The 54,781-nt window shown below is 62.7% G+C and carries 58 protein-coding genes and 1 pseudogene; 29 read left to right on the top strand and 30 right to left on the bottom strand.

From position 1 onward, the window contains the following. The first annotated feature begins 203 nt into the window (after nucleotides 1-203). The 4 genes from bluB to NKH71_RS22515 all read left to right on the top strand — a co-directional run bounded on the left by bluB (nucleotide 204) and on the right by NKH71_RS22515 (nucleotide 2,614). On the top strand, nucleotides 204-839 hold the full coding sequence (gene bluB, locus NKH71_RS22500; protein ID WP_352495584.1) for a 5,6-dimethylbenzimidazole synthase: 636 nt from the start codon (nucleotides 204-206) through the stop codon (nucleotides 837-839). 177 nt (nucleotides 840-1,016) lie between these two features. Then, nucleotides 1,017-1,313, top strand: coding sequence for a DUF1905 domain-containing protein (locus NKH71_RS22505; protein WP_352791884.1), 297 nt, complete (start codon nucleotides 1,017-1,019; stop codon nucleotides 1,311-1,313). Nucleotides 1,314-1,431: 118 nt separating this feature from the next. Next, a complete protein-coding gene (ndk, locus tag NKH71_RS22510; RefSeq protein WP_023719783.1) occupies nucleotides 1,432-1,854 on the top strand; it encodes a nucleoside-diphosphate kinase in 423 nt (140 codons plus the stop codon). 151 nt (nucleotides 1,855-2,005) lie between these two features. Further along, a complete protein-coding gene (locus NKH71_RS22515; RefSeq protein WP_352495586.1) occupies nucleotides 2,006-2,614 on the top strand; it encodes a class I SAM-dependent methyltransferase in 609 nt (202 codons plus the stop codon). Nucleotides 2,615-2,685: 71 nt separating this feature from the next. On the opposite strand, the gene NKH71_RS22520 is transcribed toward NKH71_RS22515, so the two are convergent. The 8 genes from NKH71_RS22520 to NKH71_RS22555 all read right to left on the bottom strand — a co-directional run bounded on the left by NKH71_RS22520 (nucleotide 2,686) and on the right by NKH71_RS22555 (nucleotide 8,507). Beyond that, on the bottom strand, nucleotides 2,686-2,955 hold the full coding sequence (locus NKH71_RS22520) for a hypothetical protein (protein WP_023719785.1): 270 nt from the start codon (nucleotides 2,953-2,955) through the stop codon (nucleotides 2,686-2,688). 165 nt (nucleotides 2,956-3,120) lie between these two features. After that, nucleotides 3,121-3,300 (bottom strand): SDR family oxidoreductase, encoded by a 180-nt coding sequence (locus NKH71_RS33500; protein ID WP_023719786.1) that lies wholly within the window; start codon nucleotides 3,298-3,300, stop codon nucleotides 3,121-3,123. Between the two features lie 61 nt (nucleotides 3,301-3,361). After that, on the bottom strand, nucleotides 3,362-4,129 hold the full coding sequence (locus tag NKH71_RS22530; RefSeq protein WP_023719787.1) for a YbaY family lipoprotein: 768 nt from the start codon (nucleotides 4,127-4,129) through the stop codon (nucleotides 3,362-3,364). A gap of 86 nt (nucleotides 4,130-4,215) precedes the next feature. Then, nucleotides 4,216-4,695, bottom strand: a complete 480-nt coding sequence (locus tag NKH71_RS22535) for a molybdenum cofactor biosynthesis protein MoaE (protein WP_352791885.1) — start codon at nucleotides 4,693-4,695, stop codon at nucleotides 4,216-4,218. Nucleotides 4,696-4,698: 3 nt separating this feature from the next. Continuing rightward, nucleotides 4,699-4,956 (bottom strand): molybdopterin converting factor subunit 1, encoded by a 258-nt coding sequence (gene moaD / locus NKH71_RS22540; RefSeq protein ID WP_023719789.1) that lies wholly within the window; start codon nucleotides 4,954-4,956, stop codon nucleotides 4,699-4,701. A 1-nt stretch (nucleotide 4,957) separates the two neighbouring features. Beyond that, a complete protein-coding gene (pgsA, locus tag NKH71_RS22545; RefSeq protein WP_023719790.1) occupies nucleotides 4,958-5,554 on the bottom strand; it encodes a CDP-diacylglycerol--glycerol-3-phosphate 3-phosphatidyltransferase in 597 nt (198 codons plus the stop codon). Between the two features lie 101 nt (nucleotides 5,555-5,655). Further along, complete coding sequence (gene uvrC, locus NKH71_RS22550) at nucleotides 5,656-7,734, bottom strand: excinuclease ABC subunit UvrC (RefSeq protein WP_352495590.1); 2,079 nt, start codon at nucleotides 7,732-7,734, stop codon at nucleotides 5,656-5,658. Then, entirely contained in the window at nucleotides 7,731-8,507 is a 777-nt protein-coding gene (locus NKH71_RS22555) for an SDR family oxidoreductase (protein WP_352791886.1), read from the bottom strand. Before NKH71_RS22555 ends, uvrC begins: the two co-directional genes overlap by 4 nt. Before the next feature lie 422 nt (nucleotides 8,508-8,929). Between NKH71_RS22555 and NKH71_RS22560 the strand changes: the two genes are divergently transcribed. Further along, nucleotides 8,930-9,580: an outer membrane protein gene (locus NKH71_RS22560; RefSeq protein WP_023719797.1), complete on the top strand. Its 651-nt coding sequence runs from the start codon at nucleotides 8,930-8,932 to the stop codon at nucleotides 9,578-9,580. 97 nt (nucleotides 9,581-9,677) lie between these two features. Here the strand turns inward: NKH71_RS22560 and NKH71_RS22565 are convergent, their stop codons facing one another. Beyond that, nucleotides 9,678-10,277, bottom strand: a complete 600-nt coding sequence (locus tag NKH71_RS22565) for a Pr6Pr family membrane protein (RefSeq protein ID WP_352791485.1) — start codon at nucleotides 10,275-10,277, stop codon at nucleotides 9,678-9,680. Between the two features lie 300 nt (nucleotides 10,278-10,577). Beyond that, nucleotides 10,578-11,174, bottom strand: a complete 597-nt coding sequence (locus NKH71_RS22570; RefSeq protein ID WP_352481789.1) for a glutathione S-transferase family protein — start codon at nucleotides 11,172-11,174, stop codon at nucleotides 10,578-10,580. Nucleotides 11,175-11,519: 345 nt separating this feature from the next. Here NKH71_RS22570 and NKH71_RS22575 point away from each other — a divergent pair, with 345 nt between their 5' ends. Beyond that, the gene (locus NKH71_RS22575) at nucleotides 11,520-12,128 is read left to right on the top strand and encodes a hypothetical protein (protein ID WP_198030507.1); all 609 of its coding nucleotides are present in this window, start codon (nucleotides 11,520-11,522) and stop codon (nucleotides 12,126-12,128) included. Between the two features lie 457 nt (nucleotides 12,129-12,585). On the opposite strand, the gene NKH71_RS22580 is transcribed toward NKH71_RS22575, so the two are convergent. Further along, nucleotides 12,586-13,116 (bottom strand): DinB family protein, encoded by a 531-nt coding sequence (locus NKH71_RS22580; RefSeq protein WP_352791488.1) that lies wholly within the window; start codon nucleotides 13,114-13,116, stop codon nucleotides 12,586-12,588. 62 nt (nucleotides 13,117-13,178) lie between these two features. Between NKH71_RS22580 and NKH71_RS22585 the strand changes: the two genes are divergently transcribed. Next, a complete protein-coding gene (locus NKH71_RS22585; protein ID WP_502895886.1) occupies nucleotides 13,179-13,814 on the top strand; it encodes a TetR/AcrR family transcriptional regulator in 636 nt (211 codons plus the stop codon). Nucleotides 13,815-13,855: 41 nt separating this feature from the next. Here the strand turns inward: NKH71_RS22585 and NKH71_RS22590 are convergent, their stop codons facing one another. Beyond that, nucleotides 13,856-14,608: a sulfite exporter TauE/SafE family protein gene (locus tag NKH71_RS22590; RefSeq protein ID WP_352791490.1), complete on the bottom strand. Its 753-nt coding sequence runs from the start codon at nucleotides 14,606-14,608 to the stop codon at nucleotides 13,856-13,858. A 126-nt stretch (nucleotides 14,609-14,734) separates the two neighbouring features. On the opposite strand from NKH71_RS22590, the gene NKH71_RS22595 reads away from it, so the two are divergent. Further along, nucleotides 14,735-15,097, top strand: coding sequence for a VOC family protein (locus NKH71_RS22595; protein ID WP_352481792.1), 363 nt, complete (start codon nucleotides 14,735-14,737; stop codon nucleotides 15,095-15,097). A 38-nt stretch (nucleotides 15,098-15,135) separates the two neighbouring features. On the opposite strand, the gene NKH71_RS22600 is transcribed toward NKH71_RS22595, so the two are convergent. The 4 genes from NKH71_RS22600 to NKH71_RS22615 all read right to left on the bottom strand — a co-directional run bounded on the left by NKH71_RS22600 (nucleotide 15,136) and on the right by NKH71_RS22615 (nucleotide 17,854). Further along, entirely contained in the window at nucleotides 15,136-15,588 is a 453-nt protein-coding gene (locus NKH71_RS22600) for a hypothetical protein (protein ID WP_352481793.1), read from the bottom strand. Between the two features lie 125 nt (nucleotides 15,589-15,713). Then, on the bottom strand, nucleotides 15,714-16,562 hold the full coding sequence (locus tag NKH71_RS22605) for a 23S rRNA (adenine(2030)-N(6))-methyltransferase RlmJ (RefSeq protein WP_352895341.1): 849 nt from the start codon (nucleotides 16,560-16,562) through the stop codon (nucleotides 15,714-15,716). Continuing rightward, nucleotides 16,559-17,170, bottom strand: a complete 612-nt coding sequence (locus NKH71_RS22610; RefSeq protein WP_023719807.1) for a hypothetical protein — start codon at nucleotides 17,168-17,170, stop codon at nucleotides 16,559-16,561. Before NKH71_RS22610 ends, NKH71_RS22605 begins: the two co-directional genes overlap by 4 nt. Before the next feature lie 24 nt (nucleotides 17,171-17,194). Continuing rightward, nucleotides 17,195-17,854, bottom strand: coding sequence for a TetR/AcrR family transcriptional regulator (locus NKH71_RS22615; RefSeq protein WP_352895342.1), 660 nt, complete (start codon nucleotides 17,852-17,854; stop codon nucleotides 17,195-17,197). 140 nt (nucleotides 17,855-17,994) lie between these two features. Between NKH71_RS22615 and NKH71_RS22620 the strand changes: the two genes are divergently transcribed. Then, nucleotides 17,995-18,171 carry a hypothetical protein gene (locus tag NKH71_RS22620; RefSeq protein WP_352481796.1) on the top strand — a complete coding sequence of 59 codons (177 nt, stop codon included), beginning with the start codon at nucleotides 17,995-17,997 and terminating at the stop codon, nucleotides 18,169-18,171. A 51-nt stretch (nucleotides 18,172-18,222) separates the two neighbouring features. Here NKH71_RS22620 and NKH71_RS22625 read toward each other — a convergent pair whose 3' ends face one another. From NKH71_RS22625 to NKH71_RS22645, 5 genes are all read right to left on the bottom strand, one after another. Next, nucleotides 18,223-19,125, bottom strand: a complete 903-nt coding sequence (locus tag NKH71_RS22625) for an aminoglycoside phosphotransferase family protein (RefSeq protein ID WP_352515674.1) — start codon at nucleotides 19,123-19,125, stop codon at nucleotides 18,223-18,225. Between the two features lie 18 nt (nucleotides 19,126-19,143). Next, complete coding sequence (locus NKH71_RS22630; protein WP_023719810.1) at nucleotides 19,144-19,593, bottom strand: DNA polymerase III subunit chi; 450 nt, start codon at nucleotides 19,591-19,593, stop codon at nucleotides 19,144-19,146. A gap of 30 nt (nucleotides 19,594-19,623) precedes the next feature. Next, nucleotides 19,624-21,120, bottom strand: a complete 1,497-nt coding sequence (locus NKH71_RS22635; RefSeq protein ID WP_023719811.1) for a leucyl aminopeptidase — start codon at nucleotides 21,118-21,120, stop codon at nucleotides 19,624-19,626. An 87-nt stretch (nucleotides 21,121-21,207) separates the two neighbouring features. Next, entirely contained in the window at nucleotides 21,208-21,591 is a 384-nt protein-coding gene (locus tag NKH71_RS22640; RefSeq protein WP_352494878.1) for a VOC family protein, read from the bottom strand. A gap of 73 nt (nucleotides 21,592-21,664) precedes the next feature. Next, entirely contained in the window at nucleotides 21,665-22,831 is a 1,167-nt protein-coding gene (locus NKH71_RS22645) for a flavin-containing monooxygenase (protein ID WP_352481799.1), read from the bottom strand. A 349-nt stretch (nucleotides 22,832-23,180) separates the two neighbouring features. On the opposite strand from NKH71_RS22645, the gene lptF reads away from it, so the two are divergent. From lptF to NKH71_RS22680, 7 genes are all read left to right on the top strand, one after another. After that, nucleotides 23,181-24,383: an LPS export ABC transporter permease LptF gene (gene lptF / locus NKH71_RS22650; RefSeq protein WP_352494877.1), complete on the top strand. Its 1,203-nt coding sequence runs from the start codon at nucleotides 23,181-23,183 to the stop codon at nucleotides 24,381-24,383. Beyond that, complete coding sequence (lptG, locus tag NKH71_RS22655) at nucleotides 24,380-25,465, top strand: LPS export ABC transporter permease LptG (protein WP_023719815.1); 1,086 nt, start codon at nucleotides 24,380-24,382, stop codon at nucleotides 25,463-25,465. Before lptF ends, lptG begins: the two co-directional genes overlap by 4 nt. Continuing rightward, a complete protein-coding gene (locus NKH71_RS22660) occupies nucleotides 25,465-27,882 on the top strand; it encodes an LPS-assembly protein LptD (RefSeq protein WP_352494876.1) in 2,418 nt (805 codons plus the stop codon). The genes lptG and NKH71_RS22660 overlap by 1 nt, the downstream gene beginning before the upstream one ends. Nucleotides 27,883-28,001: 119 nt before the next feature. Further along, a complete protein-coding gene (locus NKH71_RS22665; protein WP_023719817.1) occupies nucleotides 28,002-28,928 on the top strand; it encodes a peptidylprolyl isomerase in 927 nt (308 codons plus the stop codon). 13 nt (nucleotides 28,929-28,941) lie between these two features. Next, entirely contained in the window at nucleotides 28,942-29,970 is a 1,029-nt protein-coding gene (gene pdxA, locus NKH71_RS22670) for a 4-hydroxythreonine-4-phosphate dehydrogenase PdxA (RefSeq protein WP_023719818.1), read from the top strand. Between the two features lie 52 nt (nucleotides 29,971-30,022). Then, entirely contained in the window at nucleotides 30,023-30,862 is an 840-nt protein-coding gene (gene rsmA, locus NKH71_RS22675; protein WP_023719819.1) for a 16S rRNA (adenine(1518)-N(6)/adenine(1519)-N(6))-dimethyltransferase RsmA, read from the top strand. 397 nt (nucleotides 30,863-31,259) lie between these two features. Then, nucleotides 31,260-31,757, top strand: a complete 498-nt coding sequence (locus NKH71_RS22680; protein WP_348633227.1) for a GFA family protein — start codon at nucleotides 31,260-31,262, stop codon at nucleotides 31,755-31,757. 29 nt (nucleotides 31,758-31,786) lie between these two features. Here NKH71_RS22680 and NKH71_RS22685 read toward each other — a convergent pair. The 8 genes and pseudogenes from NKH71_RS22685 to fabD form a co-directional block, all read right to left on the bottom strand. Further along, nucleotides 31,787-32,352: pseudogene (locus NKH71_RS22685) on the bottom strand (glutathione S-transferase N-terminal domain-containing protein). A 168-nt stretch (nucleotides 32,353-32,520) separates the two neighbouring features. Then, nucleotides 32,521-33,177, bottom strand: a complete 657-nt coding sequence (gmk, locus tag NKH71_RS22690) for a guanylate kinase (protein ID WP_023719822.1) — start codon at nucleotides 33,175-33,177, stop codon at nucleotides 32,521-32,523. 33 nt (nucleotides 33,178-33,210) lie between these two features. Then, nucleotides 33,211-34,101, bottom strand: a complete 891-nt coding sequence (locus NKH71_RS22695; RefSeq protein ID WP_023719823.1) for a YicC/YloC family endoribonuclease — start codon at nucleotides 34,099-34,101, stop codon at nucleotides 33,211-33,213. 137 nt (nucleotides 34,102-34,238) lie between these two features. Continuing rightward, nucleotides 34,239-35,459 (bottom strand): endolytic transglycosylase MltG, encoded by a 1,221-nt coding sequence (gene mltG, locus NKH71_RS22700; RefSeq protein ID WP_023719824.1) that lies wholly within the window; start codon nucleotides 35,457-35,459, stop codon nucleotides 34,239-34,241. Between the two features lie 93 nt (nucleotides 35,460-35,552). Further along, on the bottom strand, nucleotides 35,553-36,815 hold the full coding sequence (gene fabF / locus NKH71_RS22705) for a beta-ketoacyl-ACP synthase II (protein ID WP_023719825.1): 1,263 nt from the start codon (nucleotides 36,813-36,815) through the stop codon (nucleotides 35,553-35,555). 34 nt (nucleotides 36,816-36,849) lie between these two features. Then, on the bottom strand, nucleotides 36,850-37,086 hold the full coding sequence (locus NKH71_RS22710) for an acyl carrier protein (RefSeq protein ID WP_006203723.1): 237 nt from the start codon (nucleotides 37,084-37,086) through the stop codon (nucleotides 36,850-36,852). 187 nt (nucleotides 37,087-37,273) lie between these two features. After that, nucleotides 37,274-38,011 (bottom strand): 3-oxoacyl-[acyl-carrier-protein] reductase, encoded by a 738-nt coding sequence (gene fabG, locus NKH71_RS22715; protein WP_023719826.1) that lies wholly within the window; start codon nucleotides 38,009-38,011, stop codon nucleotides 37,274-37,276. Nucleotides 38,012-38,071: 60 nt separating this feature from the next. Further along, nucleotides 38,072-39,037 (bottom strand): ACP S-malonyltransferase, encoded by a 966-nt coding sequence (fabD, locus tag NKH71_RS22720; RefSeq protein WP_023719827.1) that lies wholly within the window; start codon nucleotides 39,035-39,037, stop codon nucleotides 38,072-38,074. Between the two features lie 246 nt (nucleotides 39,038-39,283). Here fabD and NKH71_RS22725 point away from each other — a divergent pair, with 246 nt between their 5' ends. Continuing rightward, complete coding sequence (locus NKH71_RS22725; protein ID WP_023719828.1) at nucleotides 39,284-41,209, top strand: LTA synthase family protein; 1,926 nt, start codon at nucleotides 39,284-39,286, stop codon at nucleotides 41,207-41,209. A 39-nt stretch (nucleotides 41,210-41,248) separates the two neighbouring features. Here the strand turns inward: NKH71_RS22725 and NKH71_RS22730 are convergent, their stop codons facing one another. Beyond that, nucleotides 41,249-42,793: a pilus assembly protein gene (locus tag NKH71_RS22730; RefSeq protein WP_023719829.1), complete on the bottom strand. Its 1,545-nt coding sequence runs from the start codon at nucleotides 42,791-42,793 to the stop codon at nucleotides 41,249-41,251. Between the two features lie 463 nt (nucleotides 42,794-43,256). Between NKH71_RS22730 and rpsF the strand changes: the two genes are divergently transcribed. From rpsF to NKH71_RS22790, 12 genes are all read left to right on the top strand, one after another. Continuing rightward, nucleotides 43,257-43,757, top strand: a complete 501-nt coding sequence (gene rpsF / locus NKH71_RS22735) for a 30S ribosomal protein S6 (protein WP_023719830.1) — start codon at nucleotides 43,257-43,259, stop codon at nucleotides 43,755-43,757. Further along, entirely contained in the window at nucleotides 43,757-44,005 is a 249-nt protein-coding gene (rpsR, locus tag NKH71_RS22740; RefSeq protein WP_006203718.1) for a 30S ribosomal protein S18, read from the top strand. Before rpsF ends, rpsR begins: the two co-directional genes overlap by 1 nt. A gap of 275 nt (nucleotides 44,006-44,280) precedes the next feature. After that, a complete protein-coding gene (rplI, locus tag NKH71_RS22745) occupies nucleotides 44,281-44,865 on the top strand; it encodes a 50S ribosomal protein L9 (protein ID WP_023719831.1) in 585 nt (194 codons plus the stop codon). A gap of 152 nt (nucleotides 44,866-45,017) precedes the next feature. Then, nucleotides 45,018-46,307, top strand: a complete 1,290-nt coding sequence (locus NKH71_RS22750; RefSeq protein WP_023719832.1) for a cyclopropane fatty acid synthase — start codon at nucleotides 45,018-45,020, stop codon at nucleotides 46,305-46,307. An 82-nt stretch (nucleotides 46,308-46,389) separates the two neighbouring features. Then, nucleotides 46,390-46,713, top strand: a complete 324-nt coding sequence (locus tag NKH71_RS22755) for a YnfA family protein (protein WP_023719833.1) — start codon at nucleotides 46,390-46,392, stop codon at nucleotides 46,711-46,713. Between the two features lie 3 nt (nucleotides 46,714-46,716). Beyond that, on the top strand, nucleotides 46,717-47,685 hold the full coding sequence (locus NKH71_RS22760) for a small ribosomal subunit Rsm22 family protein (protein WP_023719834.1): 969 nt from the start codon (nucleotides 46,717-46,719) through the stop codon (nucleotides 47,683-47,685). 206 nt (nucleotides 47,686-47,891) lie between these two features. Continuing rightward, complete coding sequence (locus NKH71_RS22765; protein WP_352791500.1) at nucleotides 47,892-49,382, top strand: replicative DNA helicase; 1,491 nt, start codon at nucleotides 47,892-47,894, stop codon at nucleotides 49,380-49,382. A 231-nt stretch (nucleotides 49,383-49,613) separates the two neighbouring features. Beyond that, on the top strand, nucleotides 49,614-51,032 hold the full coding sequence (gene radA / locus NKH71_RS22770; RefSeq protein WP_352895346.1) for a DNA repair protein RadA: 1,419 nt from the start codon (nucleotides 49,614-49,616) through the stop codon (nucleotides 51,030-51,032). Nucleotides 51,033-51,079: 47 nt separating this feature from the next. Further along, nucleotides 51,080-51,751 carry a CvpA family protein gene (locus NKH71_RS22775; protein WP_352895343.1) on the top strand — a complete coding sequence of 224 codons (672 nt, stop codon included), beginning with the start codon at nucleotides 51,080-51,082 and terminating at the stop codon, nucleotides 51,749-51,751. Between the two features lie 114 nt (nucleotides 51,752-51,865). Further along, the gene (purF, locus tag NKH71_RS22780) at nucleotides 51,866-53,347 is read left to right on the top strand and encodes an amidophosphoribosyltransferase (protein WP_502900411.1); all 1,482 of its coding nucleotides are present in this window, start codon (nucleotides 51,866-51,868) and stop codon (nucleotides 53,345-53,347) included. A gap of 220 nt (nucleotides 53,348-53,567) precedes the next feature. Then, a complete protein-coding gene (locus NKH71_RS22785; protein ID WP_352895345.1) occupies nucleotides 53,568-54,308 on the top strand; it encodes an SDR family NAD(P)-dependent oxidoreductase in 741 nt (246 codons plus the stop codon). 125 nt (nucleotides 54,309-54,433) lie between these two features. Next, the gene (locus tag NKH71_RS22790) at nucleotides 54,434-54,655 is read left to right on the top strand and encodes a hypothetical protein (protein WP_023719840.1); all 222 of its coding nucleotides are present in this window, start codon (nucleotides 54,434-54,436) and stop codon (nucleotides 54,653-54,655) included. Nucleotides 54,656-54,781: the final 126 nt, after the last annotated feature.

Raw genomic sequence — 54,781 nt, forward strand, 5'->3', positions numbered from 1 at the left:
GAGGCGGGTTTTGTTTTGCCGGTCGAGGTCCAACTGCGTTGCCGGCAGGGACGTTGTCCGGCCTTAACTGAAAGTTGCCAGCCGGCGAAATGCGACAATGCGGGTAGACGAAGTGTCGCTCGAAGCGCCTCATCCGTGCCTGGATCGAAGCAAACAAGACGAACATCCGGCGAACCGGGCAATCACAACAAAGGCAGCGCGCCATGACCGCAAACCCAGAGTTCCCGGCCGACTTTCGCGCCGGGCTCGCCAATCTCTTCCTGTGGCGGCGCGACGTCAGGCGGTTCAAGCCGACGCCGCTCCCCGAAGGGGCGCTGGAGCGGCTGCTCGAGCTTGCCAGCGCCGCGCCTTCCGTCGGGCTGAGCCAGCCCTGGCGCTTCGTCGTCGTCGAGAGCGAAGCATGCCGCGCTGCCGTCAGGGCCTGCTTCGAGCGCTGCAACGCGGAGGCACTCGCAAATTTTTGCGGCGAACGCGCCGCGCTCTATGGGCGCCTGAAGCTTGCCGGCCTGAATGAGGCGCCCTGCCAGCTTGCGGTTTTCGCCGACCGCGCAACCGAGCAAGGGCATGGGCTCGGCCGCCTGACCATGCCAGCCACCATAGACTATTCCGCTGTCATGGCAGTCCACACGATGTGGCTGGCGGCGCGCGCCGAAGGAATAGGCATGGGCTGGGTCTCGATCCTCGATCCGGCCGAGGTGGCGACGATCCTGGACGTGCCGGCGGAGTGGACGCTGATCGGCTATTTCTGTGTCGGCTATCCAAGCGAGGAACACAGCGTGCCGGAACTGGAACGGCAAGGTTGGGAAGTCCGGCGCGCTTCGATCGTGATAAAACGGTAGTGCAACGGCGGCGCTGCCATTCTTTTTGCAGGAAAGCCATTCTCTTTGCAGGGGAGAATGACTCCTCCGCTGCAGGGCAGAATGGATATCATGGATGTTTCGCCGATCGTCAGCATCGCCAACAAGAGACCAAGGCAAAGCCAGTCGTGACGGCCTTGATCTGAGGAAGGGCATAGAATGTTTCGCTGCGAGGTGCAGGCCGAGATCTGGGTCTATCCGGGCAAGGGCGGCTGGCATTTCGTGACGCTACCGCCGGAACCTGGAGCATGGATCAAGACGGCGATGGTGGGGATGGCAAGGCCCTGGGGCTCGCTTGGCGTGGAAGCCGTCATCGGCCAGACCAGATGGCGGACATCGCTGTTTCCCGACAAGAAATCCGGCAGCCTGCTCTTGCCGATCAAGACGGCGGTGCGGGTCCGCGAAGGCCTTAAGGCTGGCGACACGCCCAACCTGACGATCGAGATAGAGCTATGACACATTGGGTCTGGCTGACGGCGACGCGCTGTGCGCCCACCTCCCCTTGGCAAGCCGGCGGGCGGCTTGTATAGAGCCCGCCACCCTCAATTCCACTCTCCATCACAAGGACGATCCCATGGCGCTCGAACGCACCTTTTCCATGATCAAGCCGGACGCGACCCGTCGCAATCTCACCGGCGCCATCACCAAGATACTGGAAGATGCCGGCCTGCGCGTCGTCGCTTCGCGCCGGGTGTGGATGAGCCGCCGCGAGGCAGAAGGTTTCTATGCCGTCCACAAGGAGCGTCCGTTCTTCGGCGAGCTGGTCGAGTCCATGTCGTCGGGCCCGACCATCGTGCAGGTGCTGGAAGGCGAGAACGCCATTGCCAAGAACCGCGAAGTGATGGGCGCCACCAATCCGGCAAGCGCCGCCGAAGGCACCATCCGCAAGCTGCACGCGCTGTCGATCGGCGAGAATTCCGTGCATGGTTCCGATGCGCCGGAAACCGCCGCGCAGGAGATCAAATACTGGTTCTCGGACACCGAGATCGTCGGCTAAGCCGGCATCCCGAACCCATCAAAGAGGCCGGCGCAACGCCGGCCTTTTTCGTTAGCAGACATTTCAGGTTCAGGCTCCTCGACGGGTCATGGGTGCGTTAAGCTCGAGGGCACGGATCAAACGCGGTCGCGACAACGGAGCCGACCAGGCCATGACCAGCACCATTCCCGGCTTGTTTCAGGGCACCGAGATGCCGACCGGCGGCTGGTGGGAGGCGTTGTGGCCCGACCCTGCCGGGGTGTTGACGGCGGTGGGAATGAAGCACGGCATGGATGTGGTCGATCTCTGCTGCGGCGACGGCTGGTTCACGCTGCCAATGGCCAGGGTCGTTCGTCAGGTCATCGCCATCGACATCGATGCCGATCTGCTCGAAGTCGCCCGGCGGCGGCTGGCCGACGGAGGCGCGAGCAATTGCGAGTTTGTGGCGGGCGACGCCTATGAGCTTGCCAGGCTGGTGCCCCGGCCCGTCGACTTCGTCTTCATGGCCAACGCTTTCCATGGCGTTCCGGACCGGCCGCGCCTTGCCCGCGCCGTGCGGGCGACGCTTGGCAGGGCCGGTCGTTTTGCCATCGTCAACTGGCACCAGCAGCCGCGCGAGCAGACCACGGTTCTGGGCGAGCCACGCGGACCGAAGACCGAGCTGAGGCTGTCACCCGGACAGACCACCGCGGCGGCGGAAGCAAGCGGGTTCAAGCTCGCCGAACTGATGGATATACCGCCCTACCACTACGGCGCGGTATTCAAACTCGCGACAAATTGAGAATGCCTGGTGTATGCGGTCGTCGCCCGATAGATCTCGCCCGCCGCCCCCTAGCGGCGGGTTCTGCCAGTCTATTTCGCCTGGCGTTCCTTCACGTTCGCATGTTCGTTCGCCGCTTCCGTGTCGGTGGCCGGCGTCTGTGTATCGTGACCTGTGAACGGGCTACCCTGCCCGGGCGCGAGATCGCCGCTATGACCAGCCTTGTTGGTCTGGAAAGGCTGGCTGTCAGGACTGAGACCATGTTGAAGGGCATCGAACAGATGGTCGTCCGCCTTGGCAAGGCCGGTGAAGGCAAGGAGCGATGCACCGGTGGCGGCAAGGATAAGCGCGTGCGTTTTCATGTCTGGACTCCTTTGAGTTAAGGCCAGAACGAGCCGCAGCCATTCTGGCGGCATCAACGAAGGGACAAACATCCCTTTTGCCTTACCCGCCATCGTATGAGGACGTAACGCGCGCTCTGTCCGGTTTATTCCGGCTGAAACACAACGTGATCGACATGCGGCCGATCAGGCGACCGAATAGCCGCCATCGGCGAGCAGGCCGTGGCCGGAGACGAACGAGGCGTCATCGGAAGCAAGGAAGGCCACGACCGTCGCTATCTCTTCCGGCGAGCCAGCCTTTGATGCGCCGCTTCGGCCTGACGTCTGCGCCGCCACCACAGGTGTGATCGTTTCGGAACGGTCCAAGGCCTGTTGAGAATCAGGGCAGGCCGAGCCGGTGCAGGCCTCACCTGAATATCGACAAGTCTCAACTCGCAGCATTGAACCGCAGGATGACGCGGTCATCCTTGTCGGCGATGATGAGCTTGCCGGCGTCGATATGGTACGACGCTGCCTTGGCTAGCGCCTCGAACAGCGCCTTTTCCTCGGCCATGACCTGAGGCGCGCAGGCCTTGAAGGTCGAGCCGATGTCGCTGATGGCGATCGTCGAGCCGTCTACCCTGGCGGTGGCGAAGTAGACGTTGCAAGGGCCGCTGCCGCCGGCCTTGCCGGCTTCGCTGATCCGGAATGTCGCCCGCGGCTCGGCAATCACGCCGATGCCATCGATATATTCGACCAGCCAGCTTTGGCCGAACACGGAGGCTGCCGCCGGCTCATCGCTCGGCGCCGCCATTTTCAGCGTGATGGTCTGTAGCGCGTCGCTGAGCGGATCGACCTGGTGGCGCGTGTCGGTGACGAACAGCAGCCGGTCGTCGACAGTGATGCGCGCCTGCAGAGCGTAGGTCATATCAGGCCGGATCACCTGCGGATCGAAGCTGATCTCGAACTTGATCGGCACCTGGCCGGCCGGCACCACCTTGCGCTCACCGATGATTGCGGCCGGCGCATCGGCCAGCGACACGTCGGCAAGCTGCACGGAAAGCACGGCATTGGGCGGCAGCGCGATGCGCTCGCGATACATCACCTCGCCCTTGAGGGACCTTTCGGCAGCCACGGAACGATCCGGAACGGCAAGTATGCCGACGGCTAGCGGCACCAGTCCGAAGATGAAGAACTCGGCGATCCTGTCCAGCATGATCCTGCTCCCCTTCCGGCAAAGGGTTTCGCAGGATTGCGGTCAATGAATGGCCGGCGGCGTATGGGCATGGCTGTCCCAGGGATTTATTTGGACGGCGGGCGCTTCCAACGGTCCGCCGCCTTGTCGTCGGCATCCTTGGCGTCGACCCAGTTGCCCTCGGAACCGTCGCTATGGTGTTCCTTTTTCCAGAACGGCGCCCGTGATTTCAAATAATCCATCAGGAAATTCGCGGCGTCGAACGCCGCCTGCCGGTGGGCGGAAGCGGCCACTACCAGCACGATGTTTTCGCCCGGCGCGATCTTGCCGTGGCGATGGATGACGGTGAGCCCCTGCAGCGGCCAGCGCTCGATTGCCTCGCAGGCGATGCGGGATATCTCGGCTTCCGCCATGCCGGGATAATGTTCGAGCTCGAGCGCGGAGAGCCTGCCTTGCTCGTCGCGGCAGAGGCCGGAGAAGGTCACCACAGCGCCGATGTCGTTGCGACCCTGGGTCAGCCTGGCGATCTCGGCGGCGACGTCAAAATCCTCCGCCTGGATGCGCACGACAGGCACCACCGCGGACATGGTTCAGCCACCGGTCATCGGCGGGAACAGCGCGATCTCGCGCGCGCCGGCAATCTTCTCGTGGTGCTCGACATGTTCCTGGTTGATGGCGACGCGGATCACGTCAGGATATTGCAGCGCGTTCTCGTACTCCTCGCCGCGCGATTTCAGCCAGCGCAACAGGTCGGCGACCGTTTCGATGCCGGCCGGCAGTTCGACCTCTTCCTCCGGTCTGCCGATCCGCTCGCGCACCCAGGCGAAATAGATGAGCTTCGTCGACATTTTATTCATCCATGATGTGCTTGAGGCCGGCGCGGAAATAGTCGTAGCCGGTGTAGAGCGTCACCAGGGCTGCGATCCACAGCAGCACCAGCCCGGTCTGGGTGGTCAGCGGGAAGATCTTGTCGCCGGCGGGACCTGCAAGCAGGAAGGCGATGGCGATCATCTGGATGGTGGTCTTCCATTTGGCGAGCTGCGTCACCGGCACCGAGACCTTCAAGGCCGCCAGATATTCGCGCAGGCCCGAGACCAGGATCTCGCGGCACAGAATGATGATCGCCGCCCATAGCGACCAGCCGGCGATGCCGGCATGGCGGTCGGTGTCGGCGGCAAGCAGCAGCAGGCAAGTGGCGACCAGCAGCTTGTCGGCGATCGGGTCGAGCATCTTGCCGATGTTGGAGGTCTGCTGCCAGGCGCGCGCCAGATAGCCGTCGAAGTAATCGGTGATCGAGGCGAGCAGGAAAATGATGAGCGCCGACCAGCGCGCGAAGTCGCTCGATTTCAGATGGCCTTCCAGGAAGAAGCACAGCACCACCAGCGGCACCGCCAGGATGCGGGCGTAAGTGAGCATGTTGGGCAGGTTGAACGCGCGCTGGGACATGTTTTGGGAACTCTTTCTGCCTGCTTAGTCAAATCAGAAGCGAATGTGGGGGGTCAACAGGCCAGAATCGATTAGCCAGCCGAAATATCGGCAATAGGGGCTTAGCTCTCGTGAAAATGATTGTAGACCAATTTCGCCACCTGCTCGGAAATGCCGTCAACCTTGACCAGATCCTCAACGGCGGCGCGGCTGACCGCCTTGGCCGTGCCGAAATGCATCAGCAGCGCGCGCTTGCGGCCGGGGCCGATGCCGCTGATCTCGTCGAGCGGGCTCTTGACCATCTCCTTCTTGCGGCGGGCGCGGTGCGAACCGATGGCGAAGCGATGGACCTCGTCGCGCAGCCGCTGGACGAAATAGAGCACCGGATCGCGTACGGGCAGCGAGAATGAGTCCCTGCCCTTGACGAAGAAGCGTTCGCGGCCGGCGTCACGGTCCTGACCCTTGGCGATGCCGATGGCCACGACGCGGTTCTCGATGCCGAGATCGGACAGGATCTTGCGCACCGCCGTCATCTGGCCTTGGCCGCCGTCGATGAGGATGACGTCGGGCCAGGCCGGAAAGCCGCCGGCGTCCTCGACATCGTCGCCCGGTCCGGTAGCGCTCGCCTCGTCCGCACTCTCGGTTTGCGGGGCATCGCCATGTTCCTTCAACAGCCGCGAGAAGCGCCGCTGCATCACCTCGCGCATCATGCCGAAATCGTCGCCCGGCGTGATCTCGGTCGAGCGGATGTTGAACTTTCGATACTGGTTCTTCACAAACCCTTCCGGCCCGGCGACGACCATGGCGCCGACGGCGTTGGTGCCCATGATGTGCGAGTTATCATAGACCTCGATGCGCACCGGCGGCTTTTCCAGGCCGAAGGTCTCGGCAAAGCCGGTGAGCAGCCGCGCCTGGGTCGAGGTCTCGGCGAGCCGTCGGCCGAGCGCTTCGCGCGCGTTCTGCAGCGCGTTGTCGGTCAGGTCCTTCTTCTCGCCGCGCTGCGGCACCGAGATCGACACCTTGCGGCCGGCGCGCGTGGAGAGCGCCTCCGCCAGCAATTCCTGGTCCTCGACGCCATACGACAACAGGATGGTGCGTGGCGTCGGCTTGTCGTCGTAGAACTGCGCCAGGAACGAACCCAGCACCTCGCCAGCTTCGAGCGCCGGATCGGCCTTGGGAAAATAGGCGCGGTTGCCCCAGTTCTGGCCGGTGCGGAAGAAGAACACCTGGATGCAGACCTGGCCGCCCTCCTGATGAATGGCGAAGACGTCGGCCTCGTCGACAGTCTGCGGATTGATGCCTTGATGGCTCTGCACATGCGACAGCGCCGCCAGCCGGTCGCGATAGATGGCGGCGCGTTCGAAATCGAGGTTCTCCGAAGCCTGCTGCATGGCGGCGGAGATCTCCGTCTTCACCTTCTGGCTGCGGCCGGAGAGAAAATCCTTCGCCTCGGCGACAAGCCTTGCATAGTCGCCATGCGAGATCTCGCCGGTGCACGGGCCGGCACAGCGCTTGATCTGGAACAAAAGGCAAGGCCGGGTGCGGTTCTCGTAGAAGGAGTTGGTGCAGCTCCTGAGCAGGAAGGCGCGCTGCAGCGAATTGATGGTGCGGCCGACGGCGCCGGCTGAGGCAAAGGGGCCGAAATAGTCGCCCTTGCGCGAGCGCGCGCCGCGATGCTTGTAGATGCCGGGGGAGACATGGTCGCCGGTCAACAGGATATAGGGAAACGACTTGTCGTCGCGCATCAGCACGTTGAAGCGCGGCCGCAAGCGCTTGATGAGGTTGGCTTCAAGCAGCAGCGCTTCGATCTCGGTGCGGGTGACGACGAACTCCATCGTCGACGTCTCGCGCACCATGCGGCCGATGCGGCTGGTGTGGAACCGACCTTGCGCGTAGTTGGTGACCCGCTTCTTCAGGCTGCGTGCCTTGCCGACATAGAGCACGTCGCCGGCGGCATTCATCATGCGGTAGACGCCGGGCGCGTTGGGCAGCCGCTTGACCAGCGTCTGGATCACCTCGGCGCCGACCATGCCGTCGGCATCGCCGGCATGCGGCGTCCAGTCGATGGCGGTGAAGGTGACGTCCGGACCAGCGGCTGCAGGCTCGACGACCTCCTCGGCTGCCTCGTCCTCGAGGTCGATTTCGGGCGGCAGGTCGTCGGCGCCGCCGCGCGTTTTTTGTTTCTGGTCCATGGGGCTCATTCCGTCATGCCTGTCACATCGGGCGTCTGCCATGCAAGATGCTGGCCGCCGTCAAGCGCGATCATCTGGCCGGTGACCGAGCGTGCCGCCCAGAGGTAACGGATGGTGTCACCGAATTCGGGCAATTCCGGGCCGCGCTTCAGGATCAGGCCGGCAATCTGCGCGTCGAAATCGCTGTCGTGCTGGCGCGTGTTCTTCAAGGTCGGGCCCGGACCGATGGCGTTGACGCGGATGCGGGGACCCAGCGCCTGCGCCATCATCTCGGTCGCTGCCCACAAGGTCGACTTCGACAGCGCATAGGAGAAATAACGCGGCGTCGGCCGCCAGACGCGCTGGTCGATCATGTTGACGATCAACCCCTCACTGCTCTGCGGCAAGGCCCGGGCGAAAGTCTGCGCCAACAGAGCCGGCGCCTTGACATGCACGGCGAAATGGCGATCCCAGGCCGGCCAGTCGAAATCGTCAACACTGTCGTGCTCGAACAGCGAGGCGTTGTTGACCAGCAGCGACACCGGTCCGAGCGCCGCCGCCGCGCGGCCGACAAGGTTGCCGACGGCGTCCATGTCGGTCAGGTCGGCAGCAACCACAGCGGCCCTGCCGTCTCGACCAAAATGACCACTGTTGATCCCGGCCGCCAGTACCTCCGCCTCGGCCAGCGAGCGATTACAGTGAATGGCGACGGCAAAACCGTGCGCAGCAAGATCCTCGACGATCGCCCTGCCGATCCGCTTCGCCCCGCCTGTCACCAGTGCCGTCGCGGCGACCTTGCTCATCTGTCAATCCTCAATCTGATGCCGATTCCGACCTGCCGGGACCGGGCCGGCAAAATATGGCCTGCCAAGTGTTAAATCCCATTTCCACCTGGGGCAGGATTGTGGCAAAGTGGCCCGGTCGGCATTCTGGCTCGACCGGAATCCGGGCCAGCCCGACCGCAATATAGGGCGCGGGAGCCCTTGCACCAAGCCGTGTGCAGTGCAGCACGGCGAACCTGCTGACATCTCGCTGTTGCGAAGATGCAACGTCAAGGTTCTGCCTCATTCGTGCCAGGGAATGACCCAAGTTCAGGTTCGCTTCAGCCGCATTTCGACACGACATTTGGAACCGTTGAACGCCGGATCCGTTTCACCCCCCGGACGGGTTGAGGGCGCTCATGAAAAAACAAGCCTGTGTCCTGTGGCTTAAGGAGTAAAGAACAATGCAAGCCAATCTTAAATTTGCGCGACCGCTCGCGGTGGCGTTTGGGCTGTTCGCCCTCGGCGGAACCGCCTATGCCGCGGACGTGGTTCAGGAAGAGCCGCCGGCACCTGCCCCGATCGCCGAACTTCCGGTCGCATCCTGGGCCGGCCCCTATGCCGGTGTGAGCGTCGGCTACGGCTTCGCCGGCCATGCCGATGCCAAAACCGTTGGTGTCGACATCGACACCAAGGGCTTCGTCGGCGGCGTCTTCGGCGGCTACAACTGGCAGCAGGAGAACTTCGTCTACGGTGCCGAAGCCGATATCGGCTATAACGGCGTCAAGGGCGACGATGCCGGCATTGAGGCCAAGGGCGGCGTCGAAGGCTCGCTGCGCGCTCGCCTCGGCTACGCTGTTACCCCGGAAATCCTGCTCTACGGCACCGCCGGTGGCGCGCTGAAGAACCAGAAGGTGGAAGCCGCCGGCTTCAGCGACACCAACACCATGCTCGGCTGGACGGCCGGCGTCGGCACCGACATCAAGATCACCGACAATGTGTTCGGCCGTGTCGAGTACCGCTACACCGATTTCGGCGACAAGAACTTCGACGGTATCGGCAAGGTCAAGTCGACCGACAATCGCGTCACTTTCGGCGTCGGTATGAAGTTCTAAGTCGTCCAAGCCACGACACGAAAAAGCCGGGCCTCGCGCCCGGCTTTTTTTGTGCCCGGTGCCCATCCTGTCGGCATGGGCACGCGTGATCTCGAGGTCAGCGTTGAGCCAGCATCCGGTCGACCAGGACCAGAACTTCGGCTGCTGCGATGAAACCGAGGGCGATAGTGGCGGCATTCGACATGACTGCGACCCAGCCATTGGCGGACACATCTATGAACGGGTAAGCGTATTTCCCTTCAGCGACACCACGAGCCAGGGCATAAGCGAGATAGGCCAGGGGATAGAGCGCCCATAGAAGCGGATCGCGCCACGAGAGCCTCCCCTTTCGCGTGAATAGAAGCCAGAACAATAAGACAAGGACAGGATTGAGTTGGTGGAGCAGAAAGTTTGCTTCGGCGGTCGCGCCAGCCAAAGTGCGCAGCCCTTGGAGCAACACCGCGAAAATCACCGCGACCAGGGCCATCACGGCAGCCGTCCACGCCACCAGCGTTGGATGGTCGAAACGCTCCCCGAGGAGCGCCATGGCTGCGAATACAATGGCGACAAGACCGTTGGTCAGGATCGTGAAATATCCCACCAACACCCACAGCGAGCCAAGCATCGAAGCACCGCCCTTGATCAAGGTGCTGAGTTCAAGGCCAATGCCAGTGCACGCGGATAGACAAATGATCAGGGCAAACAAGCGCTGGATCAAATCGCCCTCCCCCATCGGCTTACGTTTGAGAAAGCGACGATAAGACTGGGCGGAACGTCTGTCGACCAAAATGCCCCCAGGACCAACGCTTCCAGCCTCGCCGGCCCGGCTCACTCCCAGCATGTCGAAATTGGCCGTTGCGCCTCCCCCGCCAGGAATCCGCTAAAGCGCGTCGCGTTCGACCGGCGGCATGCGATGCGCCTTAGGTTCCTGTTTTATGCATGTCGTTATCACAAAACCGCTGCACACTTTTGCGCGACATGCATTAGGGGAAAATCGGTAGCTTCGCCATCCCCGCCCTCAAGCCGGAATGCCGGGCTTCAGCTCCGGGAATTTCTCGTCGAAGCGTGCCGCCCAGCGCGTCAGCCGGCCGCGGCCCTTTTCCCATTTTCCGGCGAAGCGCAGCGAGAGATAGCCGAGGCAAGCGCGCAGCGCGATCTGGCCGACAGTGATTTTCTTCGGCAGCTTCGGCGGGTTGGCGTTGAGCAGATCGAGCGCGGCCGAAATCTTGCTCCACTGGCGCTCGAGCCAAGGCTGGTAGACCATCTGTTCGGGCCGCGTGCGCCGCTCATAGACCATCGACAGCGCGCAGTCGCAGATGCCGTCGGCCAACGCCTCCAGCACCTCCGCCTCGAGGCGCTTGTCGGGATTGCGCGGAAACAATGCGTTCTTCGACATCCGGTTGAGATGCTGGGTAATGGCGCGGCTGTCGTGGACCGAGCGGCCGTCGTCCAGCACCAGCACCGGGATCTTGCCGAGCGGATTGGCGCCGATCAGCGCGGCCGGCTTTTCCTCGGTCTTTATCGGCACGAGATCGACCGCAATGCCGGCATGAAGTGCTGCCATGCGCACCTTGGAACTGTAGGGAGAAGTAGACGCGTAGAGCAGTCTGGGCATTGTCGATTCCTGTTTACCGGCTACAGCTCCATATGTCCTGTTGGACGCGCAAGAGGACGCGGTAGCATTGTGACTTCGCGCATGACCCCCACCGAAAATCGATTCCGATTGGGGCTCGTGCGTGGGCACTGTTGACCGATCATGCTGGCTTCATCAACGGCCAGAGGCGGAAAACCGCGCCGCCAGCACGCAGCCATTGTCTCGACTTCAATCTGGATGCGATGAGCCGGAGGTGCGGCGGCAGAAGCGAGCAGGTCGGACAATCCAAATCCGATCAGCTACCAACTCGGCCTTGCACCGAAGGTTGGTCTTTGGCAGCCACGAAATCCCACCGGACTTCGCCGCGTGGCGAAGTCCTGGGAGCTGCGAAAAGACATCTTCCTCCCGCCTCTTTCTCGTCCTGCCCGACCGTCAGCTAGCAAGCGAGGCGCCTGTCCGGCATCCCGCCCTGGCTGTCTTGAGTATTGTCCCCGGCGATCGGAGAGCGGCGACTACTTCTTGGCCTTCGCGTTTGCGGGCGCTGCCTTCGGCTTGGCCGCGGGCGCTGCTTTCTTCACTGCTGCGGAAGATTTTGCAGCGGCGGCCTTTGCCGGTGCTGCCTTCTTCGCAGCGGGTTTCGCAGCGGCCTTTGCAGCCGGCTTCTTGGCCGGTGCCGCCTTCTTTGCCGGTGCAGCCTTGGCCTTGGCCGGTGCTGCTTTTGCCTTGGCAGGTGCTGCTTTCTTCACGGCTGGTTTTGCCGCCGCCTTGGCGGCCGGCTTTTTCGCCGGCGCTGCTTTTGCCTTAGGCGCGGCGGCCTTCGCTTTGGCAGCGGGTGCTGCTTTCTTCACAGCAGTTGCGGCCTTTGCCGCCGCTGCTTTTACTGGTGCTTTCTTTGCCGGTGCCTTGGATGCCGGCGCTTTGGATGACTGCTTAGCCATATCATGCCCCTTCCGTTGTGCCGACGGCCGTTATTGACCCGGCGCGCAATGCATATCTGACTCGCGGCTTGCTAGCCAGCGAAGCATTAGAATGATTTCTGCAGCTTAAGTTTCGGTTACGGCGAGCGCGCGACCATTTTACCGGTGCAAAAATCGGCTGCGAATCTTTGTGTCGCGCAGCGAAGTTCTGCGACAGAAATTCTGCTCGCTCTATCTCGACCGGTCTTCGCGTCAAGCTCAGGACCTTTTCGACCAGCTCTGCGCTTCAACGTCCGACGCTCAGCGCGAACATTGTCAAGAGCGAAGGCGGTCGCCCGCCTCGTCTTGTCCGAAACGATAAACTACAGGTAAGTACGAAGCAACGCGACGAGCACGCCGCTGCACTATCTTGCACGACGCGATGAAAATAAGCAGATAGCTCGCATTTCTGAAAGACAGGATATCGCTCGATAGATCCGGTCGAGCCGATCTCCTAATCGAAAACGCTCGGCCGTTCAGGCGCCGAGCGGCTCGCGCTGCTTCTGCAGCCGGCGCGAAGGCTCGGCCCTGTGGAGATGGACGGCGAAGGTATCCCATGGCGGCGTGACGGAAATCTGCGCCAGGATGCGCCCCGCTTCACCGCGATGATAGACGCCGTTCAGTACGACGTGGGTCAGCATTTCCTGTCGCGACATCAATGCCTTATCCCCGTCGGTGAACACGAATGCGACGGGCTCGGAGAGCTGTTGCGACGAAACGGTTTCGAGATAATCGAGATACCACCGATCGGTCGCCGCGACTGCGGCACGAAGTTCGTCGAGGGCCGGCGTGTCCTCGATGTTGTCGGCGGAGTAGCCATGGCTTGCACCAACCAGGTGGGCTGAGAATATCGGCGACACCACATGGCTGTGATCGATGAGCCGTATCACGGCCTGCCGTTCCTTGCCGTGAACGGGCGGGTCGAGACTGACGAGCCTTTCCAGCAGTTCGTCATTTGCCCAGGCCTGATAGGCAAACAGGCTGCGAAGCAGGGCGTGCGCACTCATGGTCGGTGTCCTTTTCTGGAAATGCGAGTATGTTGTTCATATTTTCAGGAGAATGGGCGGGCGTGTCTACTCGCATTGCAAAACCGTATCCGCGCATGCGCAAGCAGCCGCGCCAGGCGCGTTCCAGGGCGACCGTAGAGGCGATCGTCGAGGCAGGGGCTCATGTTCTGAGCGGGCTGGGCTGGGCCGGCTTCACCACCAACAAGGTGGCCGAGACTGCGGGCGTGAGCATCGGCACGCTCTACCAGTATTTTCCCGACAAGCTTTCCCTGCTCGAAGCCGTCCGGCGCCGTCATTTCGATCATGTGCTGTCGGTCATTCGCGATTCGGCGGAAGGCCAAAAGCCGCTCAGGAAATTCGCGCAGGAGCTGGTGCGCGGCATGATCGCGGCGCACAGCATTCACCCGACACTGCATCAGGTGCTGCTCGACGAGGCGCCGGGCGATCGCGGCTCCAGGGCCGCCCACGCTTCGTTCCAGACACAATATCTCAACCACTACGCGACCGCCGTCGCCGCCTATCGCAAGCCAAGGAAAGGCGCCGACATGGAGACCGTCGCGCGCGTGCTGTCGTCGGCGATCGAAGGTGTGATCCATAACGCGGCACGCCGGAACATGCTCGCCGCGCCGGAGCTGCAAAAGCAACTCGTCGAACTGATCTGCGCCTACCTATCGGGCGCGGGCCGCATCGGTCGATAGCGCAGGGCACGGCGGAAGTCGGGGATTTCTGTACGTCGGATTCAAACCCGGCTCATGAGATGCGGCAAGGCCGATGCCAGCAATGCCGCACCTGATGCGGCCAAGAGCGTGAGGACGATCTTTCGAAACGTTGCTTCGCTGATGCCGATGTAGAGTCTCGCGCCAAGGAGTGTCGGTATCAACATCGCCGGCGCGACGATGGCAAACATCGGCAGCATTTCGAGCTTGATCTTTCCGGTCGCAAGATAGGCGGCCATCGTCATGGAGAGGGTCACAAGGTTGAAATTCTGGATGACAATGCGCTGCCTGTCCTTTTCCCATTGCCGCAGCACGCACCACAACGTTGGAACCGGGCCGGTGAAGCCGCCAAGCCCGCCCATGATGCCGCCAACCAGACCTATTGCACCGTCTGCAACAGGACCCCCGAGCGTGATGGGAGGGAGGCGACGGGCAAAAAGCATCAAGGGACACCAAACGACCAGCAGCGCGCCGAAGATCAACTTGAACAAGTGCACATCCAGCAGGGGCAGGATGGCGACACCGACCGGAATTCCTATGGTCCCGCCGATCAGGAATGGCAGCAGAAGCTTGAGGTCGAAACCCCGGCGGACGGTGACGGCGGCGATGATTTGGCCGGTGAGCGCCCCAAAGACCGCCATGGCAGCAGCAAGCTGGGGCTCCACGGTCCAAACCCAAAACGACATGGCAACCAGGCTGAAAGCGAACCCGGACAGCCCTTGGACGAAACCTGCAACGACCGCCCCAATTGCAACAATATAAACAAGCGAATCCATGTAGTGCTGTTTCCCCGCAAAGTGATCGATGTGGCCGGTTGGCGTTGACCTGCATGGAAATCTACGATTTTCGCAACCTCCGTCCGACCTTGAGCGCCGGACAGTCCACACACCAAAGAGGTATGAATGCCCCCCTTGCCGAGCTTGGCATTTGTCACATGGTTTTCGGCTGACCCCAGATCAGCCGCGGCTTTCTATGCGAATTTCGGAATTGTCTTCAGGCAAGAGCAGCACGGCTCCGGTCCGATACATTTCGCGTTCCAAGGTCAAGGGCTCGCGATCGAACTCTATCCGGCAAACGAAGGAACGACGGCGGAAGGAGCGGGAACGATGATCGGCTTCGAGGTCACCGACGCGGACGAAGCGGCTTCTGCCGCGAAGGCCAATGGTTTTGGAATCATTGCGGATGTCAAGGCGACGGCTATGGGCAGGCGTGTGATCGTCCGCGATCCTGACGGCCGTCAGGTGTTTCTTTTCTCGACCACCTAAGTGACGCAACAATCCATCGGGAATCGGAAGGCACTGGTTCAGCGCAGGACGCGGCAGCGGCCGTTGTAGACCATCCAGCGGTCGAAGCCCGAGACGCAGAATTCGACATTGTCGCCTATCGAGGCAAAGCCTTGGCCTTCCTCGATCAGATACCAGATGGTGCGGGCGTGGCCGTCGGAGAGGCTGACGGTGGCGCCGCAATAATGGCGGCCGATTGGCCAGGTGTCGTCGGCCGGCAGATAGCGATGCTGGTGGATGCGCTGGAAGTCGACGATCTGCACATCCGGCAGATGCGGCACGTGATGCACCTGATACGAGAAGCGGTCGGTGATTTTGTTCAGCACCCAGGCCTCGCCGCAGACGCCGCTGTCCTCATCGGTATAGATTGCAAGGTCGGCGGCCTGCACCGCCTGAGTAACGCCGAGAGGCGCAGCCAGCGGCGTGCAAACGGCGAGCAGTGCGGCAAGGGCGGATTGGGCGAAGCGAGTCATGGCAGCCTCTCAAGGTCGACTGCGCGCACTGTGCGGATTCGCTGACGCGCGGTCAAGCGGTTGTAGTGACGATGGTTACGGTGACGATGGTTGCGCTGAGGGAACGGCAAGGACCGCACCTCAAACTACTCTCCCGCCAGCCAGTCCAGCGTCCAATGCGATGGCTGCTCGACAGCAAGCAGCCGGTGCAGCGCCGGCAGCAGCGTCCGCAACTCGCCCTCCAGGGTGAAGGGCGGATTGACCATCACCATGCCGCAGCCGTCGAGGCTCGGCTCGACCGAGGCCGGCCTGATCTCAAAGCCGACGTCGAGCAGCCTGGGAATGCCCGTTTGCTTCAGCGCCTTTCGGAAGGCGGCGACCGCCTTGCGGTCCTTGAGCGGATACCACAGCGCGTAAATGCCGCCTGGCCAGCGCCGATGGGCTCTTTGCAGCGCGTCGACCAAGCGACCGAACTCGCCCTCTTCCTCGAAAGGCGGATCGATGAGCACGAGGCCGCGCTTCTCCTTTGGCGGCAGATGCGCGCCGAGCGCCAGCCAGCCGTCGAGCTCGATCACCCGGGTCTGGAAGTCACCGTCGAACAGCGCCTTCAGCCTGGCAGCATCCTTAGGGTGCAGCTCGACCGCCGACAGCCGGTCCTGCTTGCGCAGCAGGTGCCGGGCGATCAGCGGCGAACCCGGGTATTTTTTCACGCCGCCGTCCGGATTGAGCGAACGGACGGCTCCAAGATACGGTGCCAGCAATGCCGCCGCCGGGGCGGCGCGGGCGGAATCGGCCAGCCGGCCGATGCCGCCCTGCCATTCGCCCGTCTTTTGCGCTTCGGTTGAGGACAGATCGTAGCGGCCGATGCCGGCATGGGTGTCGATGACCCGAAACGCCTTGTCCTTCTGCTTCAGATATTCGATCAGCCGGCTGAGCACGGCATGCTTGACGACGTCGGCGAAGTTCCCGGCATGGTAGGCGTGGCGATAGTTCAATTGGAGCCCCTGCCCCAGCGCGGCGGTGGCGGCTGCGAGTTCGGATTTTCCGGCCGGCGGCCGCCGAAACGGAATGCCAGCGCCAGCCCGGCCAGGCCGGCCGCCATCAGGGAAAAACCGACCGGCCGCGCCCGGCGGTCGACCTCGCCGGCAGCCGAGCGCAGGACGAGGTCGACGGCCCGCATCGGAATGCCCTCGGCGTCGCCCGGACCGACGGTGAAGATGTAGGAACCGGGGGTAACGCTCGGGATCAGGCCGGCCTCGTCGCGAAAGATCCTGTCCGGCAGCTGTGGGCTGACCTGGCGCGGATTGTCGGAGTGATTGAACTGCAGCGTCGAGGCGAGCACCGTCCTGCCGCCGGTGGCGGCGGTCAGGGTCAGCACGGTGCGCTGCTGCGAGACGATGCGCTCGGCTCTTGCAGTAAGATCGACCAGCACGCGTAGCGGCCCGTCGCGTGCGCTCAGGGCCACCGTCACCGGCTTGAACCGGCCCTGGTCGTAAACCCGCCAGGTGCCGATCTCACGGCCGGAGAAATTGGTCATCGCCCAGGGATAGACGACGCCGATGCCGGTACCGATGAGCAGGATCAGAAGAAACAAAAAGCGCATGCGGACAATGCCCCGTTGATGCAACTACCTCGCATTGGCACCGTCGCGGATACGCTCCATCTCGTCCAGCAACATGTCGAGGCCTATATCGAAGGTCTTGTCAAAACCGGCTGTGCCGAAATATGCCCCGGCAGCCATGACGCCGGGGAAATCCCGCGCTAGCGCTTCATCGCTCACCGTGGTGACCGCCGAAGGCCCCTTGGCGTAGCCGGCCGTCTCGTCAAGGATCGCGCCCATCAGATAGTAGCTCGTGGCTCGGAACAACCGGGCGCTGAGTTCCAAACCGAAACCGCCGGCTTCGAACAGGCCGATCACGTGGTTCAGCTTGGCGAGACATGCCGGCGAATTCATGCGGTAGACCACAATGAACGGCGCAAAGGCGGGATGTTCGGTGGCGACCCGGCGGTATTCCTTCACGGCGACGTGGATCCGCTGGCGCCAAGGCATGCCGTCGTCAGGAATCCTGATCGAGCTGATCTGTCGATCGACCAGTGCCTCGTAAAGATGCGCCTGGGAGGGGAAATGATGGTAGATGCTCATCGCTTCGCAGCCGAGTTCTGCCGCCAGCTTGCGCATCGAAAAGCCGGAAAGCCCCTCCCTCTCGATTACCTCGAAAGCCGCATCCTCGATCATCTCGCGAGACAGCCGGCCGCGCGTTCGCTTTTTTTTGACTGATATGTCCATGGTGCCGCTTGACAACTTACGCTGTAAGGTTAATTTTCGACATTACCTTACATCGTAAGGCCAACAAAAACCAGAGGAGAACGCCATGAACAGCTTCCATATCGTTTTCATCCACGCCCTCTTCGCTTCATCATGCATCCTTGCTCGCCTCCACGGTCCACGCGCTGACCCTGACGCTGGCCTCCGCACCGGCCCGTGCCGACGACTATGACGCAACCATCAAGGACATCCAGTCGACCATGGGCGCTTGGAGCTCTATCTTCAACGGCATGCAGGTCGATTTCGATACGTTCAGGAGGGAGACGGGCGGGCAGTAATGCTTTCGTTTTTGGAGCGGGATGCGTTCAAACTGAATTCTCCATCCCGCTCTAACTGTTTGTGTGATCCGCCAGTACCTCATTGATAACCCGCCACGATTTTTCCGCCTCGCGCTGGTTGCCGTCATGTCCCGAAGCGACGATCAGCGCCTTCCAGAGCGCCCAGCCCCGAGCGCGCGCCCAGCTGTGCTCGTCAAGGGAAATGGCGTCGCGGAACGCCTGGCGGCTCTCGCCGTAAAATTCCGTCCATGCGATCACCAGGTCACAGGCAGGATCGCCGATAGCCGAACTGCCGAAATCGACGACCGCGCAGAGCTTGCCATCTTCGACGAGCAGATTGCCTGAGGCAACGTCGCCATGGACCCAGACCGGCGGCCCTTGCCATCGCGAGCCGAGCGCGGTCGCCCACACCGCCTCGGCGGTTGCCTTGTCGATGCGGCCGCCGAGCGCCGAAAGCGCGGCTCGGGTCTGGGCGTCGTAGACTGAAAGCTGGCCACCGCGGTGGAAATTATGCTGACCTGCCGGTGGTCCGCCAGCGGCGTCGATCCGGTAGAGCGCAACCAGAAAGCCGGCCAGCGAACGAGCGAATTCATTGAGATCGGCAATCAGCCCACCAGCCGCCGGCCGGCCGCGAAGCCAGCGATAGACGGACCAAGGCCATGGATAGCCTTCACCGGGCGCGCCTCTGGCCAGTGGCACCGGTATCGGCAGAGGCAAGTGAGGCGCGAGGCGAGGCAGCCAGCGATGCTCCTTCTCGACCTGGGCAACATAGGCGGCAGCGCTGGGCAGCCGCACCGACATTCGATCGCCCAGCCGGAAGGTGCGGTTGTCCCAGCCGCCAGGCTCGACCGGCTCTACCGGCAGGTCCGCCCATTCAGGGAACTGCGCGGCAATCAAGCGGCGAACAAGTGCGGCATCTATCGATATGCTTGGTGTTTGATCATCAGGCGGCATCGGGCTTGCTCAGGTCTTCTAAGCCTTGCGTTCCCAGCGCCGGTCCGGTGTTTGCTGCCAGTAGGTCACGGTGTGGCCGGCCTCCTTCATTGTCTTCCAGTGCGTGCGTGCCGCCTCTAGCTGGGCTGCATCGTGGCCGTCGAACAGGAACACGGCGCGCTGGTAGCCGCCAAGCTCCGGCGGCACCGCGCCATCGACCAGGAAGCGTATCTGCGCCTGGTTCGGATTGTCAGGTCCGACGGTCAGAAGCACCGGCTGCTCGGCGGGATGGGCTTCGCGGTCCGTTGCATGGGCCAGGAACGAATCGTCCCGGAAAGTCCACAGATGCTGGTCCAGCGCGTCGCGCCGTTCCTCGGTGCCGGTCTGCACCACGGCGCGCCAGCCGCGATCGATGCTGCGCTCCAGGAGGCCGGGCAGCGCGTCCTCCAGGGTCGATTCGGTCAGGTGATAGAACAGGATTTCGGCCATGACTTCAGTCTAAATCATTTGGCGCGCCGCTCATTGCTCGTAATGATCGCGCACCAATCGGTCGAGCAATCTGACGCCGAATCCGGAAGCCCATGACTGGTTGATCTCGTTGGAGGGCGAGCCCATCGCGGTGCCGGCAATGTCGAGATGCGCCCAGGGCGTGTCCTTGACGAAGCGCTGCAGGAACTGCGCGGCGATGATGGCGCCGCCATAACGGCCGCCAATATTCTTCATGTCGGCATTCTTGGACTCGATCAGCTTGTCGTATTCGGCGCCGAGCGGCATGCGCCACAACCGCTCCTGCGTCGCCTGACCGGCCGCCGTCAGCCGGTCCGCTAGCTCGTCATTATTAGAGAACAGGCCAGCATAATGCTGGCCGAGCGCGACCATGATGGCGCCGGTCAGCGTCGCCAGATTGATCATGAATTTCGGCTGGAAGCGGTCGTTGCAGTACCACAGCGCATCGGCCAGCACGAGGCGGCCCTCGGCGTCGGTGTTGAGCACTTCGATGGTCTGGCCAGACATCGAGGTGACGATGTCGCCCGGTCGTTGAGCGTGGCCGTCGACGGCGTTTTCGACCAGCCCGACAATGCCCACGACATTGACCTTCGCCTTGCGCGCGGCCAGCGCGTGCATCAGCCCGGTGACGGCAGCAGCGCCGCCCATGTCGCCCTTCATGTCCTCCATACCGGAGGCCGGCTTGATCGAATTGCCGCCGGTGTCGAAGGTGACTCCCTTGCCGACGAAGGCGACCGGGCTTTCCTTGGCCTTGCCGCCGTCCCACCGCATGACGGCGATGCGGGCGCCACGCGGCGAGCCCTGCGCTACGCCCAGCAGCGAACCCATGCCGAGCTTCTTCATCTCCTTCTCGGCCAGGATCTCGACCGTGACGCCGAGCGCCTCCAGTTGGGCGATGCGGGCGGCGAATTCCACCGGTCCCAACACATTGGCCGGTTCATTGACCAAATCGCGCGCCAGCAAGACGCCGTCGATCACCGCCGCTTCATCGGCAAAGGCCTTCTTTGCGGCCGCCGGATCGGCCGTGTGAATGGTCACCTTTACCGGCTTTTTTGGCTCACGCTTGCCGTCACCATTGTCCTTTTTGGTCTTGTACTTGTCGAAGGAATAGCTGCGCAGCAGGATGCCCGCGGCAAGCTGAACGGCTTGCCTGCCGCTGACGGCGGCGCCGGGAAGATCGAGCACGACGGCCACTTCGGTTGCCTTGCGAAAGGATGCGGCAATCGTGCCGCCGAGCTTCAGCCAGGCGTAGTCATCGAGATTGGAGCCCTTGCCGGCGCCGACCGCCACCAGCCGCTCGAGCGACGTCCCTTCCGGTGCCAGCACTTCGACCTGGCTGGCGAATTTGCCGGTGAAGTCGGCGACGGGAAAGGCCCGCTCGAGGGTCTTTGCCGGATCGCAGGCCCTGACCGCATCACCGAGGCCGCCCTCGTCGGCCGCCAGAACGAAAACGCTGCCCTTTTTGGGCGCGGCGAATTTGGCGAAGGCGATCGAGGGTCTCGAATTCATCATGTCCTGCTTTCGGGGAAATGCGTTGGATTATCGGGGAGAGGCGTTCGATTGGGCAGATCGGATCTAAGATGCCGTGTTATTGCGTCAGTGAGCGGCGGGTTGAAACAGCTCGATGACATTGCCGGATGGGTCTTCGAGCAGGGTCTGGGAACCGCCGACGCCCGTTATGATATCGTTGCGAAAGACAAGTCCAGCACTCTTGAGACGCGCAACCTCTTCTTTCAGGTCCGGCACCACCAGCAGGATGCGGTTCCAGCCTCCCGGCACCGGCTGCCGGCCGTCGGGCATCGCCCGAGCACCCGAACTGCCGGGTCCGCTTAGAAGGAGCCGTAACGCGCCGCGCGTGACGGAGGCAAAAGCCGGTCGCGCGTCCTGTTGGACGGCGAAGCCCAGATGTCCGCAATAGAAGTCGATCGAGGCGGCGACATCATCGACAATGTAGCGAATGCTGACTGGCGTCATGATCATTGACCTTTCGGTTCGAGCACGTTCCAACAAGGCGTGTCTATTGCGGGCGGAACAGTCGGCATAGTCCTGCTCATTATCGCCGCTTGACAATCCGCGCCGCTATCGCCCTAGCCTGAATGCGGGCATTGGCGAAACAACCGCGAATGCTCGGCCGCATGCCGGTAAACCACAGACCGGGCAATCGCGGGTCGGCTTCGCCGCCGTTGAAAAGCGGAACGCCCTTGCCGTCGAGAACGCCGAGCTTGCCGACCATCTGCTCCAGCCCGGTCCGGTAGCCGGTCGCTGAGATGACGATATCGGGCGTGATAAACCTGCCGTCGTTCAATATGATGCCGTCGCGAGTAAATTCTCGCAATGGCGGCACCACCACGATCATGCCTGCCTTGATGGCGCGAACCGCGCCGTCATCGGCTGCAATCGCAGTGTAGTCGGCGCTCAGACGGCTCGCACCTCCTATGGAGGCCGGCGGAAGCCCGAATTTCGTCAGGTCGCCGAAAACTAGGCGCTGGGTTGTCGCCATCACCGCATCGGCAATCCGTACCGGCAAGCGCGCCATGAAAGGCGAAAGCCTGTGGACGGCGATCTTGCAGATGCGTTTCGGCAGCAATGACGGACCATTGCGGGCCGACAGCCAGATGCTTTCGGCGTCTGCATCCGCAAGATGATTGAGGACGTCGAAACCCGAATTGCCGGCACCGACCACCAGCACCTTTTTGCCGGCATAGTCTTTCGCCTCGCCAAAATCTGCCGAATGGACGATCCGGCCGGCAAAATCCTTCATGCCTTTCCATGCGGGAATAAACGGCTGCCGGTCGCGCCCGGTGGCGACGACGACATGGCGCGCCGGACGGGATCCGGAATTGGTCTGTACGGTCCAGTGATCGCCATCGAACGTGATCTCTTCGACGGCAACGCCGAATGTGACAGGCAGCCGGTGCACTTGGCTGAAATCGTTCAGATGGCGAATGACGGCGGTTCTGTGCGGGAAGGCCGGGGTGCCTGCGGGATAGCCGATGCCGGGCAGCGTCGAGAGATCGCGATGCGTGTTGAGGTGCAGACGTTGGTGCCGCCGATGCCAGGGCTCGGCAAGCCGGCTCTCCTTTTCCAGGACGAGCGTCGGTACGCCGGCCTTCATCAGGGCGTGGGCGGCGGCAAGGCCGGCCGCGCCGGCGCCGATCACAATCGCGCCATCAAAGACCGCTTCCCAACCGGTTTGACTGCGCAATTTTTCCGCTTCCATGCTGGGGCTCAACAGATCCTGACCCGTCTTATCACGCCGCCGCGGCGGCGATCGGCGCGACATTTGGTCGTTTTGCCGCATTTGACAAGACTTTGGCCGAAATCGCTCCCATATGCGACATTGAACCATCCACGATTCGTCGCGGCACGGCCCCGCTTCCCGCCGCAACCTGTTGTTAACCAACAATGTTCGCCCTTTCTTATCCATTGCCGCCGACACTCCGGCCCAGCGGAATTTGCGATACGGAACCCAGATCGAACCGCCAAACTGAGCCAGTTGTGCAGCCGGCGCCGGACGACTACCTTATTCCAAGGCATGATGCCGTTCGAAACCGCCGAGAAAAGCCTTCATGAAGGTCGTTGAACGTTACATCATGCGCCGTGCTTTCGCGGTATTCGCGCTGGCGCTCGTTTGGACGCTGGCGATCGTCTGGACGACTCAGGTGCTCGCCCGCATCGACCTCGTCACCGATAGCGGTCAGTCGGCCCTCACCTTCTTCGAAGTCGCAGCGCTGATCGTCCCGTCGATCGTTCCGATCGTCGTGCCGTTCGCCCTAGTCGTCGCGGTCGCGCAGATCCTCAGCGTGATGAATTCGGATTCGGAGCTGGCCGTCATCAATGCCGCCGGCGCTTCACGCTGGACCATCGTCAGGCCGATCATGCTTCTGGCACTCGCAGCCAGCGTTTTTTCGTTTGCTGTCGACAATGGCGTCGACCCTTACGCACGCCAGAAGAACCGCGAGTTGATTGCTTCGTCGCGTGCCGATCTGTTGTCGTTGATCATCCAGGAAGGCACCTTCCGCAAGATCGATGATGGCCTGTTCCTGCAGGTTGGCGAACGGCTTCCCGACAATCGCCTCGGCGGCATCTTCGTCGCCGACTCGCGCGAAGAAGGCGTCAATCTCATCTATTATGCCAAGACCGGCAGCATCATCGAACGCGGCGACGAGAAGGTGCTGATGATGAATGACGGCGTCATCCATCGCAAAACCATGACCGGCGACCTCTCGGTAATCCGGTTCACCTCCTACGCCTTCGACTTGTCCGCTTTCTTGTCGGCGTCATCTGACATTCTGCTTTTGCCGAAGGACCGGACGACCCAGTACCTGCTCAATCCCAGTCCGAACGACAAGATGTACCAGCAAAAGCCGAACAGGTACCTGGCCGAGCTCAACCAGCGTTTTTCCGAGTGGTCCTATTCGCTCGTCTTTGCGCTGATCGCGCTTGCGGTCGCCGGAGATGCGCGCTCGCATCGCGAGGCGCGCGTGCACCCGCTGATCACGGCAATCGCGATCGCGCTGTTCGTGCGCTGGCTCGGGTTCTTTGCCGCCGGCAAGGCCGACAAGGTGCCGCAATATGCCTATATGGTCTACGGCGTCCCGATCGTGGCATCGGCGATCGCTATCTGGTTCATCGTTTCCAACCGGACGATGGAACTGCCGGTTGCTTGGGCCGATTGGATAACCAATCTTGCCGGCCGCTTCAATGACGGCTGGAGCGCCGTCAAGCTCCGCTTTGCCCGGCGTGGCGCATCCGGACAGGGAGCCGGCTGATGGGCTGGACTCTGGGTCGGTACTTCTTCTTTCGCTATGTGACGATCACCATCTGGTTCTTCATCGGCCTTTTGGCGCTGGTGTTCCTGATCGATTTCACCGAGCTTTCCGGCCGCACGACCGGCGTGCCGGGCTTCACCTACGCAACTGCGTTCGCCATTTCGGGGCTCCGGATGCCGATGATCATGCTGCAGACGGTGCCGTTCGTCGGCCTGTTCTCGGCGATGGCGACCCTGGTGTCGCTCAACCGCAAATATGAATTGGTCATCGCCCGTTCCGCCGGGGTTTCCGCATGGCAGTTCCTGCTGCCGTGCTGCATCGGGGCGCTGCTGTTTGGGGCCTTGTCGGTTGGCGTCATCAATCCGATAGCCGCGCACGCCTATTCCTGGTCCGAGCAGATCGAGACCCAGCTCCGTTCGGGCAAGTCGAACACCGTCTCGGCCGACGCCGCGCCCTGGATCAGGCAGAAAACCAGCTCCGGCGATACCATCATCGGCGCGCGCGCCATTCTCAATCAAGGCCTGGAGATGGCCGACGCGGTCTTCTTCAGTTTCAGCCCGCAAGGCGACATCATCGAGCGCAAGGATGCCGCGCACGCCTTTTTGCGGGACGGCTACTGGGAATTGCGGGACGTCAAGGTGTTCCGGGACGGCACCATCCAGTCGTTACCCAGCGATCGGCTGCCGACCGATCTCAAGCCGGAATTCGTGCAAGAGCGGTTGGCGCGCCCTGAGACCATCCCCTTCTACGATCTGCCCGGCAAGATCGAGGTGGCCCGCTCCTTCGGCCTCAAGGCAAATGCCTTCGCCATGCAGTTCGATTCCCTGATTGCGCTGCCCTTCCTGCTCGTCGCGATGACGCTGATTGCGGCAACGGTATCAATGCGATTTGCGAGGATGGGGCAGTCGGCGACGATGATTCTGGGTGGCATCGTGGCCGGCTTTCTGCTTTATGTCGTTTCGGTGCTGGTCAAGGCATTCGGCGTAGCGGGATTCGTACCCACTGCCGTAGCGGCTTGGGTCCCGGTTGTCGTGGCTATGTTCTTCGGGGTGACATTCCTGCTATACAAGGAAGACGGCTAGTGAGGGAGGCGGTTTTGCGCAGCCATAGGCACGCCGGTTTGGCACGCCTCTCTGCGGCGAGCGCCTTGGCATGCCTGCTTGCCGGCGCTGCCCCGGTTGCTCCGGTTTTCGCCCAGGACGTCAGTGAGCTGGCAACAAAGGTTCCGAGCGGCACGCAGATGCTGCTGGCAGCCGATACGCTGGTCTACGACAACGACAAGCAGACTGTGACGGCCGTCGGCGGCGTCCAGATCGACTATGGCGGCAACCGTCTCGTCGCCCAGCGGGTCGAATACAACCGCAACACCAAACGCCTCGTCGCCAGCGGCAATGTCGAGCTCGTCAACAGCGACGGCACCAAAATCTATTCGCAGCATGCCGACATCACCGACGATTTCGCCGACGGCTTCGTCAACGCGCTGCGTGTCGAGACCGTCGACAAGGCGTATTTCGCCGCCGAAAGCGCGGAGCGCATGGGCGGCGTGCTGACGACGTTCCACAATGGCGTCTACACCGCCTGCGAGCCGTGCGAGGACAAGCCCGACAAAGCGCCGACCTGGCGTATCAAGGCCAGGAAGATCATCTGGAACGGCGAGAAGAAGACGGTTCGCTTCGAGAATTCGAATTTCGAGTTCTTCGGCTTTCCACTGGCCTATCTGCCGGCTTTCGAGATCGCCGACCCGACGGTCAAGCGCAAGAGCGGCTTCCTGATCCCCGGCGTCGCCTACAAGAGCGATCTCGGCGTCGGTGTTAGAGTTCCCTATTATTTCGCGCTCTCGCCGACCTACGATCTAACTGTCACCGGCAGCGGCTATACCAGACAGGGTTTCCTCGGTGAGGCCGAGTGGAGGCAGCGCTTCAACAACGGTCAGTACAGCCTGAAGATTGCGGGCATCCGTCAAGAGAATCCCGATGCCTTCATCGACGACAATGGCCACAACGTCAGTTCGGGTACCGAGGGCGATCCGAACAGGTTCCGCGGCATGATGGGCACCCAAGGCCAGTTCGCCATCAACCCGCGCTGGGACTTCGGCTGGGACATCCTGCTGCAGAGCGACAAGAGTTTCTCGCGCACCTACGATATCGATGGCTTCAACGATAGCGTACACCGCTCCGAGGTGTACCTGACGGGGCTCAACGATCGCAATTATTTCGATGTGCGCGCCATGCACTTCGACGTTCAAGAAGACACCCTCGCTAGCGATCCGACCGCCCGCGCCGCCAAGCAGCCCTGGGTGCTGCCCTCGCTCGACTACGCCTATATCCCCGACATGCCGGTGGCCGGCGGGCAGCTGTCGTTCGACGTCAACGCGCGGATCATAGACCGCGACAGGCTCGATACGGCTCTTGCAGATTCGGGCATCCCTTCGTCCGTCAACAACGTCCGCGGCATCGACGGTCAATCCGGCCGCGTTACCGCTGAGGCCGAATGGAAGCGCACCTTCACCACCGATGGCGGGCTGCTGCTGACGCCGCTGCTGGCGCTGCGCGGCGACGCCGGCTATGTCAACGCCTCCTCGGCCTCGCTCGACGCCGTCAACCAGATGGCGACCAATCTCGGCGTTGACGACGACATGCGTTCGTCGCTTGCCCGCTACATGGCGACCGCCGGCCTTGAGATGCGCTGGCCGGTACTGTTCTCGATGACCAGTTCCAGCCATGTCTTCGAACCGATGGCGCAAGTGTTCATGCGTCCGAACGAGCAATATGTCGGCGGGCTGGCGGTCCCCAACGAGGACGCCCAGAGCTTCGTCTTCGACGCCACGACGCTGTTCGAGCGCGACAAATTCTCCGGCTATGACCGCATGGAAGGCGGCACGCGCGCCAATGTCGGGCTGCGCTATTCCGGCGCGTACGACAATGGCTGGAGCACCAATGCGGTGTTCGGCCAATCCTACCAACTCGGCGGCCAGAACTCGTTCGGCACGCCGGATCTGGTCAATGTCGGCGCCTATTCGGGTCTTGAAACCGCAACCTCCGACTATGTCGGCCTTGTCGGCTTCAATAGCCCCAGCGGATTTTCCGGCTCGGTCAGCGGCCGTTTCGACGAGCAAAGCTTCGAGGTCCGCCGCGCTGAGGTAAAGGCCGCCTTTTCAGGCCTGCCCGTATCGCTGAGCGCCAAATACGCCTTCATCCAGGCGCAGCCGCTCTATGGCTTCTCCACGGATCGCCATGAGATCACGCTCGGCGCCTCGACGCATCTTGCTGAGAATTGGCGCGTCTTTGGCACCGGCACGTATGATCTGGAGCAGAGCATCCTGGTCAAGGACGGGGTCGGCTTTGCCTATAGCGATTCGTGCTTTACCTATTTGATGACGTTTTCGGAAAGACGTGACCTGAACACCAAGGAAGTATCGCAGAACGTCGGCTTCAACCTGTCGTTCCGCACGCTCGGCGATTTCGGCTCGTCGCAACGCTCCATCGACACCATCCAATAAGGGGAGCAGCAGTCGGCAACGGGGCGGCTGGCGGACGACATTGTTTCGCCGCATAGAGCAGGCACGAATTTCCGCGGCCTGAACTGGGACAGGTTGGGCCGAATCGAGATGGAATTGGGATGCTTTCGATGAGGAAATACCTCTTTTCGGCAGGCTTCGCGCTGCTGGTGGCGGTCTCGATCACCGCAGTGACGCGGCCGGTTTTCGCCAGCGAGATCAAATACGTCGTCAACAATATACCGATCACCACCGGCGACATCCAGCATCGCGCGGCTTTCCTGCGCCTGCAGCACAAAAAGGGCGATGCCGGCCAGGAAATGATCGACCAGACGCTGCGCATGGCCGAAGCCAGGCGGCTCGGCATCCGCATCAGCGACGCGCAGGTCGATGCCGCTTATCAGCGTTTCGCCACGAGCAACAAGATGCCGCTCAAGCAGCTTGACGGCGCCATGGCGCAATCCGGCGTCTCCAAGGAGCATTTCAAGGAGTTTATCCGGGCGCAGATGGCCTGGAACCAGGCGCTGACCGCGCGTCACCGTTCTAGCGACGGCGGCGGCGCCATAAGCGAGCAGGACCTCGTCAAGCGCATGCTCGAGAAAGGCGGTAGCAAACCGAGTGCCACCGAGTACATGCTGCAGCAGGTCATTTTCGTGGTGCCGGCCGCCGAGCGAAGCGCGACGCTGGCCAAGCGCAAACGCGAAGCCGACGCCATGCGCGCCCGCTTCAACGGCTGCAACACCACGCGCGAATTCGCCAAGGGCCTGATGGATGTCACCGTTCGCGATCTCGGCCGGGTGCTGGCGCCGCAATTGCCGCTGGACTGGGCCGAGCAGATAAAAGCTACAAAGGTTGGCGGCGCCACCACGACGCGCGAAACCGACCGCGGCGTCGAATTCATCGGCATCTGCTCGTCGCGCGAGGTGTCAGACGACAAAGTCGCGCAGATGGTGTTCCAGAATGAAGGTTCGAGCGACAAGAACGCCGACGAGCTCTCGAAGAAATATGTCGAGGAGTTGCGGAAGAAAGCCCGCATCATCGAGCGCTGAAGTCGCGATAGCCGTGCCTCACGCAGAGCTTCCGCTGGCGCTGAGCGTCGGCGATCCGTCCGGTGTGGGGCCGGACATCGCCATCGCCGCTTGGCAGGCCCGCGATACCGCCGGCGTTCCGTCTTTCTATCTTCTTGCCGATCCGGCACTGATTGCCGCGCGGGCGCACAGGCTCGGCGCCGATATTGCGATGGCCGAGACAACGCCGGCGCTAGCGCCGGAGATGTTTTCGCGCGCGCTGCCGGTGGTGGCGCTTGCCGCCCGTTTCATCGACAGTCCCGGCCGCTCTGATCCAGCCAACGCCGCCGGCATCGTCGAGGCGATCGACCGCGCCGTCGCCGACTGCCTGGCCGGCCGCGCTGCCGCGGTCGTCACCTGCCCCATTGCCAAGAAGCCGCTCTACGATGCCGGCTTTGGCTTTCCCGGCCACACCGAATATCTGGCGCATCTGGCATCGCTTCATACCGGTACCGAGGTGACGCCGGTGATGCTGCTTGCCGGACCGGACCTGCGCACCGTGCCGGTCACCATCCACATCGCGCTGGCCGAGGTGCCGAAGGCGCTGACGACCGACCTGATCGTCACCACCGGCCGCATCACCGCCGCCGACCTTGCAAACCGCTTCGGAATTGCCAAGCCGCGGCTCGCCATTACCGGCCTCAACCCGCACGCCGGCGAAGGCGGCGCGATGGGCACCGAAGATGAGCGCATCGTACGCCCGGCGGTCGACAGGCTGAGGCAGGAAGGGATCGACGCCTTCGGGCCATTGCCCGCCGACACGCTGTTTCATGCTCGCGCCCGCGCCGGCTACGACGTGGCGCTCTGCATGTATCACGACCAGGCGCTGATCCCGGCCAAGGCGCTGGCGTTTGACGAGGCTGTCAACGTCACGCTTGGCCTGCCCTTCATCCGCACCTCGCCCGACCATGGCACCGCCTTCGACATCGCCGGCAAGGGCATCGCCCGCGCCGACAGTCTGATTGGCGCACTGAAGCTCGCTCGCCTACTTGCCGATACTGGGACAAAAACTGCAGGCCAATGAGCCCAATCCGATGATCCTAACCCAATGAGCCCAGCCCGATGAGCCCAGCCCGATGAGCATAGACGGGCTGCCGCCGCTGCGTGAGGTGATCGAGCGCCATGGGCTGCAGGCGAAAAAGGCGCTCGGCCAGAATTTTCTGCTCGACCTTAACCTGACAAGCAAGATTGCGCGGACCGCCGGCGACCTGAGCGACGTTACGGTTATCGAGGTCGGTCCCGGTCCGGGCGGGCTGACTAGGGCCCTGCTCCTCAACGGCGCCCGGCGGGTCGTCGCGATCGAGCGCGACGAGCGCTGCCTGGCGGCCTTGGCCGAGATCGCGAACCACTATCCGGGTCGGCTCGAAATCGTGGCCGGCGATGCGCTGAAAACTGATTTTGCAGCGCTTGCCAAAGGAGTGCCGGGAAGCAGCGGGTCGGCGAAAATCGTCGCCAACCTGCCTTACAATATCGGCACCGAATTGCTGATCCGTTGGCTGACCGTCACCGAGTGGCCGCCTTTCTACACATCGATGACGCTGATGTTCCAGCGCGAGGTCGCCGAACGCATTGCAGCCAGCCCCGGCAGCGAGGCCTATGGCCGGCTCGGCGTGCTGGCAGGGTGGCGGACGGAGGCGAGGATTGCCTTCGACGTGCCGCCGCAGGCGTTCACGCCGCCACCCAAGGTGACGTCCTCGGTTGTGCATCTGGTGCCACGCGCCAGCCCCTTGCCGGCAGAGGTGAAACGGCTCAGCCGCGTCACCGAAGCGGCGTTCGGCCAGCGCCGGAAAATGCTGCGGCAGAGCGTGAAAAGCCTTGGCGGCGAGGCGCTGCTCACCCGCGCCGGCATCGATCCGACCAGGCGTGCGGAGACGCTCAGCGTCGAGGAATTCGTGCGGCTGACGAATGCGGTGTGAGGCTGTGATGCAGGAACTTGGAGTGGTCGCTCGGCTTTTCCCACTTATCGAGGCAGGCGAGAAAATATCCACCATACGCTGGCGCGAAATATCGATTTTGCCGGGCTATATGCGCTATGTTTGTGACGGCGATGCCAGCAGGATCGCGATTGTGTGGGTCACGCGCTGCACCGATCTGCGCCTGTCCGAGGCGGCAACGTTCCTTGGAGAGAATCGGAATGGCCCCAAGAGGTCACGGGGATGCGAGAGCACTATCCGCAGATCGGACGGACCGACATTGTACAGATCATTGAACACTTGACACCCGCCCAGACAAAGCGTCGCCCCGACTACCCGCCTGAAGTCCGATAAAAGTGCGCTATCTGGCAAACTTCGATCGCACAGAGGAATGCCAGTCGTGACGCTGCAGGAGCCGACCAACACCCGCACGCTAGGTGGATCATGCCAGTGCGGTGCAGTCACCTATAAGGTGACGGACGAGTTCATATTTGCCGTGAATTGCCATTGCTCGATCTGCCGTCGCGCAACCGGCGCAGCGTTCAAGCCACTCGCAGGCATAGAGCGTGTCAAATTGCGCATCACGAGTGGGGAGGACAAAATCCAGATCGTCGACGGCAATAGCTGGCATGACGAGCGATGCAAGCTATGCGGGTCGTTCCTTTTTGCGGTTGTTCGTGACGGCGCGTTCGCCCACATCGCTATGGGGACCCTCGTCGACGACCCAAACATTCGCCCAAGCGCGCACATTTTCGTCGGCTCCAAGGCACCTTGGTTCACCATTACAGACGACCTGCCGCAATATGACGAAAATATTGTCGAAGACAGGAGCGAATTCACGGAAGCGTCGAGCTTCGTGTCGTTCCATCAGGAGAGCGATACCGCAAAGCCGCGTTGAACCCCCGGCCGTGCCATCATAGTCCCATACTAGCGCTCAACATTCGGAAATTCGGCAAGATCGACTTGATGCCGCTCGTGCCGCCATGCCCAGCCGAGAATAGCAAAATCGGCGATCGACAGCTCGCCCGAGAAATACTCGACCTCCGCCAGCCTCCGATCGGCGACTCCGTACAGGCGTCGGGTCTCTGCGCTATAGCGTGCCAGTCCGTAGCGGCGGTCCTGGTCGTCGGTCACGCCAAGAAAGTGGTGCACCTGGCCCGGCATCGGACCGAAACCACCCACCTGCCACATCAGCCATTCCAACACAGGGACTTGCGCGCTGAGTCTGGACGGCCAAAAGTGGCCGGTCTTCTGGCCTAGGTAAATTAGGATGGCACCCGACTCGAACACGCTGATCGGTCTACCCGTCCGGTCCGGCGGGATCGACGATGGCGGGGATGCGATTGTTGGGGCTAATACGCAGAAACCCAGAGGCATGCTGTTCGCCCTTCGTGATGTCGACCACCTTCACCGTGTAGGGCAGCCATCTCCTCGAGCGCGACGCTGATCTTTCGGCCATTCGGTGTGTCAAAAGCCCATAATTCAATCGGCATGCCAACTCTCTATCGCGTTTTATCCCGACGTTGATCGCTGGTACGAGGGCGTCTCTCTCGTCAACAAACATCGGCAAATGTCAATTATCCCGACAAGTGGACACTATCTTCGTGTGATCGCCACCGTCCCGAAAGACGCCGCAGGCCGGACGCTTACGATAAAGGTGCTCAATCCGTCTTCTCATCGAGCAGCCCCGAGACGAAATCGAACAGGCCCGGCCGGCGATCGCGTCTGAGCCGTTCGGCCGTGACGATGCCGCGCACCTCGGCGAAAGCGCGGTCAAGATCGTCGTTGACGATGACGAAATCATATTCCTTCCAGTGCTCGATCTCATTACGGGCGTTCTTGAGCCGCGTCTCGATTACCGCTTCCTGGTCCTCGGCGCGACGCTTCAGCCGCGCCTTCAATTCCTTCATCGACGGCGGCAGGATGAAGATCGAGACGATGTCGGCGCGCATCTTCTCCTTGAGCTGCTGAGCGCCTTGCCAATCGATGTCGAACAGCATGTCGCGGCCTTCTGCCAGCGCCTGTTCGGCCGGCTCGCGCGGCGTCGCGTAGCAATTGCCGTGCACCTCCGCCCATTCGAGCAGCGCATCGGAATCGCGCAGCCGCTCGAACTCGCGCATCGTGCGGAAGTGGTAATGGACACCCTCGATCTCGCTGCCGCGGCGTGGCCGCGTGGTGACCGAGACCGACAATTCCAGGCTGGAATCGCTCTCCAGCAGGTTGCGCGCGATCGTCGACTTGCCGGCGCCTGAGGGCGACGACAACACCAGCATCAGCCCGCGGCGCCGAATGCGGGAACCCACATCCCTAGTGGTCATGGGGCTTGGCAGTCATGTGGCTTGGCATCGGGATCATTCCAGATTCTGGACCTGTTCGCGAAACTGGTCGACGACCGCCTTCAGTTCCAGTCCGATGGCGGTGACCGCGGCAGCATTCGACTTGGAACACAGCGTATTCGATTCGCGGTTGAATTCCTGCGCCAGGAAATCGAGCTTGCGGCCGACGGCGCCACCGCCGGCGAGCAGCGCCCGGCCCGACGCCACGTGCGTCTTCAGCCGGTCGATCTCCTCGCGTATGTCGGCCTTGGTGGCCAGGAACGCCGCTTCCATATGCAGCCGGCTGGCATCCAGATTGGCTGATGCGTCCATCAGCAGCCGGATCTGCTCTGCAAGCCTTTCGCGGATCGTGGCCGGCTCGCGTGATGGATCGGCCTCGGCCCGCAGTGTCAGCGCCTCGATGGCATCGATATGGCCGGACAGCAGGGAACGAAGCGCCGCACCTTCGCCTTGGCGCGCCTGCTGCAGCCCGTCCAGTGCTGCTTCCAGCGCCGACAATATCGCGGTATCGAGCGCACTGCGCGCCTCTTCGGTTTCGATGGCTTCGGGAATGTCGAGCACGCCGCGCAGCGCAAGCAGTCCGTCGGCCGCCGCAGGCGCTACTCCGAACTGCTCCTGCAGCCGCTTGGCCAACCCCGCCAGATCCTTCAGGAAAGCCTCGTTGACCACGGGTTGCGCTTGCGCGCCGGCGGCGCGGCCAATGGTCAGCGTCATCTGGAAATTACCGCGCCCAAAACGCTTTTGCACCGTCTGCCTGACTGCCGGCTCCAGCCGGTCGAAACCTTGCGGCAGCCGCAGCCTGACCTCGACGCTCTTGCCGTTGACGGACTTGGCTTCCCAGGCAATCGAAGTGCCTTCGTGTTCGGCGACACTGCGCGCAAAACCGGTCATACTCTGCAAGTTCATGTTGCCGTGCGTCCCCTTGCCGAATGCCCCTCAAGCCGGAACGATTGCTCCGGACAGGATCATGTGAATTTCAATGCCATAGCAGCCCTTGCACATCCACCCGGACATGCACAGGGCCGACCTGATGGCGTCTGGCCCTACTGGGCGGCGGTAGCCCCCGCATCGTCAACGATGGCTCCCGCCGGCGTGTCGGCTCCGGTATTGGTTGCCCCGGCCTTGGCGGCGTCCTGCGCCTGCTTTTTCAGCAGTGCCCGGTAGCGAGCGACATTCTCGTTATGCTCATCGAGCGTCGCGGCAAAGACGTGGCCGCCGCTGCCGTCGGCGACGAAGTAAAGATCGCTGGTCTTCGACGGATTGGCGACTGCCTCCAGCGCCGCACGGCCGGGATTGGCGATCGGCGTCGGCGGCAAGCCGTTGATCAGATAGGTGTTGTAGGGCGTCGGCTTCTGGATGTCCGACTGATAGATCGGGCGGTCGATGGGTTTGCCCTTGCCGCCGAACAGGCCGTAGATGATGGTCGGGTCCGACTGCAGCCGCATACCCTTGGCCAGCCGGTTGAGGAAGACGGCCGCTACCCGCGAGCGTTCATCGCCCTTACCTGTCTCCTTCTCGACGATCGAGGCCAGGGTGACAAAATCCTCAATGTTGGCGATCGGCAGATCCGGCGCTCGGCGCTGCCAGACTTCGTCGACCAGTCTTTTCTGGTCGGCCAGAAGCTTGTCGACCATCTGCTGGCGTGTTGCGCCGCGGGTGAAGCGCAGCGTGTCGGTGGCGAGGCTGCCCTCGGGTGGAGTGGTCGACGGCATATCGCCGGCCAGTGCGTCCTGCTCAGCGATCCGTTGCAGTGCCTGCTCGACCGTCAGCCCCTCGGGGATGGTCAGCGAATACATCACCGACTTGCCGCTCTTCAGCAGTTCCATGATATCGTGCATCGAAGCCTGCGGCTTGATCTCGTATTCGCCAGCCTTCAGGGCGGAATCATTGCCGAAGGCGCGTACGCCAAGGCGGAAGATGCGGGCGTCGCTGATCAGCCCTCGCCGCTCAAGCTGGTCGGCGATCTCCTGGACGCCGCTATTCGGCTTGACCAGGAAAGTGTCGCCATTGGCCGACGGGCCCGGCTCGTTGAATTCCTGCTTGCCGAAATACAGCGCAACGCCTGCCGCCAGAACCATCAGCATCACCGAAGAGATGACGAAGTTCATGAACACGACGAACTGGCTGCGCGAGGCACGCGAGCGCTTCGGCGGCGGCGTGCCGGCCTCGGGCCGCAACGCCTCGCTGGCCGTCTTCGGCACGATCGGGCCGGGGGTTGCTGCCCGTTGCCCGAATTCCCCGTTATCGGCCGGATTTGTGTTCATAGCGCCCTACCAATTGATCTTGCGACGAATCCCCTCGGGCAGAGTAGGGGCGAATATGGCAAAATTGACGGCAGACGCAAACCGGCGGAGCGGTCAGCCATTGTAGCGCTGGAAGACGAGCGAGGCGTTGGTGCCACCGAAGCCGAAGGAGTTGGACAGCGCCACGTCGATCTGCCGGGCTCGCGGCTTGTGCGGCACAAGGTCAATCGCCGTTTCGCGCTCCGGATTGTCGAGATTGATGGTCGGCGGCGCGATGTTGTCGCGAATGGCGAGGATCGAAAAGATCGCCTCGGCAGCACCAGCCGCGCCCAGCAGGTGGCCAATCGACGATTTCGTCGACGACATCGATATCTTCGAGGCGGCGTTGCCGACCAGCCGCTCGACGGCGCCGAGTTCGATCGTATCGGCCATGGTCGAGGTGCCGTGGGCGTTGATGTAGTCGACATCGGCGGGCGTCAGCTTCGCCCGGTTCAGCGCCGCCGTCATGCAACGGAAAGCGCCGTCGCCGTCCTCGGCTGGCGCGGTGATGTGATAGGCGTCACCGGTCAGGCCGTAGCCGGTGACCTCGGCATAGATCTTGGCGCCGCGGGCCTTGGCGTGTTCGAGTTCCTCGAGCACGACAACACCGGCGCCCTCGCCCATGACGAAACCGTCGCGATCGCGATCATAGGGGCGCGAGGCCGTTTGCGGCGCGTCGTTGCGGTCGGTGGAGAGCGCGCGGCAAGCCGCGAACCCAGCGATCGAAAGCCTCGTCACTGGCGCTTCGGCGCCGCCTGCGACCATAACGTCGGCATCGCCCCATATGATCAGCCGGGCGGCATCGCCGATGGCGTGCGCACCGGTCGAGCAAGCGGTGACGACGGCATGGTTGGGGCCTTTCAGCCCATGCCGGATCGAGACCTGGCCGGACACGAGGTTGATGATTTGGCCGGGGATGAAGAACGGGCTGATGCGGCGCGGACCGCGTTCCTTGAGGATCATCGCATTCTCGGCGATGCCTTCGATGCCGCCGATGCCGGAACCGATCAGCACGCCGGTGGCGCACTGTTCCTCATGCGTCTTCGGCTGCCAGCCGGAATCCTTGAGCGCCTCGTCGGCGGCCGCGATCCCGTACAGGATGAAGTCGCCGATCTTGCGCAGTTCCTTCGGCTCGAGAACGGCTTCAGGATTGAAAGTGGCATTGGAGCCGTCACCGCGCGGAATGACGTGGGCGACCTTGCAGGCAAGGTCTTCCACCTCGAATTCGGTGATGCGCTTGGCTGCACTGCGGCCGGTCAGAAGCTCATTCCAGCTGTGCTCGAAGCCCATGCCGAACGGCGAAAGCAGCCCAAGGCCCGTGACGACGACACGCCTCATCGCAGGTCCTCCCCGGTGATGACTGCAAATAGCGTCAGGCCGAGGCCTTGTCGATGTATTTCACCGCATCGCCAACAGTCAGGATGGTCTCGGCCGCATCGTCGGGGATTTCGACGCCGAACTCTTCTTCGAACGCCATGACAAGTTCGACCGTGTCGAGGCTGTCCGCGCCCAGATCATCGATGAAGCTCGCCTGCTCCGTCACCTTGTCGGCATCGACGCCAAGGTGCTCGATGACAATCTTCTTGACGCGCTCTGCGGTGTCACTCATTTGGGCATCCTCGTCTTTTGGTTGTCTGTCTTCGTTAGCGGGCAGAATGCCGCTAATCAAGCTGAAAGATGGTCCTGCCGGAAACGCAGCGGAACAGGACCGGTTTTTGCCCGAACCGCCGGGTTGCGGGCGGCATTACACGAAAAATCCCGTGCATCCAAGACGGAATGAAGCGTTTTCCCAAGTGTTAGATCATTGCCATGCCGCCATTGACATGAACGGTCTGGCCGGTGACGTAGGCCGCCTCATTGGAAGCGAGGTAGGCGACGGCAGAGGCGACTTCGGCGCCCGTGCCCATGCGCCGCGTCGGGATCGCCGCCATGATCGCCTCTTTCTGCTTGTCGTTGAGCTTGTCGGTCATCGCCGATTCGATGAAGCCCGGGGCGACGCAGTTGACGGTTATATTGCGGGTGGCGATCTCCTGCGCCAGCGATTTGGAAAAGCCGATCATTCCGGCTTTGGAGGCGCAATAATTGGCCTGGCCGGGATTGCCGGTGACGCCGACCACTGAAGTGATGTTGATGATGCGGCCATGGCGGCGCCGCATCATCGGATGGGTAAGCTCGCGGGTCAGCCGGAACACGGCGGTCAAGTTGACCTCGATCACGCTATCCCAGTCGGCATCAGCCATGCGTACGAACAACCCGTCCTTCGTGATGCCGGCATTGTTGACGAGGATGTCGACGCCTTCGAGATCGGCCTCCGCCTTCTGGCCAAGCGCCTTGACCTCGTCGCGATTGGAAAGATTGGCCGGAAACAGCTTGACCCGGTCGCCCAGTTCGGCGGCCAGCGCCTCCAGTTTCTCGATACGCGTGCCGTGCAGGCCGACGATGGCGCCCTGGCCATGCAGCACGCGGGCGATCGCCTCGCCGATGCCCCCCGATGCGCCGGTGACGAGCGCCTTGCGGCCGGTCAATTCGAACATTTTTGTCTCCTGATCTGAGCGAACACCCTTCGCACGGAGCGGGGTCAAATCGCCAGTTGATTATGCAAGCGCCGCCAGCGCCGCCTCGACATCCGCCGCGGATCCGATTGCACTGGTGGCAATATCGCGGTTAATGCGCCGCGCCAGCCCCGACAGAACCTTGCCGGCGCCTACTTCATATAGCGTCGCAACGCCATTCGCGCCGAACCACTCCACCGTTTCGCGCCAGCGCACGCGCCCGATCACCTGTTCGACGAGGCGGCGGGCGATCTCGTCGGGATCGCTCGTCGGGGTCACCGTAACATTGGAGACCAGCGGCACGGCCGGTGCACTCTTCGTCACGGCGGCCAGTGCCTCCCGCATGATCTCGGCCGCCGGCTTCATCAATGCCGAATGGAAGGGCGCGGAAACCTGCAGCATGAGCGCCCGCTTGGCGCCCTTCTCCGTGCATAGCTTCGCCGCCAGTTCGACCGCCGACCTGGCGCCGGAGATTACCAGCTGGCCGCCGCCATTATCATTGGCGATCTGGCAAACCAAGGCTTGCGCGGGATCTTTGGCCGCGCCTTGGGCAGCCTCTGCGCAGGCGGCTTCGACGTCGGCTTGTTCCAGCCCGATGATCGCCGCCATGGCGCCCTCGCCGGCCGGTACCGCCGCCTGCATGGCGTTACCCCGGATGCGCAACAGCCGGGCGGCGTCGGCGACCGAAACGAAACCGGCGGCCGCAAGTGCCGAATATTCGCCGAGCGAGTGGCCGGCCACATAGGTGACCTTGCCTTTCAGGGAGAAGCCGCGCGCCTCCAGCGCCCGGATTGCGGCAAGCGACACCGCCATCAGCGCCGGCTGGGCATTGGCGGTCAGCGTCAGCGTCTCTTCCGGGCCTTCCCAGATAAGCTTCGATAGATTTTCGCCGAGCGCTTCATCGACTTCCTCGAAGATCCGCCGCGATTCAACAAAGGTATCGGCGAGGTCCTTGCCCATGCCGACAGCCTGGCTGCCCTGCCCCGGAAAGGTGAATGCGATGGCCATCGGCGGCTCCCAGCTGCTGGTTCTCGTTGCCTGTGACGCAAGGCGTGCGGCCGAGTCAAGTCCAACCTTGACCGCGCAACGTCGGCCGAGTGCCTGTTTCGGCAGGCTTTTTGGCGATCACTCATGATGAAAACCGCTCACGATTTGTTTGCTGGCTCTTCTTATTTCCGCCACAGGCGCTAGCTTTGCGTGACAGTTCGATGACAGTCGAGTGACGCTTTTGTTGCGGGCCGGGGAACTATTGCAGTGGCAAAGACCAAGAAGAGCGCAGCCGAGGCCGCGCCACAGTTTCTCGAAGGCGATCCGGCCACCGGCTATCTGCCGGGGCGCAAATGGCCTGTCATCCGCTATGGCTTCATCAGCCTGTTGGCCGCGGCCATCCTGGTGTTCTCTATCGAATTGATCGTGCGCGGCAACTTTGCCGGCACCGTCGACTTCTTTCTGCAGCCCTTCAAACCCGGCTGGACCACAATCATCATTTTTGCGCTGATCCTCATAGGGCTCGACGCCGTGCTCGGCCGCAGCCATCAGAGCCTGATGATCCTCGCGCCGCTGACGTTGTCGCTGGCGTTCGTCGGCCACCAGAAGTCGCTCTATCTCGGCGATCCGCTCTATCCGACTGATTTCCTCTATTCTCGGCAGATCGTGGCGCTGATGCCGCTCCTGGTACGCGATCGCCCGGGAACCGCCATTGCCCTGGCGATCGGCGTCGTCGGCGGGCTGTCGCTTCTCGTCTATGGCTGGCGGCTATGGCGCCGCCGCGTTCCGGCGCTCAGCCACAAGGGCCGCCTTGCCCGACTGACGCTGACAGTGCCGCTGATCGCCTTCTTCGTCTCCATCATGGACTATGCCACTTTCTCATGGACGCGCGACCGGCTGCAGATCATCCCGATCATGTGGGACCAGAAGGAAAACTATGCCTCGAACGGTTTTGCGCTCGCATTCGCGCTGAACGTCCCGATGGCCCATGTCTCGGCGCCGCCCGGCTATTCCGGCAAGGCGATCGAAGCGATCGGCAAACCGCAGGTGACGGCCTCGGTACCCGCCGAGAAGCCCGACATCATCGTCGTCATGAGCGAATCCTTCTGGGATCCGACCAAGCTGCCCGGCGTCACCATCACGCCCGACCCGATCCCCAATGTGCGGGCACTGCGCACGGGCTACATGTTCTCGCCCGAATTCGGCGGCATGACGGCCAACATCGAGTTCGAGGCCCTGACCGGCTTTTCCAACGCCTTCCTGCCGGCGGGCAGTATTCCCTACCAGCAATATGTGCGGACACCGACCCCGTCGCTGGCGACCTTCCTGAAAAGTCAGGGCTACCGGGCGCGCGCCATCCATCCCGGCACCAACTGGTTCTGGAACCGGGGAGCCGTCTATGCCGATTTCGGCTTCAACGACTTCAAATCCGAGGAGACGTTGCCGCCCATGCAAAAACGCGGACCGCTCGCGTCGGACGCAGCGATGACCGACGAGATCATCCACGAGGCCGATACCAGCGCCGAGCCGGTCTTCTTTTTCGCCGTCAGCCTGCAGAACCACGGGCCGTATGAGCCCTATCGCTATAACAATCCGACCCATAAGGTGCAGGCGCCGATCAGCCAATGGGCACGTGAATCGCTGTTGAGCTACGCCGAAGGCTCTTCCGACGCGGACCGTGGCCTCGAGCGGCTGATCGAATGGGCGAAGAAACGCCAGCGGCCGACGGTCATCGCCTTCTTCGGCGACCATCTGCCGCCGCTTGGGCCGGTCTACGTCGAGACCGGTTTCCTGAAGGACAATGTCGCGCCGCGCAAGGAGGCGGCCGACCAGATGCTGCTGCACCACCAGACGCCGCTGATCGTCTGGTCAAACCGCAGCGGCCCGGCCGAGGATCTCGGCGCCGTCAGCCCAGCCTTCCTGCCCTATCATATCCTGAAGACTGCCGGCATCAGTCATCCCTATTACACCGGCTTCCTCGGCCAGTTGCGGGAGCACTACCGCGTCATCGACCGCAATTTGCTGTTGGCACCGGCGGGCGACGCCACCCCCGATTGGTCGCGTCAGAAAGAGATCGACCCGGCAATCCGCGACTTCCGTCTGCTGCAGTACGACATGATGTTCGGCAAGCGCCATGCGGCGCCCGATTTCTTCCCCGAAACCACACGCAAAGTGGCTGCGCACACGAGTTGAGCAGCGGCGGCGGAACGGCCGTTGGGCGACTGACGTCGTTCAGTTCGTCAAGTGCAGGTGCGAAATCGAGCTTCCGATTTTCAGGAACACGCTTTCGAGCTGGGTGACGTCGTTGGTCGGGTAATAATCCGACGGCGACGACGCGCAGGCCTCGTAGAGCTTGCGGTTGGCTGCGGTGTCGGCCTGCAGCAGTACTGTGAAGATCTGCACGTCCTGTTTCTTCAACGTGTTGCAGACATTGGTTGTCCAGTCGTCGACATTGCGCGCGGCCGCGGTCTGGTCGCTGGATCCGAACCGACCCGAAGCCAGGAACCCGTAAGAACCATAGTCCGACTTCTGTGGCGTATCCTTCGCGCCATAGACAACATTTTCGCCGTCGGTGAGCAGCAGCACCGTTTTGGTCGTGCCTGACGCCCTGAACGGCGCGCCGTCACTGTAGGGCGGTTCCGGCGAGAGTACCCGCATCCCCCATGACAACCCTTCCGAAACATTGGTCCCCGAGCCGTTCCATTCGATCATCTCACTGACGGCCTTACGCAATTTGTCGAAATCGTCGGTCAGCGGCACTATCGGCGTCGGACAGGCCCGGTTTGGGCCGATGGTCAGGGGGCCTTTCTTGTCGTTGATCAGCTTCATCGTCGAAACACTGTACTTCGCGATGTCGCCGGTGAGGCCGGGAAGCAGGGTGATAACCGTATCGTCGAGATAGGAATTGTTGTAGCCGGCCGCCGAATTGCCATAGGAGCTGTTCGGATTTTTGGCGTTACCTGGATCGTCCGGCGCGAAATAGGGTACGAACAGGGTGTCCGGTTTGTTTTGGTCGGGCGAAATGTCGGAAACATTGTTGATTCCGGGCCGCGCCTCGACGCAGCCTCTCCATTCGACGCCCAATTGCTTGAACAGGTCCATATGGTTGACGCGCTTGCCGCCGACCAAGGGGAAATTGGCGCCATTGTTCGGCGATTTGCCGGCCATGTCGATCCAGGCCGGATCGTAGTCCTCGCCCTTGACATTGACCGCGGTGACGAATGGCACCACTGCGACACGTACGCTGCGCGTCGGCGACTTCGCGGCTTGGAGCATATCGATCAAGCCCGTCGCCGCCGTCCGCAATGCGCCGATGCGGTCGTTGCTGGCCATCGACCCGGTATTGTCGAGCACCAGCACGACTTCGAGCTGATTGGTCGATTCGACGGCGCCGGCATCGACGGTGATGCGCTTGTCGTTGCCGAACAGGAAGGCGAAGTTCAAGTTGACATCGGCCGCGGCGACAGCCTTTGTCTGGATGTAATTGAGGCCCCTTTCGACGGTAAGCGTCGCTTCGGCGTTCCTCAACTCGCTGTGGCCGGCGACATTGGCCTGGAAGTAGCGGTCGAAGACGTCCTTGCGCGAAGCCTCGATGTCGCCGAGATGCGAAGATGCAAGGTTCGCGGCATCGAGCGCGTTCTGCAAGCTGACCTTGGCCCTCATCAAGGTGGACACGTCCACGGCAAAGGCGACGGCCGTCAGAACCGCAGGCAGCCCGAACGCCAGCATCAGGGCAAAGTTGCCGCTCTTCGAACGGCAGAATTTGTCGAACAGCATTTTATCCCCAAAACCGCCTTGCTGGCGGCCGCGCGCGAACTGTTCGTTTTGCATTCGCATGATGAACGGCGGGTTGCCGCCACGCCCGCCGGCACGGGGAACTTCGCATGATGGTTAAGGTCAGGTTTCAGGAAATCCGTAAAACCTTGCCATCGAGGTCCGTTGTGCTCTGGAAGATAGGACGCTAGTCGAGCCGTTTGGCCTGTCGTTTGGCCTTGCTTTGCGGTCAAATTCCTGTATAGACGCCCGCAATCTGCCGGTCCTTGCTGGGGGCTGAACGGAGGGCCGGAGGTTTTCGAACCTTCGCGTGGAGCCAGAAGCGCTTCCGCCTCCCGTGTCTCCGCTCTCGACCGTCTCGTCATGCTCCTTTCTTCCCCGTCTTCGCAAGGATTGCGGGTCAGAGAAGTTGCAGAGGCTTTTGCCGCCGGGAACCGGGAGAGAAACGAAGAAAGGCACGAACACTATGGCTCTATACGAACATGTGTTTCTTGCCCGGCAGGACCTCTCGCAGCAGCAGGTCGATGCGCTTGTCGAACAGTACAAGGGCGTCCTCACCGCGAATGGCGGGTCCGTCGGCCGGGTCGAGAACTGGGGACTGAAGTCCCTCACCTACCGGGTCAACAAGAACCGGAAGGCATATTATACACTCATGGACATCACCTGCCCGCCGGCCGCGCTCAATGAGATGGAGCGCCAGATGGGCCTGTCCGAGGACGTGCTGCGTTTCCTGACCATCAAGGTCGATGCGCATGAGGAAGGCCCGTCGGCAATGATGCAGAAGCGCGAAGAGCGCTCGGAACGCGGCGGCTTCGGCGACCGCGACCGTGGCGATCGTGGCCCGCGCTCATTCGGCGACCGCGATCGCGGTGACCGTGCTGATCGTCCGCCGCGCAGCTTCGGCGATGGCGGTGCCGATCGTGGCCCGCGCCGTCCGCGCGAAGGCTTTGAAGGAGCCGCAGAATAATGGTCGACATCAACCAGATCCCAACCCGGCGCCCCTTCCACCGTCGCCGCAAGACTTGCCCGTTCTCCGGCGCCAACGCGCCGAAGATCGACTACAAGGACGTGCGGCTTCTGCAGCGCTACATTTCCGAGCGCGGCAAGATCGTGCCGTCGCGCATCACCGCCGTCAGCCAGAAGAAGCAGCGCGAACTCGCCAAGGCGATCAAGCGCGCCCGCTTCCTCGGCCTGCTGCCCTACGTGGTCCGCTAAGACTGATTAGTTGACCATGATCTTATCCGAAAACCGGTTTCCAGTTTTCGGGATCATGGTCTAGCCAGCGGGCGGTTCGCCGCCCGCTTTTTTCACCGGCCACGACGGGCGTAGCTGGATCGAACACCAAATCCCGGGTTGGATTTCGACAAGAGATCCTAACTGCCGCGACAGGCAGGACAGCGACACAGGCGGCGACGCCCCAGCTTCCTGACCTGTTCCAGACAATTCGGCGCCGATCCTGAGGATAGGTGCCCAAGCGAAGGAACAAAACCATGGAAGTCATTCTTCTCGAACGCGTTTCCCGGCTCGGCCAGATGGGCGACACCGTCAAGGTCAAGGACGGGTTCGCCCGCAATTTCCTGCTGCCGCAGGGCAAGGCGCTGCGCGCCAACGAAGGTAACAAGAAGAAGTTCGAGGGACAGCGCGCCCAACTCGAGGCCCGCAACCTGGAGCGCAAGTCCGAGGCCGCGCAGATTGCTGAAAAGCTCGACGGCAAGAGCTTCATCGCCGTGCGCTCGGCCGGCGAGACCGGCCAGCTCTATGGTTCGGTCTCGACGCGCGACATCGCCGAGCTGTTGACGGCGGAAGGTTTTTCGGTGAACCGCAACCAGATCCTTCTCAATCAGCCGATCAAGACCATCGGGGTCACCAACGTGGCGATCGCGCTGCACCCGGAAGTCGAGGTCACCATCACGCTCAACATTGCCCGCACGGCCGACGAAGCCGAACGCCAGGCCAAGGGCGAAACGCTGACCACCGCCGAAGCCATCTACGGCGAAGACATCAACGACAATGCGCGGCCGGAAAATTTCTTCGATCCGAACGCGGAGTTCGAGGGCGGCGAAGACAACGGCTGATCGTTGTTCGCCGGCATTCGTCGGCTAATACCTATCTGGACCAATGCCCGGGCCTCGCACCCGGGCATTTTTATGCCAAATGGAACTTTTCGAACCCCTATATCTTGATGCAGAATAGGACAGCATGTCTGGCCGAGAGGGGACAATTGGTCATGAATATTCTGCTTAAGCGCGTTCTCGACCGCCTGGTCCGCACAGGCAATCTCAAGGTGACAGGGCCGCAAGGCTCGATGGTGACTTTCGGTGACGGCAGCGGCGAGCCGGTGCACATGCACATCAAGACAAGGCATGCCGAGCGCGCCATCACTTTTGATCCGATGCTGGCGGTGCCGGAAGCCTACATGGACGGTGAACTCGACATTATCGAGGGCGGCGTGCTGGGGGTGATGCGCATTGCGTTCCAGAACATGGGCAGCGGCGGCATCGATGCCACCTGGTCGAAGGCGATCGAGGGTCTGCGCCACGCCTTCCGGCGCCTGCAGCAGATCAACACGGCGTCGCGGGCGCGCCGCAACGTGCAGCGCCACTACGATCTGTCGGGCGACCTCTATCGCCTCTTCCTCGATGAGGACATGCAGTATTCCTGCGCCTATTTCGAGCAGCCGGACATGACGCTCGATGAGGCCCAGGCAGCCAAGAAGCGCCACATCGCCGCCAAGCTCAGGTTGAAAGCGGGCCAGACGGTACTCGACATCGGCTCCGGCTGGGGCGGGCTTGGCCTCTATCTCGCCAAGGCGTTCGACGTCGACGTGCAAGGCGTGACGCTGTCGACCGAGCAGCACGGCGTCGCCACCGACCGCGCGCACGCGCAAGGCCTGCAAAACCGGGTGCATTTCGACCTCAAGGACTATCGCGAGCTCAATGAGCGTTTCGACCGCATCGTCTCGGTCGGCATGTTCGAGCATGTCGGCGTCAATCATTTCCGTACCTTCTTCGACAAGTCGGCGACGCTGCTGAAGCCGGACGGTGTCATGCTGCTGCACACGATCGGCCGTTCCGGTGTGCCGTGGGCGACCAGCGCCTTCATTCGCAAATACATCTTCCCGGGCGGCTATATCCCGTCGCTCTCCGAAGTGATGCCGGCTATCGAAAAGTCGGGGCTCGTCGTCACCGACATCGAGGTTCTGCGGCTGCATTATGCCGAGACGCTGAAGCATTGGGGCGAGCGCTTTGCCGCCAACCGCGACAAGGCCAAGGCGATCTATGACGAGCGCTTCTGCCGCATGTGGGAGTTCTATCTTGCCGCCTCGGAAGCTGCCTTCCGATGGCAGGATCTGGTGATCTTCCAGATCCAGATCGCCAAGAAGAACGACACGCTGCCGGTGACGCGCGACTACATGGCCAGTTGCGAGAAGGCGCTGGAGATGCGCGATCTTGGACGTCGTGAAAAGGCTCCTGCCGCCAAGCCCACTCGCCGCCGCAAGGTGGCAGATCCGGAGTAGACTGCCGGCGATCGCGCCATTGCCGCTTGCCATTGCCGGCTGGCACGCTGAAAAAGGTCTCGTCAACGCGGGACCTTTTTTCATGACCTACCTCCTCTACGTCGCCGCCGCACTTGCCGAGATCGCCGGCTGCTTCTCGTTCTGGGCGTGGTGGCGGCTGGATAAGTCGCCGCTGTGGTTGGCGCCCGGTCTCGTCTCACTGGTGCTATTCGCGTGGCTGCTGGCGCTTGTCGACACCAGTGCGGCGGGCCGGGCCTATGCCGCCTATGGCGGCATCTACATTGCCGCCTCGCTGGTCTGGCTATGGTTGGCGGAAGGCGTGCACCCCGACAGTTGGGATCTTGCCGGTGCCACGATGTGCATCATTGGCGCCTCGGTCATCGTGCTCGCACCTCGGGCTGCGTAGACCATGGAACTGCCCGCCCCGCTTAGACAAGGCGTCGACCGCCTTCTCGAACAGGTGCCGTTGCCGATGATCAAGCAAGCGGCCAAGACGCTGTCGGACCGCTACCGCGCCGAGTTGCGCGATGGCCGCCTGCACATGGCCGAAGAAATGGCGGTTAAGGCCTATCTGGCAACGCGGCTTCCGGCGACCTATGCGGCCGTCCGTGCCAGCCTCGATGCGGTGGGCGAGTCTCGGCCCGACTATGCTCCGAAGACCTTGCTCGATGTCGGCGCCGGCCCTGGCACGGTGCTTTGGGCCACAATCGATCTCTGGCCCGATCTCGAACAGGCAGTGCTGCTCGAGGCCGGTGCCGCGGTGCGGCGGGTCGGCGAGGCGCTTGCCGCCGAGACAATCCATGCCAAGACCGCCTGGCTGACCGGCGACGTCACCATCGACCTGGTCGATCTGGAGCCGGCCGAGCTGGTGACTTCGGCCTATGTGCTGGATGAGATCGCGCCGGCATCGCTGGCAAAACTAATCGACCGGCTCTGGCAGCTGACCGCCGACACGCTGCTGGTCGTCGAGCCAGGCACGCCGGCCGGCTGGCAGCGCATCCTTGCCGTGCGGCGGCAGCTGATCGAGGCGGGGGCGCACGTGCTCGCGCCCTGCCCGCATGAGGCGCCCTGCCCACTTGTCGCTCCCGACTGGTGCCATTTCGCCCGCCGCGTCGCCCGCTCGCGCCTGCACCGTCTGGCCAAGGATGCCGAGGTGCCGTGGGAGGACGAAAAGTTCATCTTTGTCGCCGCTTCCCGTCATCCGGCCGCTCCGCCCCGCGCGCGGGTGATCGCACCGCCGAAATCGGGCTCCGGCAAGGTCTTGCTGAAGCTTTGCCAACAGGATGGTCATGCCGCCGAGCGACTGTTCACGAAGCGCGACGGCGAGACGTTCAAGGCCGCGCGGCGACTGGACTGGGGTGACGCCTTGCCGGAATGATCGGCAGCTATTTTCCTGTTTTGTTCTCGCCCAAGAACGGTTAGGCTCGCCATCTTGATTCGAGTCAATCGAGATTCTTTCCACCGAAGTATCTTGGCTGTGAATCGCGGGCATCAAAGTTGGTTGGTTGGGGACTGATGCAGATAAGTCATCACCGACTTGTCTCGTTCTGATATCGAGAGACCGGGATCAGGACCGGGGACATCATGGCAGAGGCAGCACGAAAATTCGGCGTGGCGGAAACACCGCTCTATCGCGAGGCGCCGAACAACATCGAGGCCGAGCAGGCGCTGCTCGGTGCCATCCTGGTCAACAACGATGCCTTCTATCGCGTCTCCGACTTTCTGAAGCCTGGCCATTTCTACGAGCCGTTGCACAGGAAGATCTTCGAGGTCGCGGCCGAGCTCATCCGCATGGGCAAGATCGCGACGCCGATCACGCTGAAGACCTTCCTGCCGGCCGACGAGAAGGTCGGCGACATGACGGTGGCGCAATATGTCGTGCGGCTGGCGATCGAGGCCGTCACCGTCGTCAACGCCACCGACTATGGCCGCGCCATCTACGATCTGGCCACGCGCCGCGCGCTGATCACCGTCGGCGAGGACATGGTCAACATCGCCTATGACGCGCCGGTCGACATGTCGCCCTCCGACCAGATCGAGGACGCCGAGCGGCGGCTGTTCGAGCTGGCCGAGACCGGCCGCTACGACGGCGGCTTCGAGAGCTTCACCGACGCCGTCAAGACGGCGGTCGACATGGCCAATGCCGCCTATATGCGCGACGGGCATTTGTCGGGCGTCGCCACCGGCTTGCGCGACCTCGACCGTCGCATGGGCGGCCTGCAGTCGTCCGACTTGATCATCATTGCCGGCCGCCCCGGCATGGGTAAAACCTCGCTCGCCACCAACATCGCCTTCAATATCGCGGAGGCGTATGTCCCGGCGCAGCAGGCCGACGGCTCGTTCAAGGCGGCCAATGGCGGCGTCGTCGGCTTCTTTTCGCTCGAAATGTCATCCGAACAGCTCGCCACCCGCATTATTTCCGAACAGACCGAAATCCCGTCGTCGAAAATCCGCCGCGGCGAGATCAGCGAGATGGATTTCGAAAAGCTCGTCGCCTGTTCGCAGACCATGCAGAAAATCCCGCTGTTCATCGACCAGACCGGCGGTATTTCCATCGCTCAGCTGTCCGCCCGCGCGCGTCGCTTGAAGCGCCAGCGCGGCCTCGACGTCATCGTCATCGACTATATCCAGCTGATGCAGGGATCGAGCGCGAAATCATCGCAAAACCGCGTCCAGGAAATCACCGAGATCACCACCGGGCTCAAGGCACTGGCCAAGGAGCTGGCGGTGCCGATCATCGCGCTGTCGCAGCTGTCGCGCCAGGTCGAGAGCCGCGACGACAAGCGCCCGCAGCTTTCGGATCTGCGCGAATCGGGCTCCATCGAGCAGGACGCCGACGTGGTGCTGTTCGTCTACCGCGAGGAATATTATCTGAAGAACCGCGAGCCGAAGCCAGGTACCGACGAATACATCAAGTGGGAACACGAGATGAACGAGATGCGCGGCAAGGCCGAGGTAATCGTCGCCAAGCAGCGCCACGGCCCAACGGGATCGGTCAGCCTCGCCTTCCAGGGCGAGTTCACCCGCTTCTCGGACCTCGCGGAAGAGCATCATTTGCCGGATCGGTTCGAGTAGCTTGTTGGCCAACCGTCGCGTTCCGTCACACCCCCCTCTGGCCTGCCGGCCATCTCCCCCGCAAGGGGGGAGATCGGCAGTTTTGTCGCCGGCTCTCTTCTTGCGGCATCGGCGATTGGCGAAAGCATCAATGACAGCCAATCTCCCCCCTTGCGGGGGAGATGTCCGGCAGGACAGAGGGGGGTGGGCAGGATCGACGAGCCTCGGCAATTGGCAAGCGACGCGACGCTGATGGCCAAATCCCGTATCCAGTTCATCTGTCAGAATTGCGGTTCGGTGCATCAGCGTTGGGCCGGCAAATGTGATGCCTGCGGCGAGTGGAACACGCTGGTCGAGGAAGGCACGTCGGGCGGCATCGGCTCCGGTCCGGCCAACACCCGCAACGCCCGCAAGGGCCGCGCGGTGGTGCTGACCAGCCTCTCCGGCGACATCGAGGACGCCCCGCGCATCGTCTCCGGCATCGGCGAACTCGACCGCGCCACCGGCGGCGGCTTCGTGCGCGGATCGGCGCTTTTGGTCGGCGGCGATCCCGGCATCGGCAAGTCGACGCTGCTCACCCAGGCTGCAGCCGCACTGGCGGCAAAGGGCCACCGCATCGTCTACGTCTCCGGTGAAGAAGCGGTCGCCCAGATCAGGCTGCGCGCCCAGCGGCTCGGCGTCGCCGACACCCCGGTCGAACTCGCCGCCGAGACCAACGTCGAGGACATCCTCGCCACCATTGCCGATGGCAAGCGGCCGGACCTGGTCATTCTCGATTCGATCCAGACGCTATGGACCGACATGGCCGATTCAGCGCCCGGCACGGTGACCCAGGTGCGTGCCGCCGCCCAAGCGATGATCCGCTATGCAAAATCCACAGGGGCGGCGATCGTTCTGGTCGGCCATGTCACCAAGGAGGGCCAGATCGCCGGCCCACGCGTCGTCGAGCACATGGTCGACGCGGTGCTCTATTTCGAGGGCGAAGGCGGCCACCACTACCGCATCCTTCGAACGGTCAAGAACCGCTTCGGGCCAACCGACGAGATCGGCGTCTTCGAAATGTCGGACAAGGGCTTGCGGGAAGTCGCCAACCCGTCCGAGCTTTTCCTCGGTGAACGTCACGCGAAGTCGCCGGGTGCCGCGGTTTTCGCCGGCATGGAAGGCACACGGCCGGTGCTGGTCGAGATCCAGGCGCTGGTAGCACCTTCGACGCTCGGCACGCCACGCCGCGCCGTCGTCGGCTGGGACGGCGCCCGGCTGTCGATGATCCTGGCGGTTCTGGAAGCCCATTGCGGCGTTCGCTTCGGCACGCACGACGTCTATCTCAACGTTGCCGGCGGCTACCGCATTTCGGAGCCGGCGGCCGACCTGGCGGTGGCGGCGGCACTGGTTTCCTCGCTCACCGGTCTTGCCCTTCCCGCCGATTGCGTCTATTTCGGCGAAATCAGCCTTTCGGGGGCGGTGAGGCCGGTTGCGCATGCGCAGCAGCGCCTCAAGGAAGCCGAAAAGCTGGGTTTCGGAAGCGCGGTTCTGCCCTTGGGCAGCGAGGAACTTGTTGGTGGTAATGGGGCCGGGGGGATCGGAGCCGGCGCTTTCCAGCCCACCGAGCTTGCCGATCTCGTGGCGCGCATAGCCGGCACTCGGCGCAGCCGCGCCGATGAGCAAGATTGATGCGGCTCGTCGAGTCGTGAAAAAGAGATCGGAGCGGGGCGAAAAACATGCCGATTACGCTGCTTGACGGAATTCTCGTCGGCTTCACCCTGGTCTCGGCGATGCTCGCCATGGTTCGCGGCTTTTCGCGCGAGATCCTGTCGATCATCTCCTGGGCAGCTGCCGCTGCGGCGGCCTTCTTCTTCTACAAGCCGGTGCTGCCTTACATTCAGCCCTATATCGACAACGAAAAGGCAGCCATGGCGGCGGCGGCCGGTATCGTCTTCATTGTCGCGCTGATCGTCGTTTCCGTCATCACCATGAAGCTCGCCGACTGGATCATCGATTCCAGGATCGGCGCGCTCGATCGCACACTTGGCTTCCTCTATGGCGCGGCGCGCGGCATCCTGGTGGTCGCGGTCGCACTGCTGTTTTTCAATTGGCTGGCCGGCGCCAAAGCTCCAGGCTGGATTGCCAACGCCAAGTCAAAGCCGCTGCTCGAATCGATCGGTGCCAAGCTGGAAAGCCTGCTGCCCGAGGATCCGGAAAACGCCATCCTCAACAAGCTCAATCCGAATCGGCCGGCCACCGAGACGCCTCTGGCCCCCGACGCGCCTGCAGCGGAAGCACCTGCCGCCGGCGACGACGCCACTGCTCCGGCACCCGATGACAGCGACGCTCCGCCGGCCGACAATGCGCCCGCGACGCCGGCACCTGCAAACCCGGCGCCGGCAAACTGATTTCGGCAGACTTGCTCGCCTCGAGACTGTCGATCATGTGAACGTCGCACGACGTGCGTTGCTTTCGATGCGCTATGACCTTATATGGCGACTTTAGCGGAGCTTGAGCCCCCAATGGCAGCCTCAGTGGCAGACGCAGACGACGTGCTTTCCGCCGAAGCCGACGACCATTTCCACGACGAATGCGGCGTGTTCGGCATTTTCGGCCGGCAGGACGCCGCAGCCATCGTAACACTCGGCCTGCATGCGTTGCAGCATCGCGGCCAGGAAGCGGCCGGCATCGTTTCCTATGACGGCACCCAATTCCATGTCGAACGCCATGTCGGCCTGATCGGCGACACCTTCACCAAGCAGCGTGTCATCGACAGCCTGCAAGGCAACCGTGCCGTCGGCCACACACGCTATGCCACCACCGGTGGCGCTGGCTTGCGCAACATCCAGCCTTTCTTCGCCGAACTTGCCGATGGCGGCTTTGCCGTCGCCCATAACGGCAATCTCACCAACGCCATGACCGTTCAGCGCGCCCTGCAGAAGCAGGGCGCCATCTTCTCTTCCACCTCCGACACCGAGACGCTCTTGCATCTGGTCGCCACCAGCAAGGAGCGCGACCTGAATTCGCGTTTCATCGATGCGGTGCGCCAGGTCGAAGGTGCCTTCTCGCTGGTGGCAATGACGTCCAAGAAGATGATCGGCTGCCGCGACCCGCTCGGTATCCGGCCGCTGGTGCTTGGCGATCTCGACGGCGCCTGGATTCTCGCCTCCGAAACCTGTGCGCTCGACATTATCGGGGCGCGTTTCGTGCGCGACCTGAAGCCCGGCGAAATGGTCGTCGTCACCAGCAAGGGAATCGAGAGCCTGTTCCCGTTCGAGCCGCAGAAGACCCGCTTCTGCATTTTCGAATATGTCTACTTCGCCCGGCCGGATTCTTCGGTCGAAGGCCGCAATGTCTACGAGGTACGCAAGCGCATCGGCGCCGAGCTGGCACTGGAGAGCCCGGTCGAGGCCGACATCGTCGTGCCGGTGCCGGATTCGGGCACACCGGCGGCGATCGGCTTTTCGCAGGCCGCGGGCATCCCGTTCGAGCTCGGCATCATCCGCAATCACTATGTCGGCCGCACCTTCATCCAGCCCGGCGATTCGATCCGCCACATGGGCGTCAAGCTTAAGCACAACGCCAATCGCCGCATGATCGAAGGCAAGCGTGTGGTGCTGGTCGACGATTCGATCGTACGCGGCACCACCAGCCAGAAGATCGTGCAGATGGTGCGCGATGCCGGCGCCAAGGAAGTGCATATGCGCATCGCCTCGCCGCCGACGCGCGCCTCCTGCTTCTACGGCGTCGACACACCGGAAAAGTCGAAGTTGCTGGCCTCGCGCATGTCGGTGGAGGAGATGGCCGAGTTCATCCGCGTCGATTCGCTCGGCTTCCTCTCGATCGACGGGCTCTACCGGGCCGTCGGCGAAGCCGGCCGCGACAACGAACAGCCGCAATTCTGCGACGCGTGTTTCACCGGCCAGTATCCGACCCGGCTTGCCGATTTCGAAGGCTCCGACAATGTCCGCACGCTGTCGCTATTGGCGGCAGGCGGGTCGTAAGGTTGCCGGATCGCCATTTGTCTTCGCCAGGTTACCCCCCTCTGCCCTGCCGGGCATCTCCCCCTCAAGGGGGGAGATCGGCTGAATTGTCGACTTTCGCCAATCGCGACGGTCGCAGAACAGGCGCTGAGCCTGATGAGGGCCAATCTCCCCCCTTGAGGGGGAGATGCCCGGCAGGGCAGAGGGGGGTGCCTCACGCCGACCTCATGGAAGTTCAAGCATGACCCTCGATCTCTCCGGCCGCGTTGCGGTCGTCACCGGCGCCTCGCGCGGTATCGGCTATTTCATCGCCACGGAGCTTGCCGCCGCCGGCGCACATGTGATTGCGGTTGCCCGCACCGTCGGAGGGCTGGAAGAACTCGACGACCAGATCAAAGCAGGCGGCGGACAGGCGACGCTGGTACCGCTCGATCTTGCCGACATGGCGGGGATCGACCGGCTGGGCGGCGCCATCCACGAGCGCTGGGGCAAGCTCGACATACTGGTCGCCAACGCCGCCGTGCTCGGCGTCATCGCTCCGATCGGCCATGTCGAGGCAAAGACCTTCGAGAAGGTGATGACCATCAACGTCACCGCAACATGGCGGCTGATCCGCTCGGTCGACCCGCTGCTGAGACTCTCCGATGCCGGCCGCGCTATCGTACTGAGTTCCAGCCTGGCCCACTCCGCACGCGCCTTCTGGGCGCCTTATGCGGCGTCGAAGGCGGCGGTCGAGGCCATGACGCGTTCGTGGGCGCATGAGACCGAAAACCTGCCGCTCAGGGTCAACGCCGCCGATCCCGGGGCAACGCGCACCGCCATGCGGGCGCAGGCGGTACCCGGCGAGGATCCGGAGGCTCTGCCGCACCCTTCGGAGATCGCCAAGCGTATCGTGCCGTTGGCCAGCCCTGCGCTCAAGGAGACGGGGCTGATCTTCCAGGCCAAGCACAACCGCTTTGTCGCCTACCGGCAGCCGGAGTAAGCGGCCTGACATCACGCGGCTGTGATGCCGTGGCGTAACGCCGCGCTTCGGCCCAACTTTCGCCGCTTGGCCGGAGTTGCTAGGATCGCACCGACTCCCAAAACAAGCAGAGCGAGGAAATACTCATGGCGGCACCGAGCGTAGCGTTGGTCTGGTATCTGGTGATCGCCGGCCCGCAAGGCGGCATGGTCGTGCTGCCCAGCACCTTCGACACCCGCGAACAGTGCACCTCCGCCGTCACCGAATACCAGAAGCAGCCGACGCCGGCCGGCTGGTCGGTGCAGTGCGTACCGAGCGCCTCGCCGTTCGCGGACGAGGGCGACGCCGAGGAGCCGTCGGCGCAGTAGGACAGCGTGATCTCCCCCCTTGAGGCAGGGGAATCGCATATGGCGATTTTGGGGTTGAGTTTAGGCTGAGAAAGGATTCTTTGGAGAGGCAGGTGAGCGAAGGAGCGACTGCCATTTCCTGCCTTG

The sequence above is a fragment of the Mesorhizobium sp. M0983 genome (genome assembly GCF_040318975.1).
Taxonomy (GTDB): Bacteria; Pseudomonadota; Alphaproteobacteria; order Rhizobiales; family Rhizobiaceae; genus Mesorhizobium.

Coding starts and splice junctions, on each gene's coding strand:
- gmk (WP_023719822.1), bottom strand. CDS start 33,177: ATGACCACTAGGGATGTGGGTTCCCGCATTCGGCGCCGCGGGCTGATG.
- bluB (WP_352495584.1), top strand. CDS start 204: ATGACCGCAAACCCAGAGTTCCCGGCCGACTTTCGCGCCGGGCTCGCC.
- rpsR (WP_006203718.1), top strand. CDS start 43,757: ATGGTCGACATCAACCAGATCCCAACCCGGCGCCCCTTCCACCGTCGC.
- NKH71_RS22505 (WP_352791884.1), top strand. CDS start 1,017: ATGTTTCGCTGCGAGGTGCAGGCCGAGATCTGGGTCTATCCGGGCAAG.
- NKH71_RS22775 (WP_352895343.1), top strand. CDS start 51,080: ATGCCGATTACGCTGCTTGACGGAATTCTCGTCGGCTTCACCCTGGTC.
- pgsA (WP_023719790.1), bottom strand. CDS start 5,554: ATGTCCCAGCGCGCGTTCAACCTGCCCAACATGCTCACTTACGCCCGC.
- radA (WP_352895346.1), top strand. CDS start 49,614: ATGGCCAAATCCCGTATCCAGTTCATCTGTCAGAATTGCGGTTCGGTG.
- rplI (WP_023719831.1), top strand. CDS start 44,281: ATGGAAGTCATTCTTCTCGAACGCGTTTCCCGGCTCGGCCAGATGGGC.
- NKH71_RS22635 (WP_023719811.1), bottom strand. CDS start 21,120: ATGAATTCGAGACCCTCGATCGCCTTCGCCAAATTCGCCGCGCCCAAA.
- NKH71_RS22665 (WP_023719817.1), top strand. CDS start 28,002: ATGCTTTCGATGAGGAAATACCTCTTTTCGGCAGGCTTCGCGCTGCTG.
- NKH71_RS22570 (WP_352481789.1), bottom strand. CDS start 11,174: ATGCCCAGACTGCTCTACGCGTCTACTTCTCCCTACAGTTCCAAGGTG.
- purF (WP_502900411.1), top strand. CDS start 51,866: ATGGCAGCCTCAGTGGCAGACGCAGACGACGTGCTTTCCGCCGAAGCC.
- NKH71_RS22710 (WP_006203723.1), bottom strand. CDS start 37,086: ATGAGTGACACCGCAGAGCGCGTCAAGAAGATTGTCATCGAGCACCTT.
- ndk (WP_023719783.1), top strand. CDS start 1,432: ATGGCGCTCGAACGCACCTTTTCCATGATCAAGCCGGACGCGACCCGT.
- NKH71_RS22560 (WP_023719797.1), top strand. CDS start 8,930: ATGCAAGCCAATCTTAAATTTGCGCGACCGCTCGCGGTGGCGTTTGGG.
- NKH71_RS22790 (WP_023719840.1), top strand. CDS start 54,434: ATGGCGGCACCGAGCGTAGCGTTGGTCTGGTATCTGGTGATCGCCGGC.
- NKH71_RS22520 (WP_023719785.1), bottom strand. CDS start 2,955: ATGAAAACGCACGCGCTTATCCTTGCCGCCACCGGTGCATCGCTCCTT.
- NKH71_RS22535 (WP_352791885.1), bottom strand. CDS start 4,695: ATGTCCGCGGTGGTGCCTGTCGTGCGCATCCAGGCGGAGGATTTTGAC.
- NKH71_RS22580 (WP_352791488.1), bottom strand. CDS start 13,116: ATGAGTGCGCACGCCCTGCTTCGCAGCCTGTTTGCCTATCAGGCCTGG.
- NKH71_RS22750 (WP_023719832.1), top strand. CDS start 45,018: ATGAATATTCTGCTTAAGCGCGTTCTCGACCGCCTGGTCCGCACAGGC.
- NKH71_RS22600 (WP_352481793.1), bottom strand. CDS start 15,588: ATGACTCGCTTCGCCCAATCCGCCCTTGCCGCACTGCTCGCCGTTTGC.
- NKH71_RS22625 (WP_352515674.1), bottom strand. CDS start 19,125: ATGCCGCCTGATGATCAAACACCAAGCATATCGATAGATGCCGCACTT.
- NKH71_RS22760 (WP_023719834.1), top strand. CDS start 46,717: ATGGAACTGCCCGCCCCGCTTAGACAAGGCGTCGACCGCCTTCTCGAA.
- NKH71_RS22730 (WP_023719829.1), bottom strand. CDS start 42,793: ATGCTGTTCGACAAATTCTGCCGTTCGAAGAGCGGCAACTTTGCCCTG.
- NKH71_RS22765 (WP_352791500.1), top strand. CDS start 47,892: ATGGCAGAGGCAGCACGAAAATTCGGCGTGGCGGAAACACCGCTCTAT.
- NKH71_RS22755 (WP_023719833.1), top strand. CDS start 46,390: ATGACCTACCTCCTCTACGTCGCCGCCGCACTTGCCGAGATCGCCGGC.
- NKH71_RS22695 (WP_023719823.1), bottom strand. CDS start 34,101: ATGAACTTGCAGAGTATGACCGGTTTTGCGCGCAGTGTCGCCGAACAC.
- NKH71_RS22590 (WP_352791490.1), bottom strand. CDS start 14,608: ATGGATTCGCTTGTTTATATTGTTGCAATTGGGGCGGTCGTTGCAGGT.
- rsmA (WP_023719819.1), top strand. CDS start 30,023: ATGAGCATAGACGGGCTGCCGCCGCTGCGTGAGGTGATCGAGCGCCAT.
- NKH71_RS22645 (WP_352481799.1), bottom strand. CDS start 22,831: ATGGAAGCGGAAAAATTGCGCAGTCAAACCGGTTGGGAAGCGGTCTTT.
- NKH71_RS22530 (WP_023719787.1), bottom strand. CDS start 4,129: ATGCTGGACAGGATCGCCGAGTTCTTCATCTTCGGACTGGTGCCGCTA.
- NKH71_RS22640 (WP_352494878.1), bottom strand. CDS start 21,591: ATGATCATGACGCCAGTCAGCATTCGCTACATTGTCGATGATGTCGCC.
- fabD (WP_023719827.1), bottom strand. CDS start 39,037: ATGGCCATCGCATTCACCTTTCCGGGGCAGGGCAGCCAGGCTGTCGGC.
- fabG (WP_023719826.1), bottom strand. CDS start 38,011: ATGTTCGAATTGACCGGCCGCAAGGCGCTCGTCACCGGCGCATCGGGG.
- NKH71_RS22615 (WP_352895342.1), bottom strand. CDS start 17,854: ATGGACATATCAGTCAAAAAAAAGCGAACGCGCGGCCGGCTGTCTCGC.
- fabF (WP_023719825.1), bottom strand. CDS start 36,815: ATGAGGCGTGTCGTCGTCACGGGCCTTGGGCTGCTTTCGCCGTTCGGC.
- NKH71_RS22595 (WP_352481792.1), top strand. CDS start 14,735: ATGCCCCCCTTGCCGAGCTTGGCATTTGTCACATGGTTTTCGGCTGAC.
- rpsF (WP_023719830.1), top strand. CDS start 43,257: ATGGCTCTATACGAACATGTGTTTCTTGCCCGGCAGGACCTCTCGCAG.
- lptF (WP_352494877.1), top strand. CDS start 23,181: ATGAAGGTCGTTGAACGTTACATCATGCGCCGTGCTTTCGCGGTATTC.
- NKH71_RS22630 (WP_023719810.1), bottom strand. CDS start 19,593: ATGGCCGAAATCCTGTTCTATCACCTGACCGAATCGACCCTGGAGGAC.
- NKH71_RS22555 (WP_352791886.1), bottom strand. CDS start 8,507: ATGAGCAAGGTCGCCGCGACGGCACTGGTGACAGGCGGGGCGAAGCGG.
- moaD (WP_023719789.1), bottom strand. CDS start 4,956: ATGTCGACGAAGCTCATCTATTTCGCCTGGGTGCGCGAGCGGATCGGC.
- uvrC (WP_352495590.1), bottom strand. CDS start 7,734: ATGAGCCCCATGGACCAGAAACAAAAAACGCGCGGCGGCGCCGACGAC.
- NKH71_RS22785 (WP_352895345.1), top strand. CDS start 53,568: ATGACCCTCGATCTCTCCGGCCGCGTTGCGGTCGTCACCGGCGCCTCG.
- NKH71_RS22515 (WP_352495586.1), top strand. CDS start 2,006: ATGACCAGCACCATTCCCGGCTTGTTTCAGGGCACCGAGATGCCGACC.
- mltG (WP_023719824.1), bottom strand. CDS start 35,459: ATGAACACAAATCCGGCCGATAACGGGGAATTCGGGCAACGGGCAGCA.
- NKH71_RS22610 (WP_023719807.1), bottom strand. CDS start 17,170: ATGCGCTTTTTGTTTCTTCTGATCCTGCTCATCGGTACCGGCATCGGC.